Source organism: Nocardia sp. NPDC058658 (assembly GCF_042716665.1).
GTDB lineage: Bacteria > Actinomycetota > Actinomycetes > Mycobacteriales > Mycobacteriaceae > Nocardia.
The window spans coordinates 57672-114530 of record NZ_JBHXRR010000004.1; the positions used below are offsets into that span (position 1 = coordinate 57672).

60 protein-coding genes and 1 tRNA gene (2 of these 61 running past the window's edge) are annotated in these 56859 nt (G+C 62.9%); 52 read left to right on the forward strand and 9 right to left on the reverse strand.

Annotated elements, in window-relative coordinates; translation table 11 throughout:
* Window positions 1-544, forward strand: the 3' portion of a protein-coding gene (locus tag ACFWUP_RS09285; protein ID WP_379232433.1) for a DUF6301 family protein. 383 nt of this gene lie to the left of the window's left edge; 544 of the gene's 927 nt are visible here — the last part of the coding sequence; its start codon lies off the left edge, out of view; the stop codon is at window positions 542-544.
* Between the two features lie 438 nt (window positions 545-982).
* On the opposite strand, the gene ACFWUP_RS09290 is transcribed toward ACFWUP_RS09285, so the two are convergent.
* Window positions 983-1270: a hypothetical protein gene (locus ACFWUP_RS09290; RefSeq protein ID WP_379232435.1), complete on the reverse strand. Its 288-nt coding sequence runs from the start codon at window positions 1268-1270 to the stop codon at window positions 983-985.
* Between the two features lie 796 nt (window positions 1271-2066).
* On the opposite strand from ACFWUP_RS09290, the gene ACFWUP_RS09295 reads away from it, so the two are divergent.
* The 43 genes from ACFWUP_RS09295 (at window position 2067) to ACFWUP_RS09505 (ending at window position 44821) form a co-directional block, all read left to right on the forward strand.
* On the forward strand, window positions 2067-4244 hold the full coding sequence (locus ACFWUP_RS09295) for a hypothetical protein (RefSeq protein WP_379232437.1): 2178 nt from the start codon (window positions 2067-2069) through the stop codon (window positions 4242-4244).
* Window positions 4245-4360: 116 nt separating this feature from the next.
* Complete coding sequence (locus ACFWUP_RS09300; protein WP_379232439.1) at window positions 4361-5800, forward strand: hypothetical protein; 1440 nt, start codon at window positions 4361-4363, stop codon at window positions 5798-5800.
* A gap of 37 nt (window positions 5801-5837) precedes the next feature.
* Window positions 5838-7433, forward strand: a complete 1596-nt coding sequence (locus tag ACFWUP_RS09305; RefSeq protein ID WP_379232441.1) for a hypothetical protein — start codon at window positions 5838-5840, stop codon at window positions 7431-7433.
* 31 nt (window positions 7434-7464) lie between these two features.
* Window positions 7465-8892 carry a hypothetical protein gene (locus ACFWUP_RS09310; protein WP_379232443.1) on the forward strand — a complete coding sequence of 476 codons (1428 nt, stop codon included), beginning with the start codon at window positions 7465-7467 and terminating at the stop codon, window positions 8890-8892.
* 406 nt (window positions 8893-9298) lie between these two features.
* A complete protein-coding gene (locus ACFWUP_RS09315; RefSeq protein ID WP_379232445.1) occupies window positions 9299-9775 on the forward strand; it encodes a hypothetical protein in 477 nt (158 codons plus the stop codon).
* 28 nt (window positions 9776-9803) lie between these two features.
* The gene (locus ACFWUP_RS09320; RefSeq protein WP_379232447.1) at window positions 9804-10373 is read left to right on the forward strand and encodes a hypothetical protein; all 570 of its coding nucleotides are present in this window, start codon (window positions 9804-9806) and stop codon (window positions 10371-10373) included.
* A gap of 158 nt (window positions 10374-10531) precedes the next feature.
* A complete protein-coding gene (locus tag ACFWUP_RS09325) occupies window positions 10532-12220 on the forward strand; it encodes a hypothetical protein (RefSeq protein ID WP_379232449.1) in 1689 nt (562 codons plus the stop codon).
* A gap of 40 nt (window positions 12221-12260) precedes the next feature.
* Window positions 12261-12650, forward strand: coding sequence for a hypothetical protein (locus tag ACFWUP_RS09330; RefSeq protein WP_379232451.1), 390 nt, complete (start codon window positions 12261-12263; stop codon window positions 12648-12650).
* Window positions 12651-12700: 50 nt separating this feature from the next.
* Complete coding sequence (locus ACFWUP_RS09335) at window positions 12701-13597, forward strand: phage tail protein (RefSeq protein WP_379232453.1); 897 nt, start codon at window positions 12701-12703, stop codon at window positions 13595-13597.
* Between the two features lie 5 nt (window positions 13598-13602).
* Window positions 13603-15267 carry a phage tail protein gene (locus ACFWUP_RS09340; protein ID WP_379232455.1) on the forward strand — a complete coding sequence of 555 codons (1665 nt, stop codon included), beginning with the start codon at window positions 13603-13605 and terminating at the stop codon, window positions 15265-15267.
* 14 nt (window positions 15268-15281) lie between these two features.
* Window positions 15282-15689 (forward strand): DUF2744 domain-containing protein, encoded by a 408-nt coding sequence (locus ACFWUP_RS09345; RefSeq protein WP_379232456.1) that lies wholly within the window; start codon window positions 15282-15284, stop codon window positions 15687-15689.
* Complete coding sequence (locus tag ACFWUP_RS09350) at window positions 15676-16923, forward strand: glycine-rich domain-containing protein (protein ID WP_379232458.1); 1248 nt, start codon at window positions 15676-15678, stop codon at window positions 16921-16923. Before ACFWUP_RS09345 ends, ACFWUP_RS09350 begins: the two co-directional genes overlap by 14 nt.
* Window positions 16923-17522: a hypothetical protein gene (locus tag ACFWUP_RS09355; RefSeq protein ID WP_379232460.1), complete on the forward strand. Its 600-nt coding sequence runs from the start codon at window positions 16923-16925 to the stop codon at window positions 17520-17522. The genes ACFWUP_RS09350 and ACFWUP_RS09355 overlap by 1 nt, the downstream gene beginning before the upstream one ends.
* A gap of 16 nt (window positions 17523-17538) precedes the next feature.
* Window positions 17539-17814: a hypothetical protein gene (locus tag ACFWUP_RS09360; protein ID WP_379232462.1), complete on the forward strand. Its 276-nt coding sequence runs from the start codon at window positions 17539-17541 to the stop codon at window positions 17812-17814.
* Window positions 17811-18146 carry a hypothetical protein gene (locus tag ACFWUP_RS09365; protein WP_379232464.1) on the forward strand — a complete coding sequence of 112 codons (336 nt, stop codon included), beginning with the start codon at window positions 17811-17813 and terminating at the stop codon, window positions 18144-18146. The genes ACFWUP_RS09360 and ACFWUP_RS09365 overlap by 4 nt, the downstream gene beginning before the upstream one ends.
* Window positions 18147-18222: 76 nt before the next feature.
* Complete coding sequence (locus ACFWUP_RS09370) at window positions 18223-18588, forward strand: hypothetical protein (RefSeq protein ID WP_379232465.1); 366 nt, start codon at window positions 18223-18225, stop codon at window positions 18586-18588.
* 13 nt (window positions 18589-18601) lie between these two features.
* Window positions 18602-19801: a hypothetical protein gene (locus ACFWUP_RS09375; RefSeq protein ID WP_379232467.1), complete on the forward strand. Its 1200-nt coding sequence runs from the start codon at window positions 18602-18604 to the stop codon at window positions 19799-19801.
* A 71-nt stretch (window positions 19802-19872) separates the two neighbouring features.
* A complete protein-coding gene (locus ACFWUP_RS09380) occupies window positions 19873-20256 on the forward strand; it encodes a hypothetical protein (RefSeq protein WP_379232469.1) in 384 nt (127 codons plus the stop codon).
* A gap of 912 nt (window positions 20257-21168) precedes the next feature.
* The gene (locus ACFWUP_RS09385) at window positions 21169-21792 is read left to right on the forward strand and encodes a hypothetical protein (RefSeq protein ID WP_379232471.1); all 624 of its coding nucleotides are present in this window, start codon (window positions 21169-21171) and stop codon (window positions 21790-21792) included.
* Window positions 21793-22195: 403 nt separating this feature from the next.
* The gene (locus tag ACFWUP_RS09390; protein ID WP_379232473.1) at window positions 22196-22357 is read left to right on the forward strand and encodes a hypothetical protein; all 162 of its coding nucleotides are present in this window, start codon (window positions 22196-22198) and stop codon (window positions 22355-22357) included.
* 132 nt (window positions 22358-22489) lie between these two features.
* Window positions 22490-22822 (forward strand): hypothetical protein, encoded by a 333-nt coding sequence (locus ACFWUP_RS09395; protein WP_379232475.1) that lies wholly within the window; start codon window positions 22490-22492, stop codon window positions 22820-22822.
* A gap of 4 nt (window positions 22823-22826) precedes the next feature.
* Window positions 22827-23489: a nucleotidyl transferase AbiEii/AbiGii toxin family protein gene (locus ACFWUP_RS09400; RefSeq protein ID WP_379232477.1), complete on the forward strand. Its 663-nt coding sequence runs from the start codon at window positions 22827-22829 to the stop codon at window positions 23487-23489.
* A gap of 440 nt (window positions 23490-23929) precedes the next feature.
* Window positions 23930-24541, forward strand: a complete 612-nt coding sequence (locus ACFWUP_RS09405) for a hypothetical protein (protein WP_379232479.1) — start codon at window positions 23930-23932, stop codon at window positions 24539-24541.
* A 527-nt stretch (window positions 24542-25068) separates the two neighbouring features.
* On the forward strand, window positions 25069-27258 hold the full coding sequence (locus tag ACFWUP_RS09410; protein WP_379232481.1) for a hypothetical protein: 2190 nt from the start codon (window positions 25069-25071) through the stop codon (window positions 27256-27258).
* Window positions 27259-27321: 63 nt separating this feature from the next.
* Window positions 27322-27633 carry a hypothetical protein gene (locus ACFWUP_RS09415; protein WP_379232483.1) on the forward strand — a complete coding sequence of 104 codons (312 nt, stop codon included), beginning with the start codon at window positions 27322-27324 and terminating at the stop codon, window positions 27631-27633.
* Window positions 27634-28200: 567 nt separating this feature from the next.
* A complete protein-coding gene (locus ACFWUP_RS09420) occupies window positions 28201-28683 on the forward strand; it encodes a hypothetical protein (protein ID WP_379232485.1) in 483 nt (160 codons plus the stop codon).
* A 70-nt stretch (window positions 28684-28753) separates the two neighbouring features.
* Window positions 28754-29341 carry a hypothetical protein gene (locus ACFWUP_RS09425; RefSeq protein ID WP_379232487.1) on the forward strand — a complete coding sequence of 196 codons (588 nt, stop codon included), beginning with the start codon at window positions 28754-28756 and terminating at the stop codon, window positions 29339-29341.
* A 110-nt stretch (window positions 29342-29451) separates the two neighbouring features.
* Window positions 29452-29742, forward strand: coding sequence for a hypothetical protein (locus tag ACFWUP_RS09430; protein WP_379232489.1), 291 nt, complete (start codon window positions 29452-29454; stop codon window positions 29740-29742).
* Entirely contained in the window at window positions 29703-30119 is a 417-nt protein-coding gene (locus ACFWUP_RS09435) for a DUF5361 domain-containing protein (protein ID WP_379232491.1), read from the forward strand. The genes ACFWUP_RS09430 and ACFWUP_RS09435 overlap by 40 nt, the downstream gene beginning before the upstream one ends.
* Window positions 30120-30214: 95 nt before the next feature.
* A complete protein-coding gene (locus ACFWUP_RS09440; protein WP_379232493.1) occupies window positions 30215-32374 on the forward strand; it encodes a hypothetical protein in 2160 nt (719 codons plus the stop codon).
* An 8-nt stretch (window positions 32375-32382) separates the two neighbouring features.
* On the forward strand, window positions 32383-33267 hold the full coding sequence (locus tag ACFWUP_RS09445) for a phage tail protein (RefSeq protein WP_379232495.1): 885 nt from the start codon (window positions 32383-32385) through the stop codon (window positions 33265-33267).
* Between the two features lie 536 nt (window positions 33268-33803).
* The gene (locus ACFWUP_RS09450) at window positions 33804-35309 is read left to right on the forward strand and encodes a DddA-like double-stranded DNA deaminase toxin (RefSeq protein WP_379232497.1); all 1506 of its coding nucleotides are present in this window, start codon (window positions 33804-33806) and stop codon (window positions 35307-35309) included.
* Entirely contained in the window at window positions 35300-35806 is a 507-nt protein-coding gene (locus tag ACFWUP_RS09455; protein WP_379232499.1) for an Imm1 family immunity protein, read from the forward strand. The genes ACFWUP_RS09450 and ACFWUP_RS09455 overlap by 10 nt, the downstream gene beginning before the upstream one ends.
* Window positions 35807-36202: 396 nt before the next feature.
* Window positions 36203-37720, forward strand: a complete 1518-nt coding sequence (locus tag ACFWUP_RS09460) for a phage tail protein (RefSeq protein WP_379232501.1) — start codon at window positions 36203-36205, stop codon at window positions 37718-37720.
* A gap of 28 nt (window positions 37721-37748) precedes the next feature.
* Window positions 37749-38804 (forward strand): hypothetical protein, encoded by a 1056-nt coding sequence (locus ACFWUP_RS09465; protein WP_379232503.1) that lies wholly within the window; start codon window positions 37749-37751, stop codon window positions 38802-38804.
* Window positions 38805-38810: 6 nt separating this feature from the next.
* The gene (locus tag ACFWUP_RS09470; RefSeq protein WP_379232505.1) at window positions 38811-39884 is read left to right on the forward strand and encodes a hypothetical protein; all 1074 of its coding nucleotides are present in this window, start codon (window positions 38811-38813) and stop codon (window positions 39882-39884) included.
* On the forward strand, window positions 39881-40915 hold the full coding sequence (locus tag ACFWUP_RS09475; RefSeq protein WP_379232507.1) for a hypothetical protein: 1035 nt from the start codon (window positions 39881-39883) through the stop codon (window positions 40913-40915). Before ACFWUP_RS09470 ends, ACFWUP_RS09475 begins: the two co-directional genes overlap by 4 nt.
* A 41-nt stretch (window positions 40916-40956) precedes the next feature.
* Window positions 40957-42240: a hypothetical protein gene (locus tag ACFWUP_RS09480; RefSeq protein WP_379232508.1), complete on the forward strand. Its 1284-nt coding sequence runs from the start codon at window positions 40957-40959 to the stop codon at window positions 42238-42240.
* Window positions 42240-42458: a hypothetical protein gene (locus tag ACFWUP_RS09485; RefSeq protein WP_379232510.1), complete on the forward strand. Its 219-nt coding sequence runs from the start codon at window positions 42240-42242 to the stop codon at window positions 42456-42458. The genes ACFWUP_RS09480 and ACFWUP_RS09485 overlap by 1 nt, the downstream gene beginning before the upstream one ends.
* Window positions 42458-42898 (forward strand): hypothetical protein, encoded by a 441-nt coding sequence (locus ACFWUP_RS09490; RefSeq protein WP_379232512.1) that lies wholly within the window; start codon window positions 42458-42460, stop codon window positions 42896-42898. Before ACFWUP_RS09485 ends, ACFWUP_RS09490 begins: the two co-directional genes overlap by 1 nt.
* Before the next feature lie 255 nt (window positions 42899-43153).
* Complete coding sequence (locus tag ACFWUP_RS09495) at window positions 43154-44029, forward strand: AMP-binding protein (RefSeq protein ID WP_379232513.1); 876 nt, start codon at window positions 43154-43156, stop codon at window positions 44027-44029.
* Between the two features lie 112 nt (window positions 44030-44141).
* A complete protein-coding gene (locus ACFWUP_RS09500; RefSeq protein ID WP_379232515.1) occupies window positions 44142-44396 on the forward strand; it encodes an antitoxin in 255 nt (84 codons plus the stop codon).
* Window positions 44393-44821 carry a type II toxin-antitoxin system VapC family toxin gene (locus ACFWUP_RS09505; RefSeq protein WP_379232517.1) on the forward strand — a complete coding sequence of 143 codons (429 nt, stop codon included), beginning with the start codon at window positions 44393-44395 and terminating at the stop codon, window positions 44819-44821. Before ACFWUP_RS09500 ends, ACFWUP_RS09505 begins: the two co-directional genes overlap by 4 nt.
* 56 nt (window positions 44822-44877) lie before the next feature.
* Here ACFWUP_RS09505 and ACFWUP_RS09510 read toward each other — a convergent pair whose 3' ends face one another.
* On the reverse strand, window positions 44878-45459 hold the full coding sequence (locus ACFWUP_RS09510; RefSeq protein ID WP_379232519.1) for an isochorismatase family protein: 582 nt from the start codon (window positions 45457-45459) through the stop codon (window positions 44878-44880).
* A gap of 72 nt (window positions 45460-45531) precedes the next feature.
* Here ACFWUP_RS09510 and ACFWUP_RS09515 point away from each other — a divergent pair, with 72 nt between their 5' ends.
* On the forward strand, window positions 45532-46506 hold the full coding sequence (locus tag ACFWUP_RS09515; protein ID WP_379232521.1) for a GlxA family transcriptional regulator: 975 nt from the start codon (window positions 45532-45534) through the stop codon (window positions 46504-46506).
* A gap of 268 nt (window positions 46507-46774) precedes the next feature.
* Complete coding sequence (locus ACFWUP_RS09520; RefSeq protein WP_379232523.1) at window positions 46775-47113, forward strand: hypothetical protein; 339 nt, start codon at window positions 46775-46777, stop codon at window positions 47111-47113.
* Window positions 47114-47164: 51 nt separating this feature from the next.
* On the opposite strand, the gene ACFWUP_RS09525 is transcribed toward ACFWUP_RS09520, so the two are convergent.
* Window positions 47165-47878, reverse strand: a complete 714-nt coding sequence (locus ACFWUP_RS09525) for a helix-turn-helix domain-containing protein (protein WP_379232524.1) — start codon at window positions 47876-47878, stop codon at window positions 47165-47167.
* Window positions 47879-48217: 339 nt separating this feature from the next.
* Window positions 48218-50053: an acyl-CoA dehydrogenase gene (locus tag ACFWUP_RS09530; protein ID WP_379232870.1), complete on the reverse strand. Its 1836-nt coding sequence runs from the start codon at window positions 50051-50053 to the stop codon at window positions 48218-48220.
* 211 nt (window positions 50054-50264) lie between these two features.
* Between ACFWUP_RS09530 and ACFWUP_RS09535 the strand changes: the two genes are divergently transcribed.
* Complete coding sequence (locus tag ACFWUP_RS09535; protein WP_379232526.1) at window positions 50265-50867, forward strand: alpha/beta family hydrolase; 603 nt, start codon at window positions 50265-50267, stop codon at window positions 50865-50867.
* A gap of 62 nt (window positions 50868-50929) precedes the next feature.
* Here ACFWUP_RS09535 and ACFWUP_RS09540 read toward each other — a convergent pair whose 3' ends face one another.
* The 3 genes from ACFWUP_RS09540 to ACFWUP_RS09550 all read right to left on the reverse strand — a co-directional run bounded on the left by ACFWUP_RS09540 (window position 50930) and on the right by ACFWUP_RS09550 (window position 53650).
* Complete coding sequence (locus tag ACFWUP_RS09540; RefSeq protein ID WP_379232528.1) at window positions 50930-51601, reverse strand: class I SAM-dependent methyltransferase; 672 nt, start codon at window positions 51599-51601, stop codon at window positions 50930-50932.
* A 23-nt stretch (window positions 51602-51624) separates the two neighbouring features.
* Complete coding sequence (locus ACFWUP_RS09545) at window positions 51625-52731, reverse strand: DUF4185 domain-containing protein (RefSeq protein ID WP_379232530.1); 1107 nt, start codon at window positions 52729-52731, stop codon at window positions 51625-51627.
* A 169-nt stretch (window positions 52732-52900) separates the two neighbouring features.
* The gene (locus ACFWUP_RS09550) at window positions 52901-53650 is read right to left on the reverse strand and encodes a crotonase/enoyl-CoA hydratase family protein (RefSeq protein ID WP_379232532.1); all 750 of its coding nucleotides are present in this window, start codon (window positions 53648-53650) and stop codon (window positions 52901-52903) included.
* A gap of 117 nt (window positions 53651-53767) precedes the next feature.
* Here ACFWUP_RS09550 and ACFWUP_RS09555 point away from each other — a divergent pair, with 117 nt between their 5' ends.
* The 3 genes from ACFWUP_RS09555 (at window position 53768) to ACFWUP_RS09565 (ending at window position 55206) form a co-directional block, all read left to right on the forward strand.
* Window positions 53768-54085, forward strand: coding sequence for a hypothetical protein (locus ACFWUP_RS09555; protein ID WP_379232534.1), 318 nt, complete (start codon window positions 53768-53770; stop codon window positions 54083-54085).
* A 103-nt stretch (window positions 54086-54188) separates the two neighbouring features.
* Complete coding sequence (locus tag ACFWUP_RS09560) at window positions 54189-54716, forward strand: NADPH-dependent FMN reductase (RefSeq protein WP_379232535.1); 528 nt, start codon at window positions 54189-54191, stop codon at window positions 54714-54716.
* A complete protein-coding gene (locus ACFWUP_RS09565; RefSeq protein WP_379232537.1) occupies window positions 54709-55206 on the forward strand; it encodes a flavin reductase family protein in 498 nt (165 codons plus the stop codon). Before ACFWUP_RS09560 ends, ACFWUP_RS09565 begins: the two co-directional genes overlap by 8 nt.
* Window positions 55207-55265: 59 nt before the next feature.
* Here ACFWUP_RS09565 and ACFWUP_RS09570 read toward each other — a convergent pair.
* A tRNA-Gly gene (locus ACFWUP_RS09570) sits at window positions 55266-55336 on the reverse strand.
* Between the two features lie 277 nt (window positions 55337-55613).
* Between ACFWUP_RS09570 and ACFWUP_RS09575 the strand changes: the two genes are divergently transcribed.
* Together ACFWUP_RS09575 and dcd are read left to right on the forward strand one after the other, a co-directional pair.
* On the forward strand, window positions 55614-56000 hold the full coding sequence (locus ACFWUP_RS09575) for a hypothetical protein (RefSeq protein ID WP_379232539.1): 387 nt from the start codon (window positions 55614-55616) through the stop codon (window positions 55998-56000).
* Between the two features lie 177 nt (window positions 56001-56177).
* Window positions 56178-56777: a dCTP deaminase gene (dcd, locus tag ACFWUP_RS09580; protein WP_056823535.1), complete on the forward strand. Its 600-nt coding sequence runs from the start codon at window positions 56178-56180 to the stop codon at window positions 56775-56777.
* Here dcd and ACFWUP_RS09585 read toward each other — a convergent pair.
* Window positions 56696-56859, reverse strand: the end of a protein-coding gene (locus ACFWUP_RS09585) for a hypothetical protein (RefSeq protein WP_379232541.1). The gene runs 346 nt beyond the window's last position; only the last 164 of its 510 coding nucleotides appear in the window; the start codon falls outside the window, past its right edge — the gene reads right to left on this strand; it ends in the stop codon at window positions 56696-56698. The genes dcd and ACFWUP_RS09585 overlap by 82 nt on opposite strands.

The following is a 56859-nucleotide window of genomic DNA, read 5'->3' on the forward strand; positions in this document are numbered from 1 at the left end:
CTGGGATCTTCCAAATGTGGCGCTTGTGTTAACGGCCGACTTTGACTACTTGGAAATTTCACTGGAGATTGCCAATACTACCTATCAGCATCAACAAAACCTGGCATACGAGGATGACGGGGACGACGAAGACGTTGGTCCTTCGGTCATTTCAACACCATCGAGTCCGACATGGCCGGAGTTTACGACCTCGCTCGCTTTGACTCTTTCGCGTATGCCGGAAGGCGGTCTCCTTGATTTGACTATCGATGACGAGCTCGGCGCACAAATATCGATGCGCCGATATGACCTCAGCGGTGCAATCGTGCACGGAGACACTGGAGTCGTTGAGGACGTGCAGGTGGGCGCAACTTCGCGTAAGGAGATTCTCTGGCCCGCCAGATACGCGGATCTTCATGAATTCGCGGATCGGGTCACTACAAGGCTACGCGAGACCCATAAAATCGCGTCGCCGTCGGAGATACTCGCGGAGGCATGGGTTGATTCGTATCCTTGCGTTCCCGATATCACGCCTCTCGGTGATACTGAACGTATCGATAGATAGCGTTCGCCAATAGCCAGAGCGATTTTCTCGCGCGTCGAATCGAGTTTGAAAGGCTGCTGATTTCAGATGTTCTCAAGTAATTGTTGGGAGCATTTGGCGCCGCAACCTTTGAGTTTCGGATCAGCCGAAATATCTTCGTCCTTAGTGCGTGTCCCGTGGCGGCGGTTCAGGCGGCAGACTGACTGTGTTGTGTCGCATAATGTTTACCGTGAATGACGCCCTTTTAAGGTGGGTCATGGCCCGACGAGCTGTAGGCACTGGTGGAGCTTTTATTGTTGGAGTGCAATACCGGCCGCCAAGTTTGTGAGACCGCCCCACTGATGAGCGAGGCCGCGTTCACCGCTGTGGTGTATGTACTGACGAGCGGGTGCATGTCGCGGATGCTGCCTTCGTTTGTGTACGCCTTCCTGGCCGCGCATTGCCACGTCACTGCCTGGACTATCGCTGTTCGATAGCGGCGACCAAAACTTGACGCTCGAGATGATCGGGGCAGGTGGCGCAGCGACCTCGGGGGTTTTGTGAGCGGCGTAGTGTCAGGACCAGATGTAGGTTGAACTCGGCTGGGACCGCAGTGTCGATGGTCTTGAGGAAGCGAAGAAATTCCTGGTGGCGGTGGCGCGGGCACATTTCGGCGATGACCGACCCGCTGGCCAAGTCGAAGGTGGCGAACAGGTTGATGGTGCGGTTACAGACATAGTCGTGGGTTATCCGCGCTGACGTGGTCACCTTGTCGCAGGTGCCGTGTCGTGGGATGTAGCCGCGATCCGTCGGCGCTTGAGTTCGTGTAGACCCGCGGACAGGCCTAGCCCTTTGGCTGCGATCAGGGGCGCAATTTCCTCGCGTGGTCGGCCGTGCGAGCCGTCCGGATGACATGGCCGAAATCGATCAGTCCGGCGCGGTGGCAGCGGGCGAGCATCGTGGCGTGGACGCCCTTTAACACGTCGGTGGCCTGCTAGTCGCTGCCGCCAGCAGGTTATGCGGGACCCGAATCCCAGCCCTGGAGCACGTCTTCCACACGATGCCCGGTGATCAGCACGAACAAATCGTTCGCGAGACTAGCCGATCGTTCATCCGCGCCGGTTCCGGTGTTCCCGGCGCTTTGACCGGCAGTGTCGGTTCGATCAGTGCCCACAGCTGAGCGACCACGATCCACGGTGCTAACACGACGAAACATACTGCACCACAAGCGAACTCGTTGCTACATCACAGAACCTTAAGGATCTCTAGCAGCCACCGACGTGAGATTCGCTTCCAGCCCCTTGGGGTGGTTCAGCAAACGCGCGCGAAAGCCGCGATGGGTTTCCTTCCTCGAGCACTTACGAGATGTCGGCGCCCTAGGCCGATTATTCGGCTGGGCGGCCGCACGTATTCAGCCTTTGGCAGTGAATGAAAGCCGATTTGCGGTATGTAGCAAGAATTTTATCACGCTATGGCGAGAGATTTGTATCTAAACAAATCGCGTCGTAGTCCAGGTGTGACCATTTTCTGCAGTTTATCCTGCGCAATCTAGACGAGGCGATCCATGACACGCGCAAAGAAAACCCGCGCGCCTTCGCGCGCCTATGAGGGTACGTATACAACAGATTACGAATACGATTATGTAGCGAACAGCAGTAAGCCTATAACGATCACCGACGCGGATGATATCCGTATTGGGGGTGTACCTGTCAATGAATATATTCAGAGGTATCATGCGGAGTTTGAGAGCTCCTCAAGCGATCTTGGGGATCTGGAATCGAGGCTTGAAAGCCTAAAATCCAAAGGGCATGGCATAGATGATGAAAAGCTAGCAAAATCGCATCGGATAGAGCTGCGCGAGGCTGTCAAGGACGCCTATAAGAGGGCAAAAAAGGAGGGCTGGCGCGGTCCCGAGCCATCTAGCTATCCAATCGATCTCAGGAATGAGGTAGTCGATTGGTTGCGGCCGAGAGAAACGGATCCGCCCCGCGTCAAGGAAATTAAACGCTGGGGATTAGACTTCGTTAACAACCGAAGTAATTCGAATGCCAGGCAAAAAAAGGGTGAACTCGTGGCCGAGGCGGTCGCAAAGTATCACCTTAAGAAGCTTGGTGCAGATATCATGCCTAGGACGAGGACGGGCGCTGGTACGTTAGATATCATTGCAGTGCTCGACGGAAAGCTCATAGTCGTAGAGGCTAAGACGGGTACAAGTGGGCTAGGGGACTCGCTCGTTCTCGATGACAATGGAAACTATGTGCTTGCCCGTCAAGGTACCAGGCTGTACCTCAGGGCGAAGCTCCGGGAAGATCCGGAACTCGGCGAATGGCTCAAAAAGAATTATCCCGGCATTCTCAAAGGTTTAAATAGTCTAGGGGCCGAGGGGCTAGATGTAACATATTACAGAGTTCACTCAGCCCTTGTTGATGCAGAAGATGAACGCGGGAGTCCGGTCAAAGTGCTCGGAGCTTCCACAATCGAACAGTTTGCTGTCGGTGATAATATCAATTTTGTTCACCCCCCGACACCCCTTGTCCCTTATAAGAAGCCGACGAGAGAAGAATACCGCCAGGGACTCAGTGCTCAAAATACTGGTGGCAGAAGGCGTCGTCCGAGTGCTGCCACTGTTTCTGCCGCACTGGCCATGGGTGGATTGGGGGCTGCAGCGACAGTAGCCGCTGCTGTCAAACACGAATCACCCGAACCTAACCCGGAAATAGTTTCTGTGGCGGTCGTAACACCTCTAACGGGACAGTCGACCAATGATGGATCTGTCCTACCATCGGATAGTGCACAGTCGTCAGATTTGGTCAAGTTCGGTGATGGGATTCTATCCGGTTTGAAGTCGACTATCGCCGAGTGTTCGCGGATGGCGACTTCATTTACTAGCTATGTTCAGAATGGCCTGAATGATCTGGTGGTGATGGTTGGGGGTGCGGTTGCGGCGGTATCCGGGTTTGTGTCTGATGTTATTGATTCGGCAGGGGCGCAGGCGATTATCGAGAAGGTGTCGGATGACTGGGCCTTTGCGCAAGAGTTGCTGAATATTGCGATGTTGTTTTCGCCGGTGGGGACGATAGCGGCGGCTATTTCGGCGGCGGTGCTGGCTATTCAGTTGATCGTGGAGCATTGGGACGAGATTCGGGCTGCGTTTGATTGGGTGTTGAAGAATGTTTTGACGCCGGTGGCTGAGTTTTTTATGACGGCGTTCAAGGTTTATATTACGCCGTACCGTTTGGCTTTCGATGCCGTGATGGCCGGGTTCAATGGGATGGGTGGGGTTGTTGGTGGTGCGGTTGGTGCGGTTCGGTCGACGGTCGCGGGGATTGTTAAGGCGATTGGTGAGATTTTCCAGCGGCTCGAGATCAATATCGGATTCCCGGTCAACAAGTCGTTCGGGTTGAAGAGTGTCGGTGATGCGATGGTGGCTTGGGCTTCTGAGCGGTTGGCTGACGGTGGTTTGGTGGGTGGGCAAGGCCGACCCGCGCCGCGTAGGGGGTCCGGCATCGAGGTGATGGCTGTGATCGATCGGTCGGTGTTGCGTGCCGCCCAGGCCGAGGAACGCAAGATCGGGTACGCGTATCGGCCGCCGTTCCTGCACGACGGTGCGTTGCCCCGCACGGATAACGGGCCTGGTCCGCGCACATTTGATGTGCGGGTCGCTGATGTCGACGCGGCGTTCGCGCAGATCCGGATGTTGCAGGCCGTGCAGGATGCGCGGTTCAGCCCGGTCGGCGTCTAGCCAGGTGACTGCTACTCGGCTGACTCGGCCTTGACACGTAGACGGCGGAAATTCACAAGAGATCGGAAAGGTTGGAAACGATGAGTGATTCGAAACCGCAGGGTGATCCGGATCCGTTGGCTGGCTTCGACATCGAGATCCATCCGGTCTCTTTGGACGGGCTCAACGACGCAACGGACCAGAAGCCGAAAAAGGATGCGGCGCAAGATAAGAAGAAGCCCAGCAGGAGCCCTTCGCGCCGGCCTTCCGCATCCAAACCCACGTCGCGACAGGCGAATCCGCCGAAGGCCGACGATCATCCCAGGGGGACACGCCCCACGGCTCGGGCACCGAAGAAGCCGATTCAGCCGCGTAAGACCGACAAGCCGAAGCGTGGCGCTCCGCCGAAGCCGCCGGCGCGCGGTGGTCGTCCGGGCGCGAAGCCGCCCGGTATCGACTGGAAGCAGGCGGCCAAAGGGCAGAAGGCGAAGGCGACGGGACCGAAAAAGACTGCGGCACCGCCGAATCGGGGCAAGCCGGTAGACCTGGCGAAACGTCCCCCTGCTAAATCGCCGGCGGCTGGCAAACCTGGAGGACCGAAGGGGAGCAAACCCAAGGGTGGCAAGGTCGACACCAAAGGGCTCAAGGATGAGGCGACAGCCTTCAAGAATCTCGGCGGCGCGTTCAAGGAGAACCTCAAGGCCATCAAAGATCACGCGGGCGCCGGCAAGAAGATGGTCGACAAGGTCGGCGGCGTCGCCAAGAACCTCAAGAAGCTGACCAAGGCGATTCGCACCGCGTCAACCGTGCAGAAGATCATCGGCGGCGCGTCCAAGTTGTGGACGGTGGCGCAGACCGCGTTGAACCTGGTGTGGAACGCGTCGCCGCTCGGCTGGTTCACCCTCGCCCTCGGTGCCGCGATTCTCGCGATCACGCTCATCATCGAGCACTGGGACGAGATCAAGGCGGCGTTCAGCGTCGTCAAGGAGAAAGTGCTCGATCCGGTCGGCAAGTTCTTCCAGGAGCAGTTCGGCGAGGTCCTCCAGCCGTTCACCCACATCAGCACGGCTGTCTCCGGCGCATTCAACGCGCTGTGTTCGACCGTGGGTGGGGTGTTCCAGAAGATGGTTCATTACGTCGCGGTGGTCGTCGATAGGGTCGCCAGTCTTCTCGGCGAGTTTCGATGGTTCCCAGGCGTGGGCGGCATCGCGGATGCCATGTCGCAGTGGGCACAGGCGCATATGGCCGACGGTGGTCTTGTCGGTGCGAGCCGCGCCAAGGCACCGGCCAGCTCGACCGACGAGATCGTCGTTGACGCGGGGGGCCCGAAGCGAGCGGTGATGGCTGCCGTCGGCAGTGATCACCTGCGGGTAGCCGGTGCCGACACGGGCCGGTCGGCGCTGACCAAGAGTCCGCATATCGCACCACCGCGCGGCGTGCGGCGGACCGGCGCGACAGTTCGCGCGATCGACCATTCGACCACCATCGCGCTCGACCGTGGGACCGACACCAGTTTCGCGCGGTCGCGCGCCGTGCACGCGCAACGCGCGCTCACCTACGCGGGTGGGTCGCGCTAGCCCAACCTTTCGCACACCTCAGGGAGTGGTTAGAACGATGAGCAGTAAAGGCGACGCGCAGTTCGACGCCGCATTGCGCGCGGCGCTGGCCGCGAGCGATCCACTCGACGCCGGCGACAAAGGTAAGGGCGGCGCGGGCAAGTCCGATGTGAAGAGTTCGGGGGAGTCGTCGAAAGCCGACGTCGCTGACTCCGATCACTCGAGGGGCGGCCAGCCCAGCGTCGAAAGACGAGAAACACCAATACAATACGAGAAGCAGAACCGACCGGCTCCGGTCAAACCACCTAGGGGTGTGCGACCAACGGCCACACCGCCAAGACAGTCGGTGAAGCCGCGCAAGCCATCGAAGCCGCAGGGTCGGCCCCGGGGCGGGCTCGGCGCGAAGGTGCGCGGCGGCGCTGGTCTGGCCGGCGGTCTGGCGATGGGCGCGATGACGTCAGGAGTCGACTGGCGCCAGGCCGTCGCCGATCCCAAGGCCGCGCTGAGCGGGCTCGGTGGAGCCGCCCTCGCGCAGGGCAAGGACTATCTCGCTGGAATGGCTGATCCGGCGAGCCTGTCGGATGCCGTTTCGCAGGTCAAAGACACGGCGAGTTCGGCGAAGGATAAAGCGTCGCAAGGTAAGTCGAATGCGGGCGGCACCAAACCGATCACCGATGAGACCAAGGCGCTCAAGGATCGAACCTCAGTGCTGCGCGGCGACGTCAAGAACCTCGGCGCGCATGCGAAGACCAGCCAGAAGATGACCGAGAACGTCGACAAATCGTCGAAGGGTTTCGACGATCTGGCGAAGGCGCACAAGGAATCAGCGGGTGCTCAGAAGAACGTCGAGGCCGCGTCGAACAAGTGGGACAAGTCCCAGAACAAGCTCAACAAGGCCGTGGGCAAATCGGTGATCGGCAAGATCGTCGCGGCGATCGAGATCGCGATTGTCGTGATCGGGCTGCTGGTCGAGCACTGGGATTCGGTGAAGAAGGCCTTCGACACGGTGAAGAAGAACGTGCTCGAGCCTGTCGGCGACTACTTCAAGAAGGTGTTCGCCGCGTGCCTCGCGCCGTTCACCACGGTGATCACCGAGGTGAAGGACGCGCTCGGCAGCCTGGGTAGCGGGATCGGGGGACTGTTCAGCGGGGTGGTCAACCAGGTGGCCGACATCGTTGCCACGATCGGCTCGGTGGTCGCCAGGATCGAGTTCAGCCTCCCCGGCTGGCTCGGTGGCGCGACGCTCAGCCTGGCCGGACTCGGTGGCGCGATGATGTCGTGGGCGGAGTCGGCACGGATGGCCGATGGCGGCATGGTGCGGGGTCCAGGTGGTCCGCGCGAGGACCGGGTGCCGGTGCTGGCGTCCAACGGCGAGTTCGTGGTCAACGCCGCGGCGACGGCGCGCTACGGGCCGCTGTTGGAATCGATCAACAAAGACACCCTCAATGTCGGGGGTAGGGACGCGCAAGTTGTTGCCTCACTGGGGCTTTCGCGCGTCAAACCGGCGCAAGCGCTGCCCGATGTGGCGACCACGCACCGATTCGATCGGTCGACCACGATCAACCTCACGACTACCCAGCACGACAGCGCCTACCTGCGCACGAAAGCTGTTGCCACGCAACGGGATCTCACCTACGCGGCCGGACGGCGGTAAACCGCGGCGACGCATGACCAAGGAGTAGACGATGGCCCGATCCCTGCATGAGGACGACGACCTCGACCCGGACGAAGAAGAACTCGACGATCTCGACCCCGAGGAAGACGAACTCGATGACGACGGCGACGCCGCAGCCGAGGTCGGCGGTGCGGCGGCGGCTGGTGGCGTCGCCGGTGCCGCGGCGCTTGCCGCGGCGGCGCCGATGGGTGTGCCGGCGCGTCAGCAGAAGTCTCCAGGGGGCGCGGCCACACCCGCTCAGACGGGTGGGAAACCGCGTGCTGCGCGTCCGGCACCGGGGAGCAAAGTCGGAAAACCGCAGGCCGGAGCCGGCAAACCGCAGGCCGGACCTGGCAAACCGCAGGGTATGAAGAAGCCTCCCGGCAAGGGCGGCCCCGAGGGTGAAGGCAAAGGCCAGGGCGACGATGCCAAGGCGCTGGCGACCGCGCAGCAGGAACTCGGCGCCGCGCAGAAGGCCGCCGACGTCCTCGAGGCCCCGCACGTCACGGCGACGAAGAAGCTGGTCGACTCGGCGAAGGCCGCCGCGACCCGCATGTCACCCCTCGCCGCCGCGGTCAAGCAGTCGAGCGGCGAGCACAAGAACGCCGCGAAGGACCACGGCGAGCACGAGAAGCAGCAAGGCGAGCTGGACAAGGCCCTGAGCGAGGGCGGTCTCGGCATGATCATGAAGATCGTCGACGACCTCAAGCCGTGGATCGACAAGATCATGAACTGGCTGAACAGGCTCAAAGACGCACTGGTCAAGGCCTTCGAGAAGGCGCTCAAACCGGTCATCAACTTCTTCGAGAAGGTGTGGAGCCAAACGGTTGTCCCGGCCTTCAAGAAGACCGTGCAGGTGGTCACGGGAGCGTTCAACTCCGTCGGCGATATCATCGGCAATGTTTTCAAGGCACTCAAGAGGGCGTGCGCGATCGTGCTCAAAGCTGTCGGCGAGGTACTGAAGAAGCTCGACTTCACCATTCCCAGTTGGGTGCCTGTCGTCGGCGGCAAGAACCTCGGCCTGGCCAAGATCGGCGACACCCTGGTCGAATGGTCGACCAAGATGCGCGATGGTGGTCTGGTCCGTGGACCCGGCGGACCGCGCGAGGACGCCGTCCCGGTGCTGATGTCCAACGGCGAGTTCGTCGTCAACGCGGCCGCCACCGCCAAGCACCGGGGTGTGCTCGAGGCGATCAACAACGAATCCAGGGCGACCACCGGGTCGGGCTACGCGGCCACCGCGCGATCATTGCCAGTGACGGCGGGCGCCCAAGCCAGGGCACTGGCCCGAGCCGACCGCCCCCAACTGGCGATCGCCGGCCCGATCGCGCCGAGCGGCGATCGACTCGACCGCTCACTCGCGGTCAACATCAGCGCACCGACCGCCGGTCACGCGCATACGCACGACACCGCGTTGGCCGCCCGAAAGGCATTGACCTACGCCGCAGTTCGACGTTGATATCCTGGGTGCGAGCTCAGGTTTTCGACGACGCTGGAAATAAGGATTGATATGGAGTTCAAGGCGCTCTACAACATGGTGCAGGCTTCATATTTCGGAGTCGTATATTCCGACGAAATGCTATAGCGAGGTTCTCGAGGCCTACATTGCTGACGGATGGCGTGTCGTATACGGATACGATGGTCCTGATGCGGGTATCGATTACAACCGCACTCACCTGAAGCGCGGAAAGAGCATCCTCAAATTCAGCTGGTGGCCCGATGAAGGAGGTCGAGTGGCCGGCTCCAAGAGCGATATCGAGGAGATCTCCCGGTACATTCGAGATCACTGAGTCAGTCGCTGCGCTTCGGGTACGTTGGGCCGTCGGCCCTTTCAACTAGTTCGGGAGTCGTTTCAGTTGGAGAACATGCAGCTTGCCGCTGGGTTGGCCGGAGAGATGGTTGCTCATGCGGTGCAGTGGGTTTCGGAAGGATCGGCGGGTCCGTTCCTGGCCTACCTGGGTAAGGGCGACACCCGAGTGACCTTGATCGATCTGGCGCAGGACGGCCCCGAGTCGCCGCTGGATTACGGCCGTGGGCTCATGATCGTCAGGTCAGCCGCCCGCGGTGTGATCGTCTACGACGGAGCTATCTCCAACAGCGCTGGTGAGCAGTTCGATGCCCTGATCGGCGAGGTCTACGAATTCGAGCATGGTGACGGCTCGTTCGACGTGTTGGTGCCCTACCGCCCGGCGGGCCGGTCACAGAGCTTCGGTGTCCACGCACTGATGCTCAACGACCCCGACGGCCAACCGGTCAGCGATGAGATTCTCGATGCTTTCCTGCTGGGTACCCGCCGCGATGCTGATGCTGGTGAGTTCCTGCGCCAGCATCAGTTGCGGTAACTGCCAGTAACTAACGTGAGGAACCGGCATGGGTAGCTATCGCAAGGCGACCAAGGCGGAGCTTCGCCGGCGGGAAGTGGATCAGCGGGATCCGGCGTGGCTGGCATGGCTGGCCGAGATGGATCCCGCGCTCGAGACGTTCTTCGCTGTAGATGTGCCAGATATGCCAAGTGATCCATTCAGCGCGGACGGGGTGGCAACGGCCGAACTGGCTGCGATAGCGCGATTTTCCTCAGTAGAGGCAGTGCTGGCCCCGGAGAACGCTGCAGCGGCTGATCGGTTTCAACGCTACTTCGGTGAGGCGTTTGTCCGTAGCTTCGAAGGACGATGGATGAACGTTCGCGTCGCCGCCTCCGCATCGTTGGACGTCTTTTTTGATCGTCGCGGTTGCAGCCCGGTTGTCCTTTGCCCCTTCACTGAGTTCTACGTCGACACACTGTCGCAGTTGCTTGGGGCGGTTCATTACCGTAATGGTGAAGAGTGGACGTGGGTTTACGGTCACTCCGTCAATGACTATGCCGAATGGCAGGTGGGCGGACGTTTGCCGATGGATAAATGGATCTCGTTGCAGGCAAAGAAGGCCCGGCGAGAGTCGTAATATCTAGATAAGTCTCCCGCGCCTATCGGCAATGCGCGCGGAGCGTCTATCTGAGCACTTGTAAATTCATCCCGGACATTTTGTGTTCGGTCATTCTTTGCGCTTATCGCACGGAGTCTATTCGTTGTGCGCGCAGTAGGTAATGAGGAGGCCGGAACGTGAGTCCCGACCATGGCGAAAATAGTTCGTGGAGACATGAGCAACCAGAAAATGGCGAGGATCTGTCGAATGTCCAGAAAGAGAAACACCGGGTATATGTAGACAAGGGCGGACAAAAGGGTCCCAAGGAATGGCTCTCCACCGTTCGAAACTGGAGTTATAGGAGCCAATACGGCGACGATTTCAGGGATGGAATGGCGATTGTCCACGGTTGGACAGATGATAATGGATGGGCGGTTGAACATAATGTCGTAACAGACAAGGGCAGCCGACGGTACGACGCTGGTAAGGACGGCGCCGGCGCGACTGGCCACGAGACCAAATATGGCAAGGTGAGCGGAAAGCACCCGCATGAGCAGCTCGACAAGGACGAAGCCGCGCTCAAACGGGGCCGCAGGGTGCACTGGCATGTGACCGACAAGTCGAAGGTTGACAAGAAGATCCAGCGCAGGTTGGCAGCGCTCGCGAAGAATCACCCGAAGAGATTTACGTTCTCTCAGGTCAGTGAAGCCGAGAAGAACCTTGCGATGGCCCTTGGCAAGGAGATGCGCGCGCACCGAGCAGGGAACGGCATGCCGCTGCCGTCATATTATGACGCGCAACGGAATCTCGCTGAAACGCATGCGGATACCATTCGCAAGTTGAAGAAGGATGGTCCGGGTGGAACAAGCCCGCCTGCGCTTGACGGCGGCAAGAGTCTTGTCGCCGAAGTCAAGGCAAGAACCAAGGCGCTGAATTCCAAGTCTTCGGCGCTTAAAGATAGCCTAAAGTCGATGCTCGACCACGGCGCCGCCCACGCGAAAATGGTTGCGGGGTGGGCGAACGCGCCCAAGGGGCTCGCGAATCTCACTAAGGCGATGAAGAATTCATCGACTGCGGGGAAGAATGTGCAAGGTGCGACTAAGTCGTGGATCGGTGCGCACGGCAAGATTAATGCGTCGATGATGAAGTCCCCGTTGGGCATGATCGCTATGGGGATTACGGCGTTGATCGGCGTTGTGACGTTGATTGTCGGTAACTGGGACACGGTGCAAAAAGTCTTCGAGGCCGTGCGTAAGAACACGCTCGAACCGGTGGGCAAATTCTTCCAGGATATCTTTGCCTCGGCGACCTCTGGGCTCAGTAACGTGACGAAGGGTATTTCGGACTCGTTCAGTGATTTGGGCTCGGGGGTCGAAGGTGTGTTCAAGACGGTGATCCATCACGTCGCGATCGTCGTGAACGCAATCGGGTCGGTGCTGCAGCGTCTCAATATTCCGATGCCGGACTGGCTTGGTGGCGGCAGTATTGGATTCGGGTTCATCGGTGATGCGATGGTCGAGTGGGCTGCGGCGCATATGGCCACCGGTGGCGTTGTGCGTGGTCCTGGTGGTCCGCGCGATGACCAGGTGCCGATTATGGCGTCCAACGGTGAGTTCGTGGTGAATGCCGCGGCTACCAGCCGGCATATCGCCTTGCTGGAAGCGATCAATAGCGACTCGCTCACTATCAACGGTCGGGACGCGCAGGTGATCGCGATGCGGCACGACGCCTTCGCGGTGCCGTCACGGGCACTGCCGCACGTGGTCAACCGGCATCACTTCGATCACTCGACCACGGTCAACCTCACGACCAATCACATCGATAGTGCGCATGTTCGCGCGAAAACACTTGCGACACAACGAGAAGTCGCGGCGTCGTGGGCGTAGGAGCGGTAGCGATGGCGCGACAACAGAGAACGGAAAGCACATGATCTACTCGGCAATCCTGCCCGCACAGGCCGTTGGCGCCGCCGACGTGATCGGCGTCGCGGGGGTGTACAAGCCGGCCTTCAACAGCGGCGACACTGTCACCGACGTAACCCTCGTCGCACCAGCCGGATTCGTCACTGTGACGGGCGTGGCGACCAACAATGTCACCTTCACGGTTCGGCATCTGCGGGCGGGTGTGGTGCAACAAAGCTTCGCCTCGCTCACGCTCACCGCCGGCACCAACCTGGCCGCCGAGATGCCGTTGACCGTGCCGATCACGGTCGCGCCGGTACTCCAGGCCGATGACGTGATCGACGTGCGAATGCACCAGAACGGCACCGGACTCGCGGTCGGCGCGGGCGTCATCGCGGCCGTCTACGTCAGCTGATCGCGCAGCCACATTCATTGCAGCACAAGGGAAAGAGTTGAGGTGAACCAGTGGGGACTAGTCCTGCGCTGATAACGATCACCGGCGTCGACGGTTCGACGTGGACGATCAGTGGACAAGGTCGCGGCCGGGAAGGCGTCGACCTCGGGACCGCGCCGAGCGGACTCTACGACGCGCCGGTCACGACGATCTGGAACCAGACCGCGTTCCAGAACGGCGCGACCTACGGCGGGTACAGCACCAACCGACGCGAAGTGGTCTTCGGCGTCAACATCTTCGAAATGGCCGGTCGCTCTTGGGAATCCGTCGACAGTGCCTGGCGCAAAGCCTGGGCCTACGACGCGGATTCGATCATGACGGTGACCACCGACTACGGCTCGCGCTCGCTCGCGCTGCGGATGTCGCAGCAGCCCGACTTCAAACCGAACAAGGACCCGCACCTGAACCTGTGGGGTCAGGTCACCATGACCTGCACCGCCGGCGTGCCGTGGTGGGTCGAGGAACCCGCGACGAGTACCTGGGTCTCGACCATCAGCACGACCAACGGTACGACGCAATCCGGTACGGTGACCGTCGCCAATCCGACCGATCAGCCGATGTACCTGCAATGGGTGTGCTCGGCGCCGGGACGCTGGACCCTGCCCGACTTCTCCTTCGGCAACAACTATCACAACCGCGCCGAAGAGGATGCCGATCGTGTTGTGGTGCTGCCGAATACGGTCGCAGGCCAGGACCTGGTGGTCGACACCGACCCCGCGCGCGAAACTCTCGTCGCGGCCGACCGGTCGCAGATGTGGGCGCTCATGGGTGGGCGCGGTTTCGAGTACATGATCCCGCCCTACACTCCGGCCACCGTTTTGCCGGTGAAGGTGACCGGTGCGCCTGCGGGTGCCTCGGTCATGGTGGTGCAACCGCGCAACTGGTCGCGGCCTTGGGGGCTGCAATGACAACGGTGAACGATCTGCCTGTTATCTACAAGAACGCGCTGAAGGACAAAGCGCAGCGTGAGGTGCTGCGAACCAAACCTCCGCTCATTCGGTTGTGGGATGGTAACTGGCAACTGCGCGGTACCTGCGCGGGCGAGATCAGCGCCAATTTCACCTGGATGCTCAATGAATCCGGGACCGGCGTGATCGTCCTGCCCTATGAGCATCACCTCGCGCAGTGGGCGATCTCGCGCACACGGACCACTCAGAACATCCACATCACCGTGGACAAGGACGGCGCGCGCTGGGACGGCCGCTTGTCGAAAGCCGTTGTCAAACAAGACGAGTACGGCGTCAGCACGGTCGAGATGTCGTTTCTGCACTCCTATGAGGAGCTCAAGCACATCTGCGTCTGGGCTAACCCGCTGCTTCCGGCCGCCCTGCAGATTCCACAGCACTTCATCCTGGCCGGGCCATCGGCTTCCTCGTTGAAGCTGGCCCTGTTCCTGAACGTACTGCGGCTGGAAACCTCATTGTGGGCGTTGCCGGACAACCCGCTCGACGCGTCCGAGTGGTTCAACCTGGATATGTCCAACTGGTCGATCGTGGTGAAACCCCATGATCTGCTGGGGGATTCGTCGGTGTGGACGCTGCTCAACTCGCGGTTCAAGATGTTCCACGACCTGGCGAAGGATACCCTGGCGACCGCGCAGTTGATGGTCACCACCCGGCGATGGCTGGTCGGCGATCCGCCGCCGTGGCCGGGGGCGAATCTGCGCAACGGCGCGCTCGTGGTCGACATTGTCGACAAGAGTGGATTCACCACTGGCACGAGCGAGGGCGGCAGCGTTCTGGACGGGCTGGTCTACACCGCTCAGGTGTATACCGAGGATTACCTCGGCACGACGCGGAACGTCCTGCCCGACCCCAATGTCGAGGAGTATCAGCAGCCGGGCTGGTTGGGAACGATGTCGAAGGCGCCATGGGTGATCTTCCGACCTGACCGGAACACGGGTGTGCAGACGTCGTCGTTCACGATCACGCCGTTCACCGATGTGCAGATCCTCACCGGTGGGCATTCGCCAGAGCAGGTGAACGCCGGCGTGAAGCAGGCCCTCACCTCGGCGGGCCAGCTCGCGGGTGGGTTGCTGCAGATCGCCACGCTCGGTCTGGGCGACTGGTCGGCGATCGGCGGTCAACTCGCCGAGACCTGGCTGTATCCCGGGTTCAAGGACACCTTGCTCGCCTGGGTTTCCTACAAGGATCCGATCCGCGCGTCGCAAGCTGGTTGGTCGCACTACTACGAGCACTTCCAGGACGGCGCGGACGACGCTTACAGCTTGAACTCGCTGACCGCGTTGAGCTCGGCGCTGTGGGCGACGAGGTCGTTCTACTCGCACGAACTCACTGTCGCCGACGGCCAGCCCTACTTCATCGGCGATCAGGGCCACGGTCACTTCTTCCTCGGTGACCGAGTGGGGGCCACCGTTCATGGCATGCCCCCGGACGAGATCTACATCGACCAGGTCACTCAGCTGGAACTGGCCTGGGCCCGCGACCAGACCCCAGCCTGGCAAATCACCATCGGCACCAATCAGGAGGTCGAGGAGCCGCTGGTGAAGTCGATGCGAAAGATCGACGAGATCAAATCGACCATGCACGACCTCGGTGTGAAAATCAACTTTGACTAGAGACGGCGATTCCCATGTCGATTCCACAGCAGCACGAATGTGATCCCAACAATCCCGAAGAGGCCATTTCCTGGGCGTTCGTCGGTTTGCCCGGCCCGAAGAACGCCCCGATGATCGTGCATCCGATGGTCCTCAAACAGTGGTCGAAACATCTGTGGGACTTGGGGTTCCGGCATCACCCAGACCTGCAGACCAAGGAATACCACCCGCCGATTCGGGGCCACCACCATTGGCTCAACTCCGCGGGCACCTGGGTGGAGAAGGGGACCCCGCAGCCCGCCCGGATCACCGCGCCCGATGTGGCGATGTTGACCCAGCAAGAGCGGGCCGACCTGGTCGGCCAGCTGCGTGAGCATGGCGACCTCAACCATCTGCTGACCCGATCCACCCAGGCGGAGGCGACCGAGCATGACCGCGCCTGACCGGAAAGTCCCCGAAGGGGCTCAAGTCGTCGGCAGCTTCGGTGGTCTCGCCGACTCCCGTGAAGTCGCGTTCAGCGGCAATGAAACCCAGATCAGCAACTACAGCCAGCAAACCTTCCAGGCGATGACCAACGCCGCGGTATCGGGCGTGGTACGCAAGGCCGATGCCCAATTGGGTGCGTATGTCGGCGTCGCGATCGACCGCATGCTGGCCAATCTCTGCCGGGCGCTGGCGGGGGTCGAAGTGCTCGGCATCCACCCCTTGGCGTTTCTCAACGACTGGGCCACCGACCTCGACGCGAAGGCTAGTGAGGCGGTCTCTGGCGTAGGCGCGATCGCCAGGGGTATCACCGGGCCGATCAACGGAACCGCATCCGATGATCCGGCCGATGTCCTCCCGGCGATGACCATGATGCAGACGCGATTTCAACAAATTCTGTTGCAGGGCAACGCCCTTCGTATCCCTACCGACGCGAACTACACACCGAGCAAGGGGACATTGTCGCTCGATGTCATCTTGATCGGTGGTGGTGGCGGTGGTGGTGGCGGCCGCTGGGACCTCGTCGGCGGTAGTCGGGGCGCCGGCGGTGGTGGTGGCGGTGGGGGTGAGGTACATACCACCATTCCCGGGTCGCTTCTTCCCCAAGACGGCGCGGGCAACTATCTGCCGATTCCCATCACGGTCGGGGTCGGCGGTGTGGGTGGGCAACCAGGTGGGGGGTACGGCGCCAATGGCACCAACACCACGTTCGGGTCATGGCTGACCGCGGGTGGCGGCCACGGGGGTCGAGTCCAGCTCGGCTCCTGCGGGCCAGGTGGCGATGGCGGCTCCGGCATGATTCGCGGCGGCAATGGCGGTCGAAGTGGCGGCGCGGTACTCGAGGATCCGAACCCCTATCCGTGGCCCGGCGGCGACTCCTACTCGCAATTCGCGCTGTACGGCGGTGGTGGCGGTGGTGGCGGTGGGGCCGGCTTCACCGGTGGCCTCGGCCAACACGGTGGCCAGGGCGGTATCTCTGCCGGTGGTCCGCCGGGCGGCAATGGTGCCCCGCCTGCGCCAGTCATCTCCACCGGCGGTGGCGGGGGCGGTGGCGCGGTCACCGGTCTGGACCGAGGTGGGCACGGCGCGCACCCCGCGGGCGGCGGTGGCGGCGGTGGCGGTAACTCCACCGGCGCTGAGCGGGGCGGCAACGGCGCGAGCGGCGTGGTCTACGTGATCGAACGGACCAGCTGATGTTCGTCGCCAACCTCTACGTCTTCACCTCATCTGCCACGTGGACTCCGCCGCCGAACCTGGTCGCCGTCGAGGTGATCCTGCGCGGCGGTGGAGGCGCGGGGAGCGCGAGTGTTGGCGGCGGCGGCGGCCAGGCGAATCGAACCTCCCGGCGAATTCCCGCCGCGGTGCTGACCGGATCCGTCCCCATCGTCGTCGGTGTGGCCGGCAACGGGGGTGGCGACGGTGGCGAATCCAGCTTCGGCACATGGCTTTCGGCGGCGGGCGGCAAGGGCGGTGCCAACGGTGGCGTCGGCGGCGGCTTCGGCTTCCAAGGTGGTGGTAAGGGCGGCGCCAATGGTCAACCGGGCACGTCGGTTTCCGGCGGGGTCGTCACGCTGCTCGCGGGTGGCGGTGGCGGCGCAGGCGCCGGTTCGACGGGCGGCGCCTCCGGACTGGTCGCCGCAAACACGGGCAATCCGCCGCTGTGGCAGGTCGGCCAGTCCGGCGGTGGCGGCAACTCCGGCGCCGGCGGCGGCTTCCCCGCCGGTGGCGGTGGCGCAGGCGCGTCCGGCGCCGCCGGGCTCGTCACGATCATCGAATATCTCTTCACGTACTGAACGGAAATATCGCAAAATGCACACTGCGACAGACACTTCCATCGAAGCAACCGGATTCGCCGGCCCGGCTCGGCACTACGCGCTCTCCGAACCACTCCTCGGCAACGATCACGTCATCGTGTGGATCCAAGAAGCGTTCGGCCGCCAGAGCGCCGAGGCGGTCATCGTGCCCGCCCGGCCCGACGGCTCGGCGATCACCATGACCAAACTCCCCGGCTCCTACATCCATCCCGACGCGACGCGCGAAGGCGCCCTCTGGCTGGCGGGCTACGAAGTAAAGGAAACGCCATGACATCTCCGGTCGACCCCGGCTATCTCGGATATCAGCCCACCGTCGAACCCCTCATCCTGACCGCCGGTGCGAGCTTCGTGCAGAAGATTCAGCCGGCGGGTGGGGCTGTGTTCCCCAGTGGAACAACAGTTTCCATCGCCTTGACCGCACCGAGCGGTGTTCCGCTGGCCGCGTGGCCAGCGACGGTCACGCCGAGCGCGGCGTCCTGGGCGGTGCCGAGCACGATCTGCGACACGATCCCCGCGAATTCGCGCTACACGATGTTGGTGACGTACGCGACCACACCGGCCACCACCTATGCGTGGTACGTCGGCTCGGTCATCCGAACGTAGTCGACATCCTCGAAACACGGTGGGGTGCAGCAGCTTCCCAACCGCACAACATCCATCCAGAAAAGAAGGAACTCTCATGGCTATCGCCGTTGCTACCACTCGCCAGGCTCTCGCGGACGCGTACAAGAACGTCGCGGGCTCGAGCACCGTCTTCATCAGCGTGCACATCGCCGACCCCGGCACCACCGGCGCCAACGAGGCCTCCGGTGGTGCGCCCGCCTACGCCCGCAAGCAGTCGGCCTGGACCTCCGGCACCGGTGGCGTGGTCACCGGTTCGCAGGTCACCATCGACCTGCCCGCGGGCTCTTACACCCATGTCGGGCTGTGGAAGACCGTTGCCGGTACCGGCGCCGCGGACTTCATCGACAAGGTCGCGATCAGCGCCACCACTCTCGGCGCTCAGGGCCAGCTGCTGATCACCCCCACCTTCACCCAGAGCTGACGGAAGGCGCCGCATGGCTACGCAACAATCGACGGTGCGGGCCACGTTGCCGGCGCCGTCCACAGCTGCGGTGAAACCGCCTGGCGTCTCGGTTACTACATCGAGGTCGCCGGCGGTGCCGGTGGTCGTGCTGCGCGCGGACGTGCCGGTCATCAAGCCCTACATCGTCGCCGGGTATGCCGGGGGCGGGGCCGTCATCGCGCGTCTGGACACGGTGCGAGCGCAGATTTCGGCACAGCCGACCGCGAACGGTCAGGCCACCGCCGCAACCTCGCCGCGCGCTGGGGCGTTCATCGCCGCTGGTGCGCTGGGGCGACTGGTCGCGAAGGTCGTGGTCAAGTCGGGCAAGGTTCTGCTGGACGCGGGCCTCACCGCGATCGGCGACTCGACAGCCGCGCTGAACACCCACCTGCCGAGGGCATTCGCCGCGGAAGGAAGCGCGAGCACCGACCTGGTCGTCATCAGCAGCGCCGAAGCGCTGTTCGGTAGCGAAGGGCGGTTCTCCGGCCTGGCACCGTTCGATCTCACCTTCACCGGGGACGGCAGCCTGACGGTCGACGCGCCTGCCGTCGGGCCGGTAGTCGCCTTCGGCGGCGGGTCGGGCGAGGGCGTGTTCTCGGTGCAAACCGGACAACCGGTCGAGCTCGGCGGTGCGGGCTCGCTCGCAGTGGCGCAGGGTGTGCCTGCGAACGTCGCCGGTTCCGGTGGGTTCGCTGCGGTGACCAGCGCGAAGGCCGGTATCGACATGGCGCACGCCGCGTCCGGACAGTTGTCTTTGGTGACAGTGCCGAGTTTCGCCCCCTCGCGGATGACGAAGTCGTCGCCGTGGACGCAGATGACCGAGAGTTGGCTGACAGTGGCCGGCTGGAGTGCCGATACTGTCGGCTATCCAGGAACCACCGTCAGTTCCGATGGCATCGTTGTCCAATCGCCGAAAGCGGCTGCGACGATCGAAGCTTCGATCGTCTTCACGGCGGTGGTCGCCTACTCTGCCGTTCCGGTCACGCTGCGGCTGACTGTCAATGGGGCAGTCGTCGCCACCGGTACGGCGACTTCTGTGCCAGCTGGTGGGACAGCGGCCGTCAGCGTCTCGATGGTCGGACCCGTCACTACCGGTGATGTGGTCAGGGTGCAGGCGAAGAACAGTTCTTCACTCGGCGTGAACAGCCCGACCGCTCAGACGAATCCGGCCTCATACGTCCGTATCACCTGACCATGAGTGCTGTGCCCGCCCGGGCACAGCACTCGGCATCACCCACCACCTAGGATAGATGGTTTGAATCGATGAATTCACAGCTTCACGCCTTGTTTTCGCAGATTCGCGGGGGAGGTCTGACACTCGCGCTCATCGTGGGCCTCCTGGCCAACCTGCCGGTGACAACAGTGGCACACAGTCAGACGGCCCCCTTTTCGTCTGCCGATATCGGCTTCGCGGAGGGTTCTGGTTCGGGCACGGAAATCGCGGCGCGGCTCCCGGCCATACAGTCCGCAGCGTCACCCAAGGCACCGATCCTGCGACTGGATCTCGATTGGTGGTACGTCGAGCACTCACCGGGTGCCGCGCTTCGGTGGGACCGGCTGGACCCGGTTGTCGACGAAGCCGCGGCTCGCGGCATGAAGGTGCTGTTGGTGGTCGACCCCGCGGGACCCGACCTCGGGACGGACTGAGGGTCGCAGTACGAACAACGCTCCCCTTATACCAACTGAAATCGTCAATTCTGGATCCGTACATTCAACAACCCTCGAAGGGTCGAGCCACCGACAGGGACCCGCTTCTCAATCCAGTGAGTCAATCAGCCCTGGGCGAAATCAAAAAGCCGCAGATTTCGGTAGTAGGGCAGCACCGTCCTCTGGATCGGCCGCTGATCAACCAACAGACAGCGGTAGGCTCGCACAACATCAGAATTCATGGCGCGGTGGTGATGATGTTGAAGGGAGTGCAAGGGGAAAGGATCTCACCTACCCTGTCTCTCGCCATGACTTCTCCGGGGTAAAGAATGGCAAAATTGGAGAAATCAACACCGTGATTCTTCCAGGCATGAAGGATGTTGTAAAAGGAGATATCGCAGGAATTGCAGCAGGTAGGGCTGTGTTCGATCCTGTCGCGCAACGGTATACGATAAATGGCAGGACCTATGGAGTGGAACCCAGTGGCAGGGTGTTCCCCGTGGCTGGTCCTGGCTTGGCGCAGTTGAATCGAGTACAGTACACGGCACTGCAGTTGATTCTCAATAATAGTGGGGGATCTCCGAAGCTGGAATCTCAGTTCAGAAATGATCCCAAATTCAAGATGAATCCGTTAGACGTTCAGAGGGCTTGGGAATTGTACGAAAGGTACGGTAAAAGGTGATAGGGCGATCTTTTGGCTTCTTGATGAAGGCTGCTAGTGCTGATAGTATTAAAGACGCCCTATCGGCAGTCACTGGGGTTGATTGTGCGGATATTGATGTAGCCAATTCGGACATAGATTGGGAATTCCGGAACTCGGAGGCGCTTGTTACCTGCGATTTGTGCCCCGTCAACGGTGACATGGATCTCTCGATATCGGTGTACCTGCGTCCAGGGGTCATCGTGTCTCCGATGGCATATGTTTTTGCCCTCCAACTTTCCAGCGAACTGCGCATGACAGTGTTCTTCGATGAGGAGGGCGAACTTTCATCAATTATGTACGGGGCAACGTCACGCGGACTCCTTATCCCATCTCTGATCGATGGCGATGATGAGTCGGGATACTGGATCGAGCGCGTTGGAGCGCCCATTCCGGATTTTCCCAACGCGAGCGTTGGCGAAATTTCGGATTCGGGTAATCGGAAGTGGCTGACAACTCCGATTACCGACCGGATAGCATCGGAATATCAGCCTGAAGTAACGCCTGCGGTGATCGACCACCTAGGGCATTGGGAACTTCTCATTGCACGAATGGCTGAAAATTGGCCCCCTAGTGGCGTCTATCTCGTAGACGCGTTCTGTGCTGATCTTACGCGACGTGATCACCTGGACGTACTACTAGGTCAACTTACTGAAGCGGGAAAAGAATGCCGTATCGGGCTGGTTGCCGCTGTGAGCAATATAGATGATCAATTCAAGAATCTCACAGTAGACGACAATGGTTCGGAACTGGCGCGGGTCGGCTCGTTCGATGGTGAATTGAGTGCGCAGTCATGGTGGTGGCGACGTCGACCAGCAAATATCCCCTGGCGGTGATCAAGTGTTGTTGCAGTAATAAATGCCACCTACTTCACGTGCGTATGTGAGTATCCCGATCGGTTGACCGGTCGGGATTTTTCATGCCCAAATCTTGGTTTCAATCAATTTCTGTTCAAGGACTTGACATGAATGAACGAATACTGTTTTCTGATATCGAACAAACTTTGGTCGATTATCTTACGATGGAACTCGCTGCGATGTCCGATACTGCGGCTGTGACCAGTCGGTCCCGGATCCACGTCCGACCCGGATGGTGCGAGTAACCAGAAACGACCGAAAAGCCCGAGTTGATGTCGAGGATCGGGAGGGGCGCAGGAGCGCTCAGCTGATTCTCGATCGTCCTCGTGTTGTTCTCGAATGCACCGATGACGCCGGCGCGGCGGCAACACTTGCCGCGATCGTGCGTTCGATCTTGAGTGCGGCCGCTCCTGGTTACCTGGGCACCGTGTGGTGCGACCAGGTCGAGGATGCCGGCATGGAGAACGACACCGATCCGGTGACAGCCGCTCCGCGGTACATAATTGTCGCCGACCTGATTGTGCGAGGCACCGTCCTCGCCTGACTCCGACCGGAGTCGAACCAAGGTTCTCGATCTCCACGCGTACCACCACCTCCGCGTCGGGCACCATCACTGTCCGGGCGCGATATGCTGAGATCAGACCCGGTATCTCGGACTTGGCGAAGGGGTGAACGGATGGCGCCGGAGCGTCGTAGCTACAGCAAGCCGATTGTGCTTCCGGTTGCGCTGGACCTGTTGGTGGGCCCGGTCAGCGGGGTTGTTTGGCTGCCGCGTCACCTCGATTGGTCCGGGCATGCGGAGTACGACCTCGACCGGCCCGGCAGGATCGTCGACTTCTACCGGGCAGTGATCAATGAGGCGGGGCAGTCGACTGATCTGCATACCTATCTCAACGAATCCGCGCTGAAGCGGTTGTGGTCGTATATGTGGCTTCCGCAGCCGACCCGGCGGGCGTGGGAGGCGAAGTTCGTGGACTTGGCCGAGCTCAGCCGTCTGGCCTCGGCGTAGCAGGGTGGAGCCACATCACCGCCGTCTGGCCGGGATCGCGCTTGGCGTTGCGGGTGACCAAGGGTTCGCTCTTGCCGGTGGTTATGCCATGCGTGCGCACGGGATGGGTGATCGCCCCAGCGGGGACGTCGATCTGTTTACCGATTGGCACAGGCGCGCGGATTTCCCGGGTGCGGTAGCGGCGGTTACCGCCGCGCTGTGTGCCAACGGGTACAGCGTCGAGGTGACCACGAGTGGCGAGACCTTCGCACGGCTTCTTGTGCGGTCTCTGGCTGAGCCGCAACGGGAGCCCGACAAGCTCGAGTTGTCTGCGGACTGGAGGGCGCACCCGCCGGTGATTCTCGATGTCGGTCCGGTGCTGCATCCTGACGACGCGGTCGCGAATAAGATGATCGCCCTCTATGGCCGGGCGCTCCCGCGGGATTTTCTTGACGTCGATGCTGCGATCACGACAGGGCGCTATACGCGCGATGGGTTGATCGAGCTTGCCAGTAGTGCTGATCGTGGTTTCGAGCCGATGATGTTCGCTGATGCGCTCGGCGCACTTCGGCAGATCACCGATGATGCTTTTGCTGAGTATCGCGTCAGTCCAGAGCAAGTCACACAGATGCGGGCCCGGTTCCGGGACTGGCGCGATGAGTTGATCGCCGCCGCGTCCCCGCACTGACTGACATCTGGTCGTCGGCGCGGGCCAGGCGCTGTTGCTGCTGTTGATGAAAACGCTTACGCCACTGCAGATTACGTCGGTAGATTGCTCGGCCTGCGTTCGCTCATGCGCCGCTGACCAGCCTTATGAACGAATCTTCGCGGAGCTGTTGACACAGCGCGCTCGCTCGGCCACGATTGTTGCAGCGGGCCGCAGCCTGCCCACTTACTTTGCAGCCCAACCTCTTTCGATGTGGGTGCGCGTTCATGAGGCCCTTCCGGGTAGCGCTAACGGCCCCTTTTCCTCGGTCGTAGACCCCACAGGCGCTCTGGCTGATTTGCGCCTTGCCTTGAGCATGTGGCGATACCTCGCGCCCGCTCCGACTCCACATTCATAACCACCACGAGCCCGGCCATTCGGTCCGGGCTTTTTTCATGCCCACGATCGGGAGGGACCACCACATGTCCGGCAAGGAAATCATCGGCTCGGTCGACTTCAACTCCGCCGAAGCATCGACACCGGAATACGTCCAGACCGAGTCCGGACAGTTGGTCACTCCCGAGTTTCTGGTCTTCATCCAGCAGGCGATGTCGGGCAAACTCCCCGAGCCCGACCACGACGACGAACTCGACCCGCAGGTTCGCGCACTGGCAGAAGAACTTTCGGTCATCCACCTGCCCGAGTGGACCAGCCCTGTCGGCCGCAAGTTGGCCGAGCCGACGGTGACTTCGATCAAGCAGGCGACTCGGGTCGCTGAGTATCTGATCAAGCGTGGTGTGCGTGTGCACCCTGAGCTCGAGGAGATCCGGTGGGTCCCGACTCCTGCCGGCGCCCCGGGCGCTTTCGACACCGGTGCTCACATCACCCCTGATGCCGAAGGCCATTGGCCTACGCCTGATGCGGAGGAGTTCTACGACTTCGACGAGATCTCGGTGAAGCAGGTCGAGGGGAGCGCGTGGTACGCGACTCATCCTCGCGGGATCGCGTGTGAGGGGAAGACGAAGTCGGAGGCGTATGCGGCGATGGTCGCTGAGCTGCGGCGTCGGATCGATGATGCGGAGCCGTCTCGGTGAACGGGCCTGAACCGGATCCGGCAGGTGACGGTAGCTGGTTGCGGAGTCTGACTCCGATCGGTGCACCGGCCCCACATCCCGATCGCGAACCCCAGGTTCACAATTTCGACGGACTCACCCCGCAGTCCGCAGCGCGAGCACTCGAACGCATATGGGCGACTCGCGACATGATCGCCTCTGCGTTGTCAGGCAACCCCGCACCTGCTGTGGTGAAGCCGATCGTTGATCCTGAGGCTGGATCGGTCCTCGACGAGGAGGGATACCGGGTCCCCGTAGAAGGCCAGGTCGCCAACCCAGGTAGCCAAGCCACCCGGACTGAGGATCAGCCGAAGGGCGAAACGCCTCGGCCCCAGGTCACACAACCAGCGCATACCCAATCTCAGCCGTCGACAACTACACCCACACCGCAGGCAACCTCGCCGGTTCAGAACGGACCTACCAGTACCCAACCGGCTCCCACAGAGACGCAAGCGCAGTCTCCGACATCGACCGCTCCCGGAGCTGATAGCCCTACTTCGACCACGCCGGTGGCGCAGCTCCCCGAGAGCTTTCAGCAGAATCCTGTATTCGCACAGCTGTACGGTTTCGGTCGCACCGAAGGTGCGGAAGCGCAGTCGCCCGAAATTACAAGCCCTCAGGTTCCGGCGAGCATATCGCCGGAGGACCGGGTGGTGATTGAGCAAAGCGTTGTCGGTCAACTTCTGTTCGACGTGCCGAGCACAGCGTCGGTATCTCCGCCGCCACCAACTCAGCAGGAACTCGATACGAGCCGCGTCAACCAGATTCTTCCCGAGGGTGTAACCCCTCCTGTTCGAGGCGGTCCCGCGGTGGTGTGGGTCGACGGCAACAACACACAGGGTTCGTTGTTCATCGATGAATTCGGCGTACGCCATTGGGATTATCTGCTAGCCAACGGAGTGTCGATCAAAGTCGAGCAGGGAGGTGGCAGCGACGGCGCAGACCGACCGTGGACAAATACAAAAATTACCCAACCCGGAGCCTCCGTGCCAGTTGTCGATACCTATGCGACACAGGGGGTTACCTCATATATCGATACTGTCGATGGTCGCGATGTGAATGTCGTCCTATTTCAGGGCGGCGACATCGGACTTCAGACACAAGATGCCGAAGGTGGAATAAAGACTACCCAGATCACTCCATCCGGACCGTACTCAACGTACACATCGAGAGATGGAACAACCTGGCAGAGCGCTTTCGAAAATCGCCTGTTCACCCGGTTTTCGGGAACTGATGGAAGCGAGAGCGAAGAATCGGGATCAGTTGACCGGCGAGGGCGTGGTGAGGGCTATTTCACATATCCCAACGGAATTCGAAAAAATTACACAACGGTTGATGGAGTCATTACGGCTGGACACTATGTCGACCGGGAAGGAATTGACCTCGGACGATTTTCCCAAGTCGACGGAATCATAACCTTCACGCCAAGTCAACTATACATAGATAGCTATATCCGTGAACAAGGCGTCACGGATATGCGCGTCGTTCTTGATCCTGCGAACGGTTCCGCGCAGACCTATTATCGACTCGTAAACCTTGCGGACGAACAGCAGCGTGGCTTTCAACCCGGCGATATCCCGGGCATAGACTGGATGGCTCAGACTCCGCAAAGGCAGCCGGGGATAATCGAACATTTTCGAAATTCGTTTTCGGTAATCGGCGATGAGTTGTCCAATCATTGGAGCGGGCCCCTGATTGCAACGATGAATGCGCGAGCTGGATCCGGCGGTATCTACTTTCCTGACTATCGCACGCCTGCCGCGAAGCAGCACGCAGCGGGTGAAATTCTATGGGCTGCGGCGGACGTCGTCAGCCTCGCTGCGGTGTTTCTCCCGATCCCGGGTCCGGGTGTGATTCGCTGGCTAGCCGGTCTGCGAAAGGGTGCAACATCGTCAACTGAGGCGGTCATCGCTGCAGCGGCGACGGATGCCGCTGTTATAAAGCGTGCTGATGACCTGGATTCTGCGGTCAGAGTATGGATATCGGCACAACGTGAGGCACAATTTGAGCTGTCGTACACACAGCTCGAAATGCGAGAAATCGCTGCGTACAGCATTCGCCTGGGAATGGATGATGCCACCGTATTAGATATGGTAAGAATCGCCTCTAGGGTGGCCAAGCCGATTTCGTCAACTGACCTCGTCGTCCAAATGGGCAACTGGACCAACGTTGTCTCGGCTAGAGGATATCCGTACAAATTTACGAGTCGGGACGAATACGCCCGATTTGCCTCGGAACTCGATACTGGCCTCGTAGGTGCCGGGATACCCTCGCGTGACGCATTTGTGCAAGGATCCTCACTCAGGACGCCGATGGCAAACGATGTCGATATAGCGGTTTTTGTGCCGAGCTCATATTTCGATAGCCTGCTGATAAGCCACTTCGAAGGCAAGGTTGCATACGGTGCGGCTGAGAGTTCTGCCCGCTCGCCGATCGCATTGGCTGGATTGTCGCGAACGGAATTGGAAGCCTTGTCAGTGGATATCAAGCTAAATCCGGCATTGTACAACAGCAACGCTAAGACGTTTGGCAAGGCTGTTTCCGATGGTATCATCAGTTCGAAGTCGAAGATATCACCCGGTTTGAAGCAGCTCGCAAAGCAACTGGCAGCAGATTATCCACATCTGAATGTCGAGTCAATCTCGATTCTCATCAAGGGTGGCAAATTTGATACCAAACCTGCATTGCGGATCGAGTAGGAAAGATTGAGGTTCCGTATGTATGCATTCGGTGGAGAACTTGGGTGGGCTACCTACGATGTCATGACAACTATATTGAAATTGTGGGTCGGCGGTGCTGTCAATATTAAGATTGGCCGCGTTGGCTATGAGTTGACCTACGAGGGCGAGATGATGGATATTTTCTGTCATGAGGACCGAGCTTCTTCAGGCGGCAGGTTCACCTACTTGATCGAGGGAACGCTTACCGAATCCGTCGACGCTGAGGGGTGCCTCGGAAAATTGGCAAGGCTATGTCTCGATGCTGGCCTGACCTACTCGATTGATTATGTCCCAATCGGCATGGAGGGGGTACCGCTTGGTGATGAAAAAGTCTTGGATATTGGAACAGCGTGACGCTCGTCATGTGGCGACGGCTTCTGTTGAGGCCAATTGCGAATGTTGTAATTTCGCGCGTGCCAGCTAGGAATGTGGATGCTTCGGAGCGGAGTCGAGTCGGGCCGACCGTCAAAACGAATCGGAAGTGTGAAAGTGTCGCACGTATAATTTGACTCCTTGGTCACAATATTTCCGTTGAAGGGTGCTTTCTGTGTCTGATATTCCTCTTGAGCTGCACGCTGAGCCGAGATTCATGATCGACAGCGTCGTCGGTGATCAGTTCAGTGCCACCCTGAATTCGAGTATGCAGCCGATCATATTCCGGGCGATGGCTTGTTGAAAACAGCTGGGCGGCTGGTGTCTCTTCGTGCCGAGTACGGTTCGTAATTGCGAACCGCCACTTTCATCGTGAAAAAGAGTCTGCCGGGACATGGATCATATCTGCAAATTTTGAATACAACCACCCCGGGGCGTTAATTAGGGTGCGATGTGATCGCAATGCTGTTCGTTGCTTGAAGGTGCTGCCTAACACGGGACGTGGCCTATAGCGGATTATCCCGATCGGTTGACTGGTCGGGATTTTTCATGCCCAAATCTTGGTCTCAATTAATTTCTGTTCAAGGACTTGACATGAATGAAAAGATACTGTTTCCTGATATCGAACAAACTTTGGTCGATTATCTGACGACACAACTTGCCGCGGTATCTGACACCGCGACTGTGGTCAGCCGGGTTCCCGACCCGCGTCCGGCCCGGATGGTGCGAGTAACCAGAAACGACCGAAAGGCCCGAGTTGATGTCGAGGATCGGGAGGGGCGCAGGAGCGCTCAGCTGATTCTCGATCGTCCTCGTGTTGTTCTCGAATGCACCGATGACGCCGGCGCGGCGGCAACACTTGCCGCGATCGTGCGTTCGATCCTGAGTGCGGCCGCTCCCGGTTACCTGGGCACCGTGTGGTGCGACCAGGTCGAGGACGCCGGCATCGAGAACGACACTGATCCGGTGACAGCCGCTCCGCGGTACATAATTGTCGCCGACCTGATTGTGCGAGGCACCGTCCTCGCCTGACTCCGACCGGAGTCGAACTGAAGTACCCATCCCGAGGGCCTGCGCAACAATCCCAAGGGAGATAACAACAATGGCTCTGCCTTCCAGTAATTTCATCGGCGCCGGTACCCCCAACCTCGCCGTTTCCGGCGGCGTCCTGGTGGCCCCGCTCAACACCACCCTGCCGACCACCGCGGCCGGCACCATCGCCCCCGCCTTCAAGGCGCTGGGCTATGTCTCCGAGGACGGCATCGAGTCGCTCGGTGAGCGCAAGGTCGAGACGGTCAAGGACTGGAACGCCGACATCATCGCCCAGCTGCAGACCGAGCACTCGGTCCGCTTCGGCCTGACCCTGTACGCGGTGTGGGACCAGGATGTGCTCGCCGAGATCTTCGGTGAGAACAACGTGACCGCCACTGCTGCCACCTCCACCTCGGGCAAGCTGATCAACGTCCGGGAGACCGGCGTGGTTCTGCCGCGTCGCTCGTGGGTCTTCGACATGAAGACCGAGGACAAGAAGCTCCGCATCGTGCTGCCGAACGCCAAGATCTCCTCGATCACCGAGAAGAAGTTCGTGTCCAACGAACTGGCCGGCTTCACGATCAATGTCGAGGCATTCAAGGACGATTCCGGCATCAAGGCGTACCGCTACCTCGATGACGGTCTCAAGACTGCCTGATTAAAGCCCCCAATGGCGGCGGGTAAAACACCTATGCGCAGGCCCGCCCGCCGCCATTGGGCCCTTCCTATTTTCCAAAACTCAGATTCAAACGAAAGGGTCTGCTACCCATGACTTCTCCTGCTGCACCTATCAAGATCGCCCAGCCCGCGGTCGTGAAGAACGACTTCACCTACACCGTCGACGGCGCCGAGATCGTGCTGCCGTCGCTGTCCTACCTCAAGCCCGGTCTCGTGCGCCGGATCCGTCGCCTCGGCGATGTCGACGCGATGTACACCCTGCTCGAGCTGAGCCTGACCCCCGAGGCATTGGCCGCGCTCGACGAGATGGATCCCGACGCCTACCACGAGCTGCTCGAGGCGTGGCGCGCGCACTCGGGGCTGAGCCTGGGGGAATCCTGAGCCTCGACGCTCTTCTCGAAGAGTACAGCGAGGCAATCGAATACGACCTGATCGTCCTGGGGCTCCGGCTACGGATGCTCGGCACCGACGCACTCGACTGGGCCGACCTGCGATCGATCGTGAAGCACCTGCCGCTCGAGTCGGCGTTGCTTCGGGTGATGCACCCGGAGGGGAGTCGATGGCAGACCGCCGAGCACCTGCTGGCGGACGTCGCCGACAGCTTGCGGTGGTTGGCGTGGGCCCGGACCGATGACGGTCGGCGCGGGCGCAATATGCCCGAGCCGATCGCTCGCCCCGGACGGAAGTCGAATCGTGAACGAGTCGGCACGGCAACGGAACTCGATCAGATGAACGACTTCCTCGGCTGGAACGACTAGGTGGCTGCAGCCCCGGAGCGGTCGAACGCAGAAAGTGGATACCAATTGTGAAGAAGAAACGCCCAACGGCGATGACATTGCCGGACGTTCTTGCGATGACCACGAGCGGCACACCGGCTCCGGGAAAGCGGATCAGGCTGCCGAGCGGGGCCGTCTGGGAAGGCGGCTCCGGCGGCGGCACCGCGACGATCACCCTGCCGGAGGAAGGCCCGGTCACTCTCGGTGAGGATGGCCGGATTCCGCCGAACAGCCTGATCGGCGCGGGTTTGCTCGGTGTGCTGTCCGACGTGCTCGGCACCCAACCAGGTGCCATCGCCGAACGTGTCGCGGGGCAGGCCATGGATCTGCTCCGTCCTGACACCGACGCGACCGACACCAAGACCCGTCTTATCAAGTTCTCGTCGAAGACGACCCTGCTCAATCCGGCGAAGCCTGAGAGCGGAATCAACAATGTAGTAGTCGAAAATGCCGGTGCCCCAGCAGGTTATGCGGGCGGCGGCTCGGTTCGTGGTCCCGGCACCGGTACCAGCGATTCGATCCTGGCTCGCCTGTCCAACGGCGAGTACGTGGTCAACGCGGCCGCGACTGCCGGTGCGCTGCCGCTGCTGGAAGCGATCAATGCCGGTTGGGTTCCTTCTGCCGGTTACCTGGGCGGCATGCTTCCCGGCTTCGCCGGTGGCGGGCTGGTCGGCGACACGGGCATGGGCGATCCGGAGAAGTGGCGTGATCTGCTCGGGACCGGGCTGATCGCGGACGTGATCGGTGGCATCGGCGGTGCCGCGATCACTGCCGCGGGCACTGCGGGTGCGGCGCTCGGCGGTGCTTTGGCGCCAGTGCTGGGTGCGGGCGGGCTGTTCGGCCGTCGCACACCCGAACCGATGAAAGTCGACTTGGGCGCCAACTCGCCGTTCACCGGCGAAGGGCCGCCGATCTCGGCTTCGCTCAACGTTGAACCGCAAGGTCTGATGGGAGCGATGCCCGCGTTCGCCCAGGAGTCGACGTCGTCGGCACAGGGTTCTACGGCACCGCTTTCGGCGCTGTCGGAGGCGTTGTCCGCGGGGATCGTCGCCTCGGCGACCGAAGCTGGTGGTCGGGTCGGTGCGGCGTTGGGTGCGGCTATCGCGCCTGCGCTCGGGCCGGCCGGGCAGTTGGCGCCGGAGATCGGTGAGCAGCTCGGGCAGACGATCGGTTCTCGGTTCGGTGGTGGGTTCGCGGCGTCTATGTCGCTGAAGTCCGCTATCGGTGAGATGCCGTCGGAGAGCTCGGGTTTGTCGCCGAGTGGCGCCGGTGGTTCGGTTGCGCCGGGCGGTGCTTCGCCGATGACGCCGACTGGCTTCGGTGTCGACGGTGGATCGGGCGGTGGTTCCAACAGTGTTGTTGTCACCGGTGGGTCCGGCGGCGGTTCCAGCAGTATCACGTATGTGCCCAACGGTGCTGGTGGGTATTCGGCAGTCGGTGCGTCCACCACGCCGCGCACGCCGAGTCTGAGTGAAGGTCTCAACGGGACGAGTCTGGTTGAACCAAGACACTTCACCACCTACGGTGGCGCCGACTACATCGATCGCGGGCACCTCGTCGGCAGCGAGCTGGCGCGGAACTTCGGCACATCGCTCGGTCTGAGCGACACCACAGCCCTCGGGGAGGTCGGCTCCACGCTCGGAGCTCTGGCGGGTTCGCTTGGCATTCCTGCGATTTCGGACGCGCTCTCGGTCAACGGCGAACTAGCCAAACAACTCGGAATCACGGCTGACACAGAATTTTTCGCTCCGGGCGATCAACAGGAGGCGTTCGACAACAACGAAGCTTCGAACCTGTCATCGGCCATTTCAGGTTTCACGTCCGGCAACGCCTCGGGCGGTCTGGTCAAGGGCATCACCGGAGCTGCCAAGGGCCTGGCGCAAGATGCGGCGGGCCAGGTCGGCCAATTCATCGGCGCCAGTTTGGGTACCGCGATCGCGGGGCCGGCCGGTGCGGCGATCGGCGGCGTGCTCGGATCCGTCGCGGGCTCGGTCGTCGCGGGCAAAGCCGTCGACCTCGTCGCGAAGCCTGTCGAGTGGTTGGCGAGTACGGCAAAGGAAGTCGTCGGCACCGGCTTCGGTCTGACCGACCTGGCCGAGGGCGTCGGCGGACACACCGCCCGCGGCGACATTTACAACTTCAACGGCATGGACCCCAAGAGCGTGCAGATGTCCATCGCCCGAGTTCAACGCCGCCAGACGTTTGTGGCACAACGAGGAGGAGGACTCGGTCGATGATCCACCAAATGCTCAACACACAGGACACCAAGATCGTGGTGTGGGACAACAACGGCCGGGTTTGGCACCTGGCAGGTCCGAATGCCGGTCGAGAAGGCGTAAGGCTTTCGGCGCAAACAGGTTTCATGTTCGCACCGGTCCAGCTGCTCGCCACCGAAGGCGCCCGCCAAGACGGCGCCACCTTCGCCCGATCGGTCCGCTGGAAGAAGGAATGGGACTTCCTCGCCATCATCTCCACCGCGAGCGGCGCGCAGGAGTCCAACCCGGTCCGCGAATTCCTCGCCGTGCACGACGCGTGGTTCCGCGGTTGGTCCACCGACAAGCCCGTCACCGTCGGCTATTTCACCCGGCACCAGGGCTGGCGATTCCAGCAGTTCCAGCTCGACACCGCCCCTGAACCTTCGGGCGATATCGATCCGGCGCGCAACGGTTTCGCGATGTACAAGATGTCGGCGACGGCGATGGATCCGCTCGAGCGGCACTTCGACGAGACCATGGTGTGGACCAACGCTTCCGGTGCGGGCGAAGGCATTCTGCGCCTGCGCAATGCCGCGGATCAGCCGGCCTGGCCGCGCTACACGATGAACGGCCCCGGTCGTTGGTCGATCCTCGACCCGGTCGAGGGTCTGGAACAGCCGCGGTTGGTCCAGACGCCGCGCTTGACCGCAGGTCAGACGCTGCGCATCGACACCCACCCACGCCACCGCACGGCTCGGCTCTACACCGAGGGCAGCTCTACCAGCGTGAACGTGTGGGGTCAGCTCGCCGGCCGCCGTTGGCTCGCTTCACTCGACCCGTGGGCCAGCACCGACATCGTGGTGAAGGTCGAAGGCGGGAACACCGATTCGAGCATCATCGGGGCCGTGACGCCGAGGTCATCGCGACCGTTCTGATCGCGCCTACCAACTGAACATCGATCGAGAGAGAGCCCAATCCCTTTGCAGGGGTTGGGCGCTCTCGATTTCTAAGGAGGTATCGCGATGGTGGTACCAGAGCCTTACGTCGCCTACGACCTTTCCTATTTCTCCGCGTGGCTAGCGTCGTTGACTCCGGCGGGGTCCAATTCGGGATCAGGTCCCGCGCGAAAACCGCGGGTGCACAACCTGAATGGACTGACCGCAGCCTCGGCGACGCGCGCGTATGAGCGGGTGCTCGGGGTTCGTGCGCTCGACGCGATTTCCTCGGCCCAAGCGATTTCTGATCCGGTAGCGACTACTCCGCAGCGCCCGACCCCGCAGAAGCCCGTACCGGATACGACGACTCCGGGGAGTGGGCCTGTGCAGCCGGGTATTACAACCCAAGGGGCAACGCCGAATAGCGTCCCGCAGCCGCCCACCGCGCCGGTGGCCCCGGAAGCAGGTAAACCCACTGGGACCACGAGCCGCGCACCGATGCGGAGGCACGAGACCGGTTCGACGCACGGACCCGCTTGAACGAAGCAGGAATTCCTTGGTCTGATCCGCGGATCCAGGAATGGATCGACAGCAAACTCGACGTCGCGATAGCCACTGATCCGACCATTCCGACCCGGTATCAGGCACCGCCGCTGTTCAGCCCCTACGAGATCCGGCAACAACAGATCGAAGCGAACCGCGTCGACATCACCGGTAACGACCTGAGGCAAGGAGCCAACGAGTTTCTGGCCGCGATTACCTATGGGCCGGCGCTGGTGTTGTGGGAGGCGGCACATGATCGCGGTGATCACAGTGGCGCCGAGATTGCCTGGGCCGCAGCTGAGCTCGGCCTGAATGTCGTCGGCATCGTTCCGGGCGTTGGCGCTTTGACGGGCGTCGCAGCCAAAGCGACGGTTCGTCGACTTGCTCCCGAATTCTGGGGCGTACTGAGCGCAACAGACGATGTGGTCGACGCTGTCAGGGCAGGTCAAGCGCTCCAAGACGCACGTGTCACCAACTCTGCGCTCGACTACCGCCAGAAGTTTGTGCTCAACGGCAGGCCGTCTCCGGCGGCAAACGCCATTGACAATGCTCCCTCGCCATTGCCAAGTGATACGTCGCCCGGCCCCGCGATGGCGCCGGAACTCCATACGACAGTTTCAGGACTGCCCGCAGCTACGGCAAGTCGGCCGGTGCACCTGGCGGAAGACTTCACACCAACGCCTGCGGCGGTCAATAGTGCCGAGTTGCCACTGAATCAGATCCGTGCCGACGAGGGCGCGATCGCCCAGGCGGCGAAAAACTTCGTCGCTGACGTCGAGCATTTCGTCATGCTCGAAGCACGGATGCCAGTGACGGCCATGGCTGGCACCCCCGGACGTGGCGCTGCCGCAGCCGGTGATGGCATACCGGCGAGGCCTACTGGGTCGAGCGTTTCTGAAGGCTCTGGAGTAAATTCGAGGGGCGGTGATGGCTTTGCGCAATCGAACGAAAGTGGCCGGAACCTAAACCCAAAGGGCCAACGGAGCGAGCCGGGGTCGTCCGAGCCCCCGCCGCCGTCACGTAACGATGACGTACTGGCACCACATCAGGCCAGCGTCAACGACGGCATTCAGCGAGCGATTGAAGATCTTCCGACATTCCAATCCCCAGGTTCCGGAACGCACACCTACGGCTATCTCCTCGATGGGAATGGTGGACGGATTTCGAACCCATACTCCGGTCCCTCGGGCAACGAGACAATCATCAGTGGAGGTACGGGCCTGGCACCGTCAGATGCTGTGAGCAGGATTATTCGGGCCTCGCCGATCAGTCAGAGGATTGGAAACGCAAATGTGGCATGGAGGGCGGATGTAGAGATGAAGGTCGCCGCGATTATGAAGTCAGGCAATATTTCAGACTGCACGCTGGTTATCAATAACCCTGCTGGCCCATGTCCCGGATGTGCAATGTCACTTCCTTACCTCCTATCTCCTGGAAGCACCTTGCGAGTCGTATGGCCAAGCGGATCGGCGGTGTATCGTGGTGTTGAATGGCCATAGACTTGGAGGAAATTTTGAGCTCGATTACCGCGTACTCATTACCTGAGCACCGTGATTCTCCCTTAGTTATTCGCTCAGCTAAAGAATTGGCGACTGCTGTCGACGAGCTTGTCGGCGCCGGTAATGAATATTGCAGTTACATGTCTGTCTTCGTGGATGATCCGGCAGGGGTTCACTCGTCCTACCTCGGTATCGGAGTGGATTCCGATCGCGGCTGCGGAAGCATCTTGTTCCAGGGCGAAGACGGGGAGTATTACTCACGGGGCACTGACACGGACTGCATCGCAGTCTGCTATTTTGACTTCGGGAATGAGCGGACGTTTCCAGGCAATTCTCAAATTGAGATAGGTAAACTGAAGCAGGCCTTGATTGAATTCTATGATGGTCATTTCAGGAGGCCTGCCACCGTGAAATGGCAGGTATGGGCGGGGCTTGAGGAGGATGCTGGCGATGTGAGTAATTTGCACACGAGCCTGATAGACCCATGGAGCTCTTGATGATTTGCGGCATGTACGAAGTTGAACTGGTGGGGATTGCTTGGGCATCTGGAGAGTCTCGATTGGCCGTATCCCTACTCGGTGCAGGTCTTGATCCGCGACGAGGAGGATGACTGCTTCGGGCTGTGGATGCTCATCGGCGGAAAGATGACCGAGGTTCCGTTGGTCAGCACTGAGAGGATCCCGAGTGATCAGTTGATCACGGGTGGTGTGCTGATCCGTCCGGAGAGGTATGTCGAGCCTTCGGAGACGAGTCGGACTGACCCGTGAGCGGAGGTGGCGCTCGCCTGCAATTGAAAACCTCAACTCGAACGAGTTGGGGTTTTTTTGTACCCAAAAACAAGTGAAAGGTGGTGGAGGATGGGTGTTTGGGACCCGCATGCGGAATCGCGGCGGATGGATGAGATGTTTCGGGTCGAGCAGGATGATGCTCGAGATCAGGAAGTTCTGGTTCGGTACTGGGACAAGGATATGCAGGAGGTGGGGGAGGAGCGGAGTTATCTGTCGTTGCAGGTGAGTTTTCCGCGGAACTCGGCCGGCGGGTTGAAGATGATCTGTCCGCGCGACATGGTGCACTTCGACCATCTGTTCGGCAATCATGCGGACACGACCCTGCCGATTACCGTGAACACCAGGGGTTTTCGGTGGGACGGGTACATCACCAAGGCTTCGATCGTGCGGGACGACAACGGTGTCGAGACCGTGGACATCGAGGCGATTCACGCCTGGAACCATGTGTCGACGATCTGCTGCTGGGCGAGTCCGTTCGCGCCGGTGCTCGCGCAGTTCCCGCGCCACCACATCCTCTTCGGTCCGGTTCGGACTCTCGTCACCACCTACCTGACGATGAATCTGATGCGGCTGCAAGGGAACACGACGTTCCCGATCGCGGTCGTTCCGGTCGATCCGCGGACCGATACCAGTCGGTGGAGCGCGGCGTCGGCGCGATTCGACATGGCGGACAAGCTGTTCCAGCCGATGCTCGAGGATTCGGGCGTCATGTTGACAGCTCGGTTCTTCCTGCCGGGAGAGGACGAGCAGCCGGCGCCCGAATGGTTCTACCTCGACAAGCCGACCGTGGTGTTGGAGACGGTGGACAAGTCGGGTGTTACGGGGCCGACCGGGTCGCTGCTCGACGGAATCATCTCGTGGTTCGAGGAATTCGCCGATGACGGCACCACGCCGATGCGGTATCCGAAGTTCGACTCGACCAATGAGTACGAAGCCGTGTACGGGACGCCGGGCAAGTTCGGCACCATGCGGAATCTGCCGTGGGTGTGGTACTTCGAGGGCGAGTATTCCGGGATCGGCGCCTCCGAGATCGCCCTGCACAAGCCGACGGCGACCGACATCATCGTCGGTGGTCGTTCGCCGGGCTGGGTGAACGCCGGCATCGAGATGGCGATCAAGGGGTTGCTGTCACTGATCGGCCTGGACTGGCTCTATCGCGGCCAGCTCGACGATGTGTTCCTCGCCTGGATGGTCTACCGGGATATGGAGCGGGTCAACAAGGCCGGTCCGTACGCGTTCCGCGAGGTGTTCATCACCGGCAGCGACAAGGCATTCACGCTCGACGGGTTCGTCGCGGCGCGGCAGGGCCTGCATCTGTCTCGTGGCTACACCAGCCACAAGGTGACCATCCAGGACAACGCGCCCTACCTGATCGGCCGTGACTTCGGACTGGGTGACCAGATCGGATTCGCTATGGGCGAGAAGGTGTTCACCGACTTCGTCACCGAGCTGACCTTCACCGACGACCGCGAAACCGCGGCGTCGTGGCAGATCACCGTGGGTGACGGGTCCGACGAAGAGGACTCGGTCGTCAAGGCGTGGCAGCGGCTCGGCCGGGTGGCGTCGGCGATCAAGGACCTGTCCACCGATGTGGGTGCCGACTTGGACCTGCTCATTTTCTGAGCGGCCCGCCAACCGAAAGGAGAGATCTATGGCAGACATCAGTTTCGCCGCGCGGCTGCGCGCGGATCGTCAGACCGATATCGACGGGTTGCCGCTGCTGACCGCGCGGGTCGAGCTGGCACCAGAGGTGGCGGACTTGCCGCTGCCCGGCGGGCCGGCCGGAATCGCGGGTGCGCGTGGACGTCCGCGGACGTCGTTTCGCAAGATGGGCGTGCTGGCCGACAGTGCCGCGCGACCGACAGGTCTCGGTCCGGAGGATCGGGGCAAGTGGTGGCACCGGCTCGACGACAACGGCATGGACGTGTGGACCGAAGCGGGGTGGGTGCACTCGGTCGACGCCGTGGGACCGGCGGGTCCGGTGGCCGAGGCCAACAGCATCACGGTCACCGACACCGTCAATGAACCCGCGTTGATCGAACCGGCGTTGGAGGTTGTCGGCCGTGCCGCTGACCAGCAGCTTCGGGCTACGGTTCCCGCGGGTCTGCGTGGCCCGGCCGGTCCGCCCGGTGACTCAGGGACCATCACCGAAGCCAAGGACTACGAGACCACCAATGGGCCGAGCCACGGCGGCGTTTTCGCCTACGACCGTGCCAGCCGTCGATTCCGTTCGACGCCGGCGCCGTTGGGCTCGGGGCCATGGGGGTGGTACCACGAGGACTTCCTCGGCGAACATGTCGCCGCGGTCAGCCGGATCGACGGTGGCACCTTCACCATCCCCGCGCAGCCGTTCCGGTGGCGACCGGTCGTGTACGGCCATATGGCCGCGTACTCGAAAACGGTCAGTCAGTCCGCCGAGCTGACGGTTCGGCTAGGTAGCGCGCAGGGTCCGATCGTCGCGACCGGCACCGCGTTCGGGATCAGCGCGCCGGGCGCCTGGATGTACGTGGCGCTGTTCCCGTGCCTGCGCGACGGCGCCACCGCCAAGGCGCTCTCGCCGAGCTCCGACTTCGCGACGGTTCCGGCTGGTCAGCCGGGACACCTCGTGGTGTCGGTCGAGCGGATCGGGACCGGCCCCGACTCCGACCAGATCGGGTTCTCCCCGGTAGGGGCTTCGCTCGTCGCCTTCGCCGAGCCCACGGAATGAGATGAAATGAACTCGGTAGCAAACTATTTCGACGCGACACTGATCCGGGGACTGGACGAGGGACTCGGCACGCCCGGACTCGTGCAGGCCCTGCACGGCACACCACGGGACGGCAGCCTGGAACTGACGACCGGCGCGACCGGACCGCAGGGTCCCGACGGTGAGCCCGCGCGGCCGTTTCGCTGGGAAGGCGATATCGCCGACCACGCCGCCCTGAGTGCGCTGACCGCGAAATTGGGCATCGCGCACGCCGGTAAAGCCTGGCGGGTGGTTTCGTCCGGCGCACTGGCGTACTGGAACGGCACCGGCATGGACACCTTTGCCGATGCCTTCGGCGCGCTGGGGCCCGACGGTGAGTCGTGTTCGTTCACGATCGGCAGCGTCACCACCGGTCCGGCGAATTCCGACCTCCAGGTGACAGTCAGCGGCACAGCACCCAACCTCGTACTCGACCTCGTCGTTCCGCGAGGCGTCAAAGGACTCGAGGGGCCGGTCGGCCGCCCAGGTCCCATTCGTCAGGCCGCGGACTACGCCGACGGTTCGCACCCCGACAGAGCAGTGCCCGTCTGGAACGCGACAACCAACAAATGGTCGGGACGACCCTATCCAGGCCTGCGGGGACCGTGGACCATTCGCGAGGATCGAGCGTGGGACGGCGGTCCGGGGTTCGCGCCGTCACAGTTCTCGGTCACGGCCACGACGATGGTGATCGCAACGCTGAAGGTGCCCGCGCAGGACACGGCGTGGCTTCCGATGATCACCGGTGGCGTGGTCGTGCGCCCGCACGGAACTGCCAGCGATTTCGGCACCCGCGTCGACGCCGTCGTTCATATCGGCTCGCCGACGGGGCAGACCGTCGCGCTGGGCACCGGGTACACCACCGGCCTGCAGACGCGAGCGCGGTTCCAGCCGTTCTTCGGCGCGCGCAACATCACACCGGCGAGCCAAGTGGGTGTCATCCCAGCAGGCCAGGCGACGACACTCGTCGTGTCCCTGAATCGGGCCGGTCCGTCGAATTTCGAGTATCAGATGGCCGGCGCGGAAATCGTGTGCACGGCCCGACCCGTGGGGGTGTTGTGAACGACGACGAAACCGTCTTCGACCAGGGTGTCACGATCACCATGCGTGGAGTGGCCGATTCGGTCGGTCTGCCCTACACCGTGAATCCGGTCGAGATCGTCGACCGGGAAGTCCTGATCGAACTTCGCGAAGGACCGGCCGGTGTCCAAGGGGCCGAAGGCGCCGCGGCGTGGCCATGGGCCTGGCAGGGCGATATCGCCGATGCCGCCGCGTTGTCAGTGTTGGGGCTGACCACCGCCGATGCGCGTAAGGCCTGGCGCGTGGTGTCGGAGAACGCGATCTACTACTGGACGGGCACCGAGTTCATCGCCTTCGATGACGCCTTCCGGCAGCCGGGGCGCCGGGGTCCGGTGAACGTGCTCACCGGTGTCGGGCTGGCCGGCGCGGTCGGATCGGCCGCCTCGGCCCGAATTCTCGGGACGGCACCGAATCAGCAGTTGGAGATCACTTTTCCCCGTGGTGAGCAGGGTGCGCCGGGCGCCCCTGGCACCGCAGGACGAATCGCCGATGCTGCCGATGTCCTGGTCACCGAGGAGAATCCGCTCGGCCAGGGGTATGTGCTCGGGTTCGACAGCGCCACCGAAAAGTTCCGGCCGATCCCCTCACCTCGCCCGCGCGGCCCATGGACGATCGGCAACAACCAATTCCTCAATGCGCAGAATCTCAAGGAAGACCCGAAGGTACTGGCAGCCATCACGATTCCGGCGCAGCCAGCCCCTTGGCGGCCCTGGATCGAGGGTGCGGTCGGGCTTTCCTCGCAGGCGCCGACCCGGTGCGATGTGACCGTTCGCATCGGTGCCCCAGACGGCGAAGTGGTCGCCAAAGGCTGGGGGCACTGGGAAGCGCGATCCGGGCACGTGCTGATTTCTCCAGGATTCGACTTCCCGGTCGAGCCGGGATCTCAGACCGGAATCGTGCCGGCCAACCAAACCGCCACCCTCTACGTGGTCGCGGCTCGTGCCGCGGGCAGCGGCACGTACTCGGTCTACGGCAGCTTCTCCCACCTCCAGGTTCGTGCGCTGCCCGTCTGACGCGGCGCACCCTCGCACACCATCTCGAAAGGTATTGAGCCATGGCTGATCTGCCTCCGCTCGACTACGGCAAGGTCGTCGGGCGATTTCTCGCCAACGTGATCGACGGCCCCGACCTCGGCGATCTGCCCGAGTTCCCGCCCATGAGCGGCACCATCACCTTCATCGCCGACGCGCCGAAGATCCTCGTTCGCAACGCGCAGCCCGCGCCGGCGACCTATGTCCAGCTTCCGCAGCACTATGAGTGCCAGCTCGACGAGTTCGGCTATCTGACCTGGCGCGGAAAGCGCGGTGTGCGCCTGGTCGCGCCAGGGCCCGCGACCAATCCGTCCGAATGGACGTGGCGCGTTTCGTTCGATCTGTCTTATGACGGCGAGCGAATCCCGTTGGAACCGTTCAGCTTCCAGGTTCCCAAATATGTCTCAGGTCCGAACCCGGAAAGCCCCGATACGGGCTCTACCGGCTTGGTCGACCTGACTCTCGCCGCTCCAGTGCCCGCCTCGTCGGGTAACGCTGTCGTTGTCGGGCCGGCGGGCCACGGCATCCAGATCGACGGACAGGCTGACACCTATCCGCAGCTTCCGGCAACGCCGCCGGACGGTAGCCAGTACATCGTCAAATCCGATGGGCTGCTGTACATCTACCGGACTGTCGGTGGTTGGACGCCGAACGGTCAGGGCATTGTCGTGCGCGGTCCGGCGGGCACCACACTGTGGAGCGGTATTTCGGGCAAGCCCGTCACCTTCCCGCCGGTTATCGGAGATACCGCCACGACCGCGGTCGCCGGTGACGACCCGCGGCTGACGAATCCTCGAACGCCGACGCCGCACACCCACCCGGTCGGCCAGCTGACCGGAACAAGTCCGCTGGGCAGTGCCTTGCTCACCATCGCGGATGACGCGGCAGTTCGCGCCGCGATCCATGCCGTGGCCGACTCGGACCCGCGATTGTCGAACGCGCGTACTCCTACCGCGGCGGGACAGGCGTATGACATCGCCATCAAGTCGCACGGGGGGATTCGAGCCGTGGGCGCGGGAAACACGGTGCCGGAGGGTATTCGGATCGAGCGCGCGCTGACGGTGTCGAAGGTGACCTACCGTGGCGAGACGGCGGGCACCGGCAATCTCGTTGTCGAATTGCGCAAGAACGGCGTCGCTGTCGCGGGGACCACCGCGACGATCAGTGCGGCCAACCACGCGCTCGACACCAGCCTGACCGGGGCATGGTCCTTCGCTGCCGGTGACCGGGTCACGGTGCAGATCACCACTGTCGACAGTCCGGCCGGGCGTGGCCTGCAGGCGAGTCTGGCAGGGGTGACCGTCTGATGCCGACCATGTTCCTCGGAGGACCTGTGCTGATGTGGCAGCCCCTCGAAACCCGTCCCGAACCGGAAAGCCCCGACGGTACGCCCTACTGGAAGAGCCCGGAGTCCGGCTACCCCGGTGCGATCATCGAACCGCAGCCGGATCCTGAGCCGGAACCGCAGCCGGATCCTGTTCTCGCGTTGCCCGCCGAGACGCCGCAAGAGGAGGCGGGGAGCTGATGCCACATATCTTTGCCGGCGGCCAGGCTCCTTTCAACCCGTCCGCGATGACGAAGAACGGCAATGTGGTGACGGGGGCCGCCGGTGTCTGGACCGTTGTAGGTGGCTGGACCGCTGACACTGCCGGTTATCCAGGCTCTGTGGTTTCCGGCAACGGGCTACGGGCACAGGGTGGTTCCGCCGCTGCGCCATTGGCTGCCGCGGTCGCGTTCTCAGGCGCCGGGATGAGCGGGACCTTCCAGGCGAGATTGCTGGTGGGCACCACAGTGGTTGCCACCGGTGCCGCCGTCACGGGGACGAGTGGCACGATGGTGGTGAACACGATCGCGGCGATCGCGGCGGGCGATGTGGTGACCGTCGAGGTAACGCACAACGTCAGTTCGGAGTTCTGGTACGCGACGATCATCGGCGGTGCGGCCACTTTCGTGCGAATCGGCTGACTGTCGTCGGTGCCGCGGTGAGATTGACAGCCTGTGGTGCCGAGGGCGGCACAGTCGGGCACCTGCAGGGCATAGTGTCGCTGATCGGCCCGCACTCCTGATCGGGGTGCGGGCCGATTTGTCGTTTCTGCTAGTTGAACCCAAAAACCGTTGTGCACCAACAACAGCAAACGTTCTGCGTGCGCAATCCGGGTTACGCTCCGCTGATACCTGCTCGCGTTCGGTGCGGGCTATTGCGAGGTATAAGGGGTGGGCGTGACTGCGTCTGTGGATTTTCGGTCGGCGCAGGTCGATGGCTCCGGCGGCTTCACGTTGAATTCGGGTCGGCGGCGTTCGTTTACGCTGGCGCGGTTGATGACGGTGGCGGTGGAGTTGAATCCGGAAGGGGTTGCGCTTGTATTCGCTGACGGAGAACGCACGCTCGGTTGTTTGAGTTATGCCGAGCTGGATCGGCGGTCGACGCGGCTTGCTCGGGTTTTGATCGACCTCGGGGTGGGGCCGGGGAGCCTTGTCGCGGTGGGGATTGCGCGGTCTATCGAATCGGTGTTGGCGGTGTGGGCGATCGCCAAGGCGGGGGCCGGGTTTGTGCACGTTGATCTGGGGGACTCAGCTGAGCGGGTCGCGCATATTCTGACTGATTCGGTTGTTGCACTGGGTCTTACGGTTGAGTCGGAGCGCGCTGTGCTGCCGGATCTGGCGCGGTGGAGGAGTGTGGAGTCGCTGGAGGTGATCGCCGCGTCCAGTGACTTCTCTGATGAGCAGATCATCAATGTCGATCGGGTGCGGCCGTTGCGGGTCGCGGATACGGCTTACGTCAGGTACGCATCTGGTTCTGACGGGATGTCGGTCGGTGTCGCGGTCGATCATTCCGGGCTACGAAACGATTGCGAGCAGCTGCGTTGGCAGTATGCGGTCGACTCTGGTTCGCGGACTTTGCATTCCGCGAGTACGTCCTCGGAAGCGTTCATGGTGGAGCTACTGCTCGCGCTGAGTACGGGGGCGACGATGGTGATTGCCGCGCCGGGGGAACTCGGTTCAGCTGAGCTGGCAGCACTGATACGGCGAGAGCGGGTGACGCATGTTCGACGCCGTGATAGGGGAGGTCGTGTGCAATATCGGCCGGCGGGGTAGCCGACTGGAAGCGAGCGCGAAGGACCGCACAGCATGGCATGTCGGGCTTTGGTCACTTGGTACGCACAATCTGATGCTAAAGCATCAGAGTTGATGATGCTATGATGTCAATATGCGAACCACGGTAACCTTGGACCCCGATGTCGCGGCGCTGATCGCGAAGCGGATGCGCGAGACGGGCGCCTCGTTCAAGAAGGCGCTCAACGACGCTGTCCGTGCGGCTCTCTCCTCACGGCCGACGCGCACCGAGGTTCGCCTACCGACCCGGAACCTCGGTGCGCCGACAGTCGACCTGGACAAGGCGCTGCAGTTGGCCGCCTCGCTCGAGGACGAAGAGATCGTGCGCAAGCTGGAGATGCGTAAGTGAAGGTTGTTGACCTGAATGTGCTGTTGTACGCGGTCAATGCCGACTCGCCGCATCATGGCGATGCGCACGGATGGCTGACGAAAGCGCTCAATGGTGCGGAGCCGATCGGGTTCTGCTGGGCGGTCCTGCTGGGATATGTCCGGATCAGCACGAATCCGCGGATTTTCCCCAACGCCGCTACATCGGCGGAAGCTATCGACGACGTTCGGTCTTGGCTCAATAGTGAGATGGCGGTGGTTGTCGGTCCGGGGACTGGGCATCTGGAATTGCTCGATGGAATCCTGCAGAAGTGTGGGACGGCCGGGAATCTCGTGACCGATGGTCACATCGCCGCGCTTGCCGTCGAATTGGGTGCGGAGGTTGCCACTTTCGACAATGACTTTCACCGGTTCGACGGCGTGCGCGTTTTCCGGCCCGCCGGGTAGTTGACTGGAAACAATCGGCCCGTACTCCTGATCGGAGTGCGGGCCGTTTTTCGTTGTCATGACTGGAGGTCGGCGGGGGTGTTTACGACGAGGCCGTAGAGGTCGGTGATGGTGGCGAGGGCGCTGTGGTGGAGTTGGGTGGCGGGAACTTTGCCGAGGGGGCGGGTGGCGCAGGCGTTGGCGATGACGGTGGGGGTGTTGCCTCGGAGGAAGGCGCCTTCGGCGGTGAAGGTGACGCACATGTGGGTCATGAAGCCGGCGATGATGAGGTTGGGTTTGCCTGCGGCGTCGACCAATTCGGCGAGGGCGGTGTCGATGAAGGCGTTGGGGGCGGATTTCACGACGACGGGTTCGTCGGGGGTGGGGGCGACCTTGGGGTGGATCTGGCCGATTTCGGCGGTGATGTCGTAGGGCGTGTCTTTGCCGCCGTCGTTGACGACGTGGATGACGGGGGTGCCTGCGGCGCGGGCCGCGGCGAGGAGATCGGCGGCTGCTTCGAGGGCGGATTGCCAGCCGGTCAGCTCCATGACGCCCTGGGTGTAGGTGTTCTGGTAGTCGACCAGGACGAGGGTGGAGTTGGTGAGGGTGGCGGGGGTCTGGTCGAAGCCGTTGAGTTCGCGCAGCGTTGTCGAGGTCATGATTTCACGGTATTCGCAGGTCGAGATGTCGGCAATGTCATGTAACCTGCAGATTCGGACATGGAGGTGTGAGTGATCGATCGGCTGATTGTGATCGTGCTCTTCGATCGGGTGGACCTGCTGGATGTGACGGGGCCGCCGGAGGTCTTCTCGCTGCTGCAGCGGGAGATGGATGAGCCGACGGGGTATCGGGTGGTGTTGGCGGCGGAGTCGATGGACCCGGTGACCACGTCGGCGGGGGTGCGGATTCTGCCGGACGTGACGTTCGCCGAGGTGGGCCGGGTGGACACTGTGGTGGTGCCGGGGGCGGTGGAGACCGACAGTCAGCGGCGGGTCAGTGCGGTGGTCGATCCGGGGGTGGTCGCGGCGGTGTCGCGGTTGGCGCAGGGGGCTCGGCGGGTGGCTTCGGTGTGTGTCGGTGCGCATATTCTCGCGGCCGCGGGGTTGCTCGATGGGAAAAGGGCGACCACGCATTGGTCGACGGCCCAGCAGTTGGCGGCGGAGCATCCGGCGGTCATCGTCGACGCCGACCCGATCTATATTCGCGATGAGAACGTCTGGACGGGTGCGGGACTCACGGCTTGTCTGGATCTCACGCTGGCGTTGGTGGCCGATGATTTCGGGGATGAGTTGGCGTTGCGGGTGGCTCGCCAGTTGGTGATGTATCTGAAAAGGCCGAGTGGGCAGAGTCAGTTCAGTGTGTCGCTCGAGCCGGTGTCGACCACGCGGCGGATCGAGGATCTGCGGCACTATATTTCGCGCAATATCGCGAGTCCGCTCACGGTCGCCGAATTGGCCGAGCAGGTTCATGTCAGCGAGCGCCAACTCACGCGAATTTTTCACACCGAGCTCGGCATGACGCCCGCGGCCTACCTCGAGTCGGCGCGGGTGGAGGTGGCGCGGCATCGTCTGGAGTCGAGCGACGAAACGCTCCAAAGAATCGCCGCCGCTTGCGGTTTCAACACCGTCGACACCCTCACGCGCGCCTTCCGTCGCCAACTCGACACCACTCCGAACGAGTACCGGCGCCGCTTTCGGATCGGGTGACTCATTAGGATCTCGATCTGGACAGTGTCGGCGATCGTATGAGCAACAAGGGGTTTCGAGGATGGTTATCGCGGAGGAATGGCCGACCGGGTCGGCGACGACGATGCTGTGGGGGATGACGGGGTTGTTGCAGCTGCTGGTGAGCGGCTCGGCGGCCTGAGAGGTTGTCTTGCCCCCCTTTCATTGGGCTGCCGGGTGGAGGGGTTGGGCTGTTAGACATCTTGTGCGGCGGAAATCCGTGGCAAATCTGAAGTATGAGGGGTTCACAATGAGCAAGATTCGTGTTTTCGGTGTGGCGATGGTTGCGGCGGCGAGTGTCGCGGTGCTCGGTGGGGGTGTGGCTTCCGCTGAGGAGGCGAGCACCGGGTCGGCTGACCTGCTGGAGCAGCTGAGCAGCGGGACGGGTGAGGCTGAGGATGTGGTCGAGGAAGAGCCTTCGACCGGTTCCGCTGACGGCCTGGCCGCGTTGCTGAAGCAGCTGACCTCGGGGTCGGGTGAGGCCGAGGAGGTCGCCGAGGAGCCTGCCACCGGGTCGGCCGAGGGTCTCGACCTCGGTGCGCTGCTGAAGCAGCTCACCACCGGCACCGCCGAGGGCGACACCGAGTAGCACGAGGCTCGAGTTGCGGCACCCGTCGGATCGGCGGGTGCCGCGCTGCGTTCAGCGGGCGGGTATCAGGCGGTAGAGCCACCACGGGCGGCTGGGGAACGCGGGGTCGTAGATGCGCAGCATCATGCGGCGTTCGAGGCCGGTGCTGCGTTCGCGGACGCGCAGGTGGCGGCGGGCGATGTCCTGGGGGCGGATTTCGCTGGTCCACACCGGATCCCAGTCGGGGGACGCGCAGCACTGTTCTGTGATCGCGGCGATGCGCTGGGCGGGGGCCAGCGGGGCGAGCATGCGGAAGGCGTGGACGAGGAGTTGGGCTTCGGTGTGCCAGTCGAGGTAGACCTTTTTCGCCACGGGGTTGAGGAACATCCACTCGAGCATGTTCACGCCGGCGCCGAGGCCGGGGAAAAGGCGCTGGTAGTCGGCGTTGGCGGCGAGCATGTCCATGGTGGGGAAGCGGGCGAGGCAGGCGGGGTGGGTGAGGCTGGCCAGGTCGGCGAGATCCTCGGCCGGGGGGGTGGTGGGGGCGGTGGCCGCTTCGACGGCGGGCAGGCCGAGTACGAGGATGTGTTTGCGATACCAGAGCGGCACGTCGAGGCTGTCGAAAAGGCGTTGCAGCATAGCGGGATTGGGGACAAGGGCGCCGGATTCGATCTGGCTGATCAGCAGTGGTGCCATCTGGGTGCGGGTGGCGAGCTCGGTGCGCGCGAGCCCGGCCGCCAACCTGCGTTCGCGTAGATACACGCTGAGCGCGGTGCTGTCGCCCATCTCAACCCCCGAGCCTCACCCCAACCGACGGTAGCTCCCAGGGTACGTCGGGTGGGTACCCGGACGGCGGGGAACCGCGACCACAGGTCCGGATGCTCACCGCATCGCACGCGAGCTGAGCGGGCATGTTCGCCCGGCGTTCATCTCACCAAGGTTGTCCGTAACCAGCCCGTGATAGGAATGGCCGAAACCACTTCGAAGGAGATTTTTCATGGACGGCCTGATGTACTTCCTCACCACCCTCGCAGCCCTCTCCAGCGGCTCGGCCTAGAGACCGAAAAGCGGGCCGGAGCATGAATGCTCCGGCCCGCTTTTGCGTGGATCAGGTGAGAATCAACCTCAGAAGGCGGCCTCGTCCAGTTCCATGATGTCGTTGTCCAGGTTGGCCAGGATCGCGCGGGTGGCGGTCAGCTCGGGCAGGACGTTGCGGGCGAAGAACTGCGCCGAGGCGACCTTGCCGGTGTAGAAGGACTTGTCGGCGCCGGCGGCACCGTTGTCCAGGGCGGCAAGCGCGATCTCGGCCTGGTTCAGCAGCATCCAGCCGATGAACAGGTCGCCGACCGACATCAGGAAGCGCACCGAACCGAGGCCGACCTTGTACAGCTCGGTCGGCTGTTCCTGGGCGCCCATCAGGTGGCCGGTCAGGGTGGCGGCCATGGTCTGCACGTCCTCGAGCGCGGTGGCGAGCAGCTTGCGCTCACCCTTGAGGCGCTCATTAGCGGAGTCCGAGTCCAGGAACTTCTGGATCTGGCCTGCCACGTGGGCCAGGGCCACACCGCGGTCACGCGCGATCTTGCGGAAGAAGAAGTCCTGCGCCTGGATGGCGGTGGTGCCCTCGTACAGCGAGTCGATCTTCGCGTCGCGGATGTACTGCTCGATCGGGTAGTCCTGCAGGAAGCCCGAGCCTCCGAAGGTCTGCAGCGAATCGGTCAGGTACTGGTAGGCGCGCTCGGAACCGACACCCTTGACGATCGGGAGCAGCAGGTCGTTCACGCGGAACGCGACGTCCTTGTCAGCACCCGAGACGACCTCGGCGATTTCCGGGTTCTGGTGCGCGGCGGTGTAGAGGTAGACCGCGCGCAGGCCCTCGGCGTAGGCCTTCTGCATGGCCAGCGAACGACGCACGTCGGGGTGGTGGGTGATGGTCACGCGGGGCGCGGCCTTGTCGGTCATCTGGGTCAGGTCGGCACCCTGGACGCGGGACTTGGCGAACTCCAGCGCGTTCAGGTAACCGGTCGACAGGGTCGCGATGGCCTTGGTGCCCACCATCATTCGCGCGTTCTCGATCACATCGAACATCTGCGCGATGCCGTTGTGCACCTCGCCGACGAGCCAGCCCTTGGCCGGGACGCCGTGGCCACCGAAGGTGACCTCACAGGTGGCCGAGGCCTTGATGCCCATCTTGTGCTCGACGTTGGTGACGAATACGCCGTTGCGGTCACCGAAGGTCTGGGTCTCGAAGTCGAAGTGGGTCTTCGGGACGTAGAACAGCGACAGGCCCTTGGTGCCGGGGCCGGCGCCCTCGGGGCGAGCCAGCACCAGGTGCACGATGTTCTCGAACATGTCGTCGGAGTCGGCCGAGGTGATGAAGCGCTTGACGCCCTCGATGTGCCAGGAGCCGTCTTCCTGCTTGATCGCCTTGGAGCGGCCCGCGCCCACGTCGGAACCGGCGTCGGGCTCGGTCAGCACCATGGTGCAGCCCCAGTTGCGCTCCGACATCGTCTGAGCCCACTTCTTCTGCTCATCGGTGCCGTTGTCGTAGAGCACCTGGCTGAAGGGGGCGCCTGCGGCGTACATCTGGACGGGCGGGTTGGCGCCGAGCACCATCTCCGACAGGGCCCACGCGATGGCGGCGGGCGCGCCGAGGCCGCCGAGCTCTTCGTTGATGCCGACCTTGGCCCACTCGCCGTCCTCGAACGCCTTGTAGGACTTCTTGAAGGAGGCGGGGATGGAGATGGTGTGGGTCTCCGGGTCGAACACGGGCGGGTTGCGGTCCGCGTCGGCGAACGACTCGGCGATCGGACCCTCGGCCAGGCGACGGATCTCGGAGAGCATTTCCTTGACGGTGTCGGTGTCCAGGTCGCCGAAGGCGCCTGCGTCGAGCACCTTGTCGATGCCGAGAACCTCGAAGAGGTTGAACTCGAGGTCGCGAACGTTTGCCTTGTAGTGGCCCATGTGAGTACTCACTCTCCATTGAGTTCTGGTGCGGTCGGTGGTGTGCCGTTCCCGCCCGTCGCCGGTTTTCCGCATGCTACTCGCGGGTAACTTATTGACCATATTACCGGTGGGTAATGCCTTCGGCAAAGGGGTGGGCGGCAATGTGATGTGAAAAACACGCGCGGCTGCGGAGGCGTTGCTCGCCGCGACCTCGGGGCTACCGTGAGATGTGCGCATCGAGACGACTGTTGGCCCGGCCGAGATCGAGCTCGACAAGGTGGCGGATCCGGCATTTCTGCTGGTGATCACGCACGGGGCCGGTGGCGGCGTCGACGCGAAAGACATTCTGGCCGTGCGGGATTCGGCCGTCGACGCTGGTGGGTCGGTAGCTCGGGTGGTGCAGCCCTATCGGGTTGCCGGGCGGCGGGCACCGGGGAACGCGGACAAGCAGGACGAGGCCTGGCTCGAGATCGTGGCGGCGTTGAAGGACCGATTTGCCGGGGTGCCGATTGTTCAGGGGGGTCGCAGCAACGGGGCGCGGGTCGCTTGCCGGACGGCCGTGGCGGTCGGGGCGCGGGGGGTGATCGCGCTGTCGTTCCCGTTGCATCCGCCGGGTAAGCCCGAGAAGTCTCGGCGCGACGAGCTGCTGGCGCCCGGGGAGATCGAGGTGGTGGTGATCAACGGGGGAAGCGACCCGTTCGGAGTGCCCGATGCCGCCGACGCCGCCGAAGTGCGGGTGATTCCGAAGCAGGCGCACTCGTTTCGCACCGGATTCGACGTGATCGCGGCGACGGTGACCCCCTGGTTCGCCCGCTGGAAGCTGGACGGCTGATCACCAGGCTTTCACGCAAACATCGGCCGAGTGGAAAAACCACCAGAGCCTGGTGATCTTGATCAGTCGGTGGGCTCGGGGAGGGGGCGTTCGGCGATGAGCAGGGAATCGATGGCATCGGGGCCCTCGGTAGGGCGGAAGACCTCGTGGGCGATGGTGATGGTGATGTCGTCGCGGTCCAGGTCGGCGCGCAGGTCGTCGGGGGAGAAGAGGATCTGGGGTTCCTGGGGACCGCCGTAGCCGTCGGCGATGTTGCGGGTGGCGTGGCCGAGGACCAGGAGCATGCCGCCGGGGACGAGCATGTCGGACAGTTGGTGCAGCAGGGTGCGGCGTTCGTCGGCGGGGAGGTGGACGAAGACCATCAGGATCAGCTCGAAGGGGCCGGTGACCTCGGCGGCTTCGAGATCGGTGATGTCGGCGGTGCGCCAGTCGACGCGGGTACGGACCGATCGCGACAGCCGGGCGGCGACGGTTCGGCCCTTGTCGATACCGACCTGGGAGAAGTCGACGGCGGTGACCTGCCAGCCGTGGGTGGCGAGCCAGAGGGCGTGCCGGCCTTCGCCGCAGGCCAGGTCGAGCGCGCGGGGGAGCGGAGGCGTTACGCCCGATTCGTCGGGGAGCAGCGGAATTCTGCGGTCGAGTCCGTAGACATGTTCGACAACGGTGCTGTTCGGCGGTGCGCCCCAAACCAATTCACTACGCGCATAACGCGAGTCCCACTCCGCCGCATCCATGATGTCGAGTGTAGGGGCCTTGCTTACAGCGTGGTGCGCATGAGTACGACGTTGTATTGGGTGTGGATCGTGGTCATGAAGTAGAGGTCGCGGCCGGTTTGGTACGGGTAGATCGACGGGGCGTAGGCGCTGGGGAGTTCGCGGGCGTCGATCAGGACCTCGGGGGCGCTCCACGGGCCCTCCGGGGAGGGCGAGCGGCGCATCACCACGGAGTTGAACGGGTCGGTGGTGAGGGAGATGAACTGGCCGAGGTACTCGTTGTACATCACCGAGAGCTCGCCGACGCCGCCCATGATGGGGGCCGCCGCGTTCACATCGTTGAGCTTCCACGCGCCGCCGTCCCAGTATTCGTACGCGGCCAGGTTCTCGATCTGCGCTTCGGGGACGCGGGCGATGAAGGCCTCGTTGTTGCGGCCTGCGCGGGTGCCGTACTCGTAGACGAAACCGCCGTCCTTCACGAAGCTGTTCATCTGGAAGTTGGCGTTGCCGCCCTCGTCGGGGCGGCGGGTGTGGCCGAGATCGGCCCAGGTCTCGCCGTTGTCGGCCGAGGCGGCCAGGCCGGAGTAGCTGGTGGTCCACTCGCCGGGGGCGTCCCAGGTCTTCACCGACATCAGCGACATGTACTGCACGCCGTTGGCCGAGATCCCCGCAGTCGGGATGCGGCTGATCTCCAAGAACGGGATCTTGGGGCTGGGGATCAGATCGCGCGCCTGGCCGACGACATCGCGCACCACACCGTCGAACATGATCCCGTCGGCCGGGTTCTTGTCGTTGCTGCGGACCAGGATGTTGGAGCGCCACGCCCAGGTGCTGCCCGCGAGCAGGTTGGGGAAACCGATGCCCGCGGTGTCGCCGAAGGCGGTGAGCATTTCGCCGCGACCGTTGTCCCACATGATGCCGAGATCGGTACCGAGGACGTTGTAGTTCTGGGTGTTGTTGGGGCTGGCCATGCCGGTGACCTGGAAAATCGCCTGCGTGCGCCCGTGCAGCACGGGCAGGCCGTGGGTGCCGTTGAGCACGGGAATCGGGTTGATGGCGTTGGGGTTCGACACTGCGGGCGGCGCGGCGCTCACCAGCAAGGCCGTGGTACCTGCGAGTGCGGACAGCAGGATGGTTCCGGTCTTGTTCACAGGCGATGCAGCCTCCGGGTCGCGCCGAAACCGGGCACGCTGGCAGAACTTTTCCGTCACGTACCACTGCTCGACTGGTCAGCGAATCGAAGCGATGCTAACAGCCGCTAACAGTGATCTGGGGTACATCCGTTCGGTATTCGGCATGAATTCCCAGGTCAATTGCTTGTCAGTCGCTACTACCCATGGCCTTACGCAGCAGCAATGGCAGTTGGGCCAACCGCTCGGCGGCGAAGGTGGCGCGCGAATCCCGTTGCCAGGAGCGGTTGAACAGGTGTTTGGCGGCGGCCACGGCCTTGCGGTCGCGGGCGGTGATGCGGTCGGCGAGGGCATGTGCGGCCTCGAGCGGGTCGTCGGCGACGTCGGTGATCAGGCCGATGCGCAGGGCGTGATCGGTGTCGATCCGCTCGGCCGTCATCGTCAGCAGCAGGGCTTGGTCGAGGCCGATGAGCTGTGACAATGTGGCGGGGCCCGTCATATCGGGAACCAGACCGTGGGCAGCCTCCATCACCGAGAATTCGGCAGTGGGGGCGGCGATCCGGAAGTCGGCGGCCAAGGCGATCTGGAGGCCGCCGCCGAAACAGCGGCCGTGGATCGCGGCGATCACCGGCACGTCGAGGCGGCGCCAGGCCCAGCAGGCTTCCTGGAAAGTATTGGTGCCGCGCAGGGGGCGTGGCAGGAATTCTTTGACGATAGCCACCGGGTTGCGGGTGGCGGCGGCGATATCGAGACCGCTGCTGAAACTGGGGCCGTTGCCGGCGATGATCACGGCGCGAGTCATCTTGTTGTCGGCCACTTTTCGGGCCGCGTCGACGAGATCGCGGAGCATGTCGAGGGTGAGCCCGTTGTGTTTGCCGGGCCGGTTCAACTCGACGTAGGCGAGGTTGTCGTCGAAGCGAACGGTGATGTGGTCTCCCATATCGCTATCTTACTCGTGAGTCAGTTCGAGTGGGTGGCCCCGAGGACGACCGTGCGGCATGATCCGAACGCGTCGCGTGTCGCATCGATGCGCGAAGGTATCGAGAGGATTTACCGAATGCGGATCTGTCTGATGGCCGCGGCGCTGCTCGCGCTGCCGGTGTTGTCGGCCTGCGGCAGTGACGACGACGCACCCGCGGTTACTCAGGCCGAGTTGTCGAAGTCGTTGCAGGACAAAGGATTGAGCAACCCCGCGCTCGCCGACTGCGCGGCCAAGGTGTTCCTCGACTCGGGGATGTCGCAGAACGGGCTGCGGGTGATGGTGTCGAACGCGAAGTCCGACGACCCGGCCAAGCTCCTCGGTGAAGAGGACTCGTCCAAGGTGGCCGCGGCACAGTCGAAGATCGCCTCCGACTGCGTGCGCATGGGCGGCTGACCAGCGTCTGTATCGATCGCGTCGATTCAAACCCTCGTCGTTCGCGGGCGCCGGTGTTGCACTGGAAGCGCCGACGACGAGGAGGAACCATGAGGGACATCCGATGACGGTGACGGTCGTGGTCGGGAATCCGAAACCCGCATCGCGCACGCTCGCCGCAGCCGTGCAGGTGGCGCGGGCTCTGCGCCCTGACGCCGAGCCGACGGTGATCGACCTGGTCACGCTCGGGCCCGGGTTGCTCGGCTGGGGTGATCCGGCGGTGACGGCGGCCGCGCGCACTGTGGCGTCGTCCGAGCTGGTCGTGTTCGCCAGTCCTACCTTCAAGGCCACCTACACCGGGCTGCTGAAACTGTTCCTCGAACAGTTCGACGGTGGTAACGGGCTGGCCGGTGTGGTGACCGTGCCGGTGATGCTCGGCGCAGGTCCGGCCCACGCACTCGCGCCCGACCTGCTGCTCAAGCCCGTTCTGGTGGAAATCGGGGGCACCGCCGCACTGCCCGGGCTGTATCTGTCCGATCGGACCTTCGGTGAGGACGGGGTGATCGAGGAGTACGCGCGGCGATGGGGACCTGTCGTCGCGGCACTGACGGACCCGGCCGTCCGGCCGGTGGAGGCGACGAATCATGCATGAGCTCTTGGACTTTCCCGCCGACGGCACCGGCCTGCGCCGCGCCTTCGCCAACTTCCCCAGCGGGGTCGTCGCGGTGTGCGCCGAAATCGACGGCGTCCCACACGGTTTGGCGGTGAGCACCTTCGTGCCGGTCTCGCTCGACCCGCCGCTCGTCTCGTTCTGTGTGCAGAATTCGTCGTCGACCTGGCCGAAACTCGCCGATGCGGGCCATCTTGGGCTCAGTCTTCTCGGTACCGATCAGCAGGCTGCGGCCAAGGCGCTCGGTGCGCGTAACGGCGACCGTTTTCGCGAGACCGCGCTGCACCGGGGGACCGGCGAGGCGGTGTTCATCGACGGGGCGACGGCCTGGATCGAAGGGGTGCCGGAAACGCAGGTCAGCGCGGGTGACCATCTCGTGGTGATCCTGCGAGTGAACCGCGTCGCCGCCCGCGAGGACATCGATCCACTTGTGTTCCACGGCAGCAAGTTCCGCACGTTGCACTCGGGCTGAACCCCCACCATCAACGACGAAGGCCCCGAATCTGGTGATTCCGGGGCCTTCGTCGTGAGAGCCGATGACGGGAATCGAACCCGCGCCATCTGCTTGGGAAGCAGAAGTTCTACCATTGAACTACATCGGCACTGCGCCATTGGGCGCGTTGGCGACTCTATCAGAACTTGTGTGGGGCGATGCAAGGGTTGGTGGGTCGGGGCTGGTGGGGGGTGTTGTGGGGGAGTCGGGGGTGGTTTGTCGGTGGGGGGATCTAGAGTGCGGGCAGCGGGTTTCGCACATTCTTGTCAGCGTTCGTCGTGCGGGATTCGGCCATGCCGTGTTATGCGGCGCAACTAGTTCTCCGGCTCGAAGGTTCGTCCTCGGTGGGTTGGGGGCGATGGCCGGAACGGCGAAAGGCTGACTTGATGAAGAGGGTTCTGTTCGTTTCGGTGATCGCGGCGTTGACGGTGCTCGGGGCGGGGTGCTCGGATGATTCCGGGTCCAAGACGGGGACCACCAGCAAGACCACGACCACGACCACCAGTGCGAAGCCGACGACGACCACGGCTGCCCACGATCCGGGGCATGGGGATTCGGGGCATGTGCACACGACGGCGCCTGCTCCGGGGCCGAACATGATGCCGAATCCGAACGGGGACGGGACGTGGGTGCCGTGTGAGGGGACGATCTGCACGAATCCGAACCATGGCGGCGGCGAGCACCCGACCGCGACCGAGACCACCGAGATGGGGACGCCCGTGCAGCCGACGGCGACCAGCGACGTGGGGGAACCGGCGCAGCCCACGCAGTAGATCGGCAATGCGGTTCGGGCGCCGAGACGGTCGGCGCCCGAGACCGGTCTGTTCGAGTGGCGTCCGGTCGACGGGCGTAGTCCGGGTTCATGACCCTTACCTGGGCTCGGCTCCGGCGGGCGTCCTCGAAGGGGTGGGGGCGTTCTACCTGCGGTGTCGGCTGCCTACACTGGGCGCGTGCTGCTCTCCGATCGTGACATCAGGGCCGAGATCGCCGCGGGGCGGCTCGGTGTCGAACCGATGCTGGAGTCGATGGTTCAGCCGTCGAGCATCGACGTGCGCCTCGACGGGCTGTTCCGGGTGTTCGACAACAGTCGCTACACCCATATCGACCCGGCGCAGCAGCAGGACGAGCTGACCAGCCTGGTCGAGCCGAAGCCGGGTGAGCCGTTCGTGCTGCACCCGGGGGAGTTCGTGCTCGGGTCGACGCTCGAGGTGTGCTCGCTGCCCGACGATCTGGCGGGGCGGCTCGAGGGCAAGTCGAGTCTGGGGCGGCTGGGGCTGCTCACGCACTCGACGGCGGGGTTCATCGATCCGGGGTTCAGTGGGCACATCACCCTCGAGCTGTCGAACGTGGCGAATCTGCCGATCACGCTGTGGCCGGGGATGAAGATCGGGCAGCTGTGCCTGATCCGGCTGTCGAGTCCGGCCGAGCATCCGTACGGCAGTGCCAAGGCTGGGTCGAAGTATCAGAATCAGCGGGGGCCGACGCCGTCGCGGTCGTACCTCAACTTTCCCCTATCGCCCGACTCGCTGAGCGCGGTCGAGACCCGCTGAGGGCCCGCCGTCACGGCGATACGCAGTACCAGCGACAGCGCGGGCAGGGTGTCGCCGCCACCGGAGGGTGGGCGCACCCAGT

Bases quoted from the DNA above. Each gene is read 5' to 3' on its own strand.
- ACFWUP_RS09485 (WP_379232510.1), top strand. From the start codon at position 42,240: ATGCCGACCATGTTCCTCGGAGGACCTGTGCTGATGTGGCAGCCCCTC.
- ACFWUP_RS09540 (WP_379232528.1), bottom strand. From the start codon at position 51,601: ATGGATGCGGCGGAGTGGGACTCGCGTTATGCGCGTAGTGAATTGGTT.
- ACFWUP_RS09555 (WP_379232534.1), top strand. From the start codon at position 53,768: ATGCGGATCTGTCTGATGGCCGCGGCGCTGCTCGCGCTGCCGGTGTTG.
- ACFWUP_RS09560 (WP_379232535.1), top strand. From the start codon at position 54,189: ATGACGGTGACGGTCGTGGTCGGGAATCCGAAACCCGCATCGCGCACG.
- ACFWUP_RS09430 (WP_379232489.1), top strand. From the start codon at position 29,452: ATGACTTCTCCTGCTGCACCTATCAAGATCGCCCAGCCCGCGGTCGTG.
- ACFWUP_RS09525 (WP_379232524.1), bottom strand. From the start codon at position 47,878: ATGGGCGACAGCACCGCGCTCAGCGTGTATCTACGCGAACGCAGGTTG.
- ACFWUP_RS09440 (WP_379232493.1), top strand. From the start codon at position 30,215: ATGACCACGAGCGGCACACCGGCTCCGGGAAAGCGGATCAGGCTGCCG.
- ACFWUP_RS09370 (WP_379232465.1), top strand. From the start codon at position 18,223: ATGGCTATCGCCGTTGCTACCACTCGCCAGGCTCTCGCGGACGCGTAC.
- ACFWUP_RS09395 (WP_379232475.1), top strand. From the start codon at position 22,490: ATGGCGCCGGAGCGTCGTAGCTACAGCAAGCCGATTGTGCTTCCGGTT.
- ACFWUP_RS09490 (WP_379232512.1), top strand. From the start codon at position 42,458: ATGCCACATATCTTTGCCGGCGGCCAGGCTCCTTTCAACCCGTCCGCG.
- ACFWUP_RS09310 (WP_379232443.1), top strand. From the start codon at position 7,465: ATGGCCCGATCCCTGCATGAGGACGACGACCTCGACCCGGACGAAGAA.
- ACFWUP_RS09470 (WP_379232505.1), top strand. From the start codon at position 38,811: ATGAACTCGGTAGCAAACTATTTCGACGCGACACTGATCCGGGGACTG.
- ACFWUP_RS09465 (WP_379232503.1), top strand. From the start codon at position 37,749: ATGGCAGACATCAGTTTCGCCGCGCGGCTGCGCGCGGATCGTCAGACC.
- ACFWUP_RS09510 (WP_379232519.1), bottom strand. From the start codon at position 45,459: ATGACCTCGACAACGCTGCGCGAACTCAACGGCTTCGACCAGACCCCC.
- ACFWUP_RS09575 (WP_379232539.1), top strand. From the start codon at position 55,614: ATGAAGAGGGTTCTGTTCGTTTCGGTGATCGCGGCGTTGACGGTGCTC.
- ACFWUP_RS09305 (WP_379232441.1), top strand. From the start codon at position 5,838: ATGAGCAGTAAAGGCGACGCGCAGTTCGACGCCGCATTGCGCGCGGCG.
- ACFWUP_RS09415 (WP_379232483.1), top strand. From the start codon at position 27,322: ATGACAACTATATTGAAATTGTGGGTCGGCGGTGCTGTCAATATTAAG.
- ACFWUP_RS09445 (WP_379232495.1), top strand. From the start codon at position 32,383: ATGCTCAACACACAGGACACCAAGATCGTGGTGTGGGACAACAACGGC.
- ACFWUP_RS09350 (WP_379232458.1), top strand. From the start codon at position 15,676: ATGACCGCGCCTGACCGGAAAGTCCCCGAAGGGGCTCAAGTCGTCGGC.
- ACFWUP_RS09360 (WP_379232462.1), top strand. From the start codon at position 17,539: ATGCACACTGCGACAGACACTTCCATCGAAGCAACCGGATTCGCCGGC.
- ACFWUP_RS09500 (WP_379232515.1), top strand. From the start codon at position 44,142: ATGCGAACCACGGTAACCTTGGACCCCGATGTCGCGGCGCTGATCGCG.
- ACFWUP_RS09295 (WP_379232437.1), top strand. From the start codon at position 2,067: ATGACACGCGCAAAGAAAACCCGCGCGCCTTCGCGCGCCTATGAGGGT.
- ACFWUP_RS09565 (WP_379232537.1), top strand. From the start codon at position 54,709: ATGCATGAGCTCTTGGACTTTCCCGCCGACGGCACCGGCCTGCGCCGC.
- ACFWUP_RS09315 (WP_379232445.1), top strand. From the start codon at position 9,299: ATGCAGCTTGCCGCTGGGTTGGCCGGAGAGATGGTTGCTCATGCGGTG.
- ACFWUP_RS09425 (WP_379232487.1), top strand. From the start codon at position 28,754: ATGGCTCTGCCTTCCAGTAATTTCATCGGCGCCGGTACCCCCAACCTC.
- ACFWUP_RS09520 (WP_379232523.1), top strand. From the start codon at position 46,775: ATGAGCAAGATTCGTGTTTTCGGTGTGGCGATGGTTGCGGCGGCGAGT.
- ACFWUP_RS09405 (WP_379232479.1), top strand. From the start codon at position 23,930: ATGTCCGGCAAGGAAATCATCGGCTCGGTCGACTTCAACTCCGCCGAA.
- ACFWUP_RS09345 (WP_379232456.1), top strand. From the start codon at position 15,282: ATGTCGATTCCACAGCAGCACGAATGTGATCCCAACAATCCCGAAGAG.
- ACFWUP_RS09355 (WP_379232460.1), top strand. From the start codon at position 16,923: ATGTTCGTCGCCAACCTCTACGTCTTCACCTCATCTGCCACGTGGACT.
- ACFWUP_RS09420 (WP_379232485.1), top strand. From the start codon at position 28,201: ATGCCCAAATCTTGGTCTCAATTAATTTCTGTTCAAGGACTTGACATG.
- ACFWUP_RS09455 (WP_379232499.1), top strand. From the start codon at position 35,300: ATGGCCATAGACTTGGAGGAAATTTTGAGCTCGATTACCGCGTACTCA.
- ACFWUP_RS09550 (WP_379232532.1), bottom strand. From the start codon at position 53,650: ATGGGAGACCACATCACCGTTCGCTTCGACGACAACCTCGCCTACGTC.
- ACFWUP_RS09320 (WP_379232447.1), top strand. From the start codon at position 9,804: ATGGGTAGCTATCGCAAGGCGACCAAGGCGGAGCTTCGCCGGCGGGAA.
- ACFWUP_RS09460 (WP_379232501.1), top strand. From the start codon at position 36,203: ATGGATGAGATGTTTCGGGTCGAGCAGGATGATGCTCGAGATCAGGAA.
- ACFWUP_RS09385 (WP_379232471.1), top strand. From the start codon at position 21,169: ATGGCATATGTTTTTGCCCTCCAACTTTCCAGCGAACTGCGCATGACA.
- ACFWUP_RS09380 (WP_379232469.1), top strand. From the start codon at position 19,873: ATGAATTCACAGCTTCACGCCTTGTTTTCGCAGATTCGCGGGGGAGGT.
- ACFWUP_RS09530 (WP_379232870.1), bottom strand. From the start codon at position 50,053: ATGGGCCACTACAAGGCAAACGTTCGCGACCTCGAGTTCAACCTCTTC.
- ACFWUP_RS09330 (WP_379232451.1), top strand. From the start codon at position 12,261: ATGATCTACTCGGCAATCCTGCCCGCACAGGCCGTTGGCGCCGCCGAC.
- ACFWUP_RS09480 (WP_379232508.1), top strand. From the start codon at position 40,957: ATGGCTGATCTGCCTCCGCTCGACTACGGCAAGGTCGTCGGGCGATTT.
- ACFWUP_RS09375 (WP_379232467.1), top strand. From the start codon at position 18,602: ATGGCTACGCAACAATCGACGGTGCGGGCCACGTTGCCGGCGCCGTCC.
- ACFWUP_RS09365 (WP_379232464.1), top strand. From the start codon at position 17,811: ATGACATCTCCGGTCGACCCCGGCTATCTCGGATATCAGCCCACCGTC.